The sequence below is a fragment of the Persicobacter psychrovividus genome (assembly GCF_036492425.1).
Taxonomy (GTDB): domain Bacteria; phylum Bacteroidota; class Bacteroidia; order Cytophagales; family Cyclobacteriaceae; genus Persicobacter; species Persicobacter psychrovividus.
In genome coordinates, this window is the sequence record NZ_AP025292.1 from 3,112,061 (window position 1) to 3,169,731 (window position 57,671).

General features: G+C 44.2%; 52 protein-coding genes (2 of these 52 running past the window's edge). 24 read left to right on the forward strand and 28 right to left on the reverse strand.

Features of this window, described 5'->3' with window-relative positions; translation table 11 throughout:
* The 4 genes from AABK40_RS13410 to dapF all read right to left on the reverse strand — a co-directional run.
* On the reverse strand, positions 1-97 hold the 5' portion of the coding sequence (locus AABK40_RS13410) for a M20 metallopeptidase family protein (protein ID WP_338397276.1). 1,088 nt of this gene lie to the left of the window's left edge; only the first 97 of its 1,185 coding nucleotides appear in the window; its start codon is at positions 95-97; its stop codon lies off the left edge, out of view.
* A gap of 16 nt (positions 98-113) precedes the next feature.
* Positions 114-656, reverse strand: coding sequence for an SPOR domain-containing protein (locus AABK40_RS13415; protein WP_338397277.1), 543 nt, complete (start codon positions 654-656; stop codon positions 114-116).
* A 198-nt stretch (positions 657-854) separates the two neighbouring features.
* Positions 855-4,214, reverse strand: coding sequence for a preprotein translocase subunit SecA (gene secA, locus AABK40_RS13420; RefSeq protein ID WP_332919489.1), 3,360 nt, complete (start codon positions 4,212-4,214; stop codon positions 855-857).
* Positions 4,215-4,379: 165 nt separating this feature from the next.
* Positions 4,380-5,156 (reverse strand): diaminopimelate epimerase, encoded by a 777-nt coding sequence (gene dapF, locus AABK40_RS13425; protein WP_332919488.1) that lies wholly within the window; start codon positions 5,154-5,156, stop codon positions 4,380-4,382.
* 290 nt (positions 5,157-5,446) lie between these two features.
* Here dapF and AABK40_RS13430 point away from each other — a divergent pair, with 290 nt between their 5' ends.
* Together AABK40_RS13430 and AABK40_RS13435 are read left to right on the forward strand one after the other, a co-directional pair.
* Positions 5,447-6,145 (forward strand): DNA alkylation repair protein, encoded by a 699-nt coding sequence (locus AABK40_RS13430; RefSeq protein ID WP_338397278.1) that lies wholly within the window; start codon positions 5,447-5,449, stop codon positions 6,143-6,145.
* A gap of 2 nt (positions 6,146-6,147) precedes the next feature.
* Positions 6,148-6,597, forward strand: coding sequence for a DMT family transporter (locus tag AABK40_RS13435; protein WP_332919486.1), 450 nt, complete (start codon positions 6,148-6,150; stop codon positions 6,595-6,597).
* 6 nt (positions 6,598-6,603) lie between these two features.
* On the opposite strand, the gene AABK40_RS13440 is transcribed toward AABK40_RS13435, so the two are convergent.
* A complete protein-coding gene (locus tag AABK40_RS13440) occupies positions 6,604-8,070 on the reverse strand; it encodes an ATP-dependent DNA helicase (RefSeq protein WP_338397279.1) in 1,467 nt (488 codons plus the stop codon).
* 280 nt (positions 8,071-8,350) lie between these two features.
* On the opposite strand from AABK40_RS13440, the gene AABK40_RS13445 reads away from it, so the two are divergent.
* The gene (locus tag AABK40_RS13445) at positions 8,351-8,599 is read left to right on the forward strand and encodes a GlsB/YeaQ/YmgE family stress response membrane protein (protein ID WP_332919484.1); all 249 of its coding nucleotides are present in this window, start codon (positions 8,351-8,353) and stop codon (positions 8,597-8,599) included.
* A gap of 111 nt (positions 8,600-8,710) precedes the next feature.
* Here AABK40_RS13445 and AABK40_RS13450 read toward each other — a convergent pair whose 3' ends face one another.
* Complete coding sequence (locus AABK40_RS13450; protein WP_338397280.1) at positions 8,711-11,164, reverse strand: bifunctional UDP-N-acetylmuramoyl-tripeptide:D-alanyl-D-alanine ligase/alanine racemase; 2,454 nt, start codon at positions 11,162-11,164, stop codon at positions 8,711-8,713.
* A 412-nt stretch (positions 11,165-11,576) separates the two neighbouring features.
* Between AABK40_RS13450 and AABK40_RS13455 the strand changes: the two genes are divergently transcribed.
* The 5 genes from AABK40_RS13455 to AABK40_RS13475 are packed head-to-tail and all read left to right on the forward strand — an operon-like array spanning position 11,577 to position 15,709.
* Positions 11,577-11,939 carry a phage holin family protein gene (locus tag AABK40_RS13455; RefSeq protein WP_332919482.1) on the forward strand — a complete coding sequence of 121 codons (363 nt, stop codon included), beginning with the start codon at positions 11,577-11,579 and terminating at the stop codon, positions 11,937-11,939.
* On the forward strand, positions 11,932-12,330 hold the full coding sequence (locus tag AABK40_RS13460) for a hypothetical protein (RefSeq protein ID WP_338397281.1): 399 nt from the start codon (positions 11,932-11,934) through the stop codon (positions 12,328-12,330). Before AABK40_RS13455 ends, AABK40_RS13460 begins: the two co-directional genes overlap by 8 nt.
* Before the next feature lies 1 nt (position 12,331).
* Entirely contained in the window at positions 12,332-13,111 is a 780-nt protein-coding gene (locus AABK40_RS13465) for a phosphoglycerol geranylgeranyltransferase (protein WP_338397282.1), read from the forward strand.
* A 59-nt stretch (positions 13,112-13,170) separates the two neighbouring features.
* Positions 13,171-14,625: a glycosyltransferase gene (locus tag AABK40_RS13470; protein ID WP_338397283.1), complete on the forward strand. Its 1,455-nt coding sequence runs from the start codon at positions 13,171-13,173 to the stop codon at positions 14,623-14,625.
* The gene (locus tag AABK40_RS13475; RefSeq protein WP_338397284.1) at positions 14,615-15,709 is read left to right on the forward strand and encodes a hypothetical protein; all 1,095 of its coding nucleotides are present in this window, start codon (positions 14,615-14,617) and stop codon (positions 15,707-15,709) included. The genes AABK40_RS13470 and AABK40_RS13475 overlap by 11 nt, the downstream gene beginning before the upstream one ends.
* On the opposite strand, the gene AABK40_RS13480 is transcribed toward AABK40_RS13475, so the two are convergent.
* Positions 15,665-16,237: a hypothetical protein gene (locus AABK40_RS13480; RefSeq protein WP_332919477.1), complete on the reverse strand. Its 573-nt coding sequence runs from the start codon at positions 16,235-16,237 to the stop codon at positions 15,665-15,667. The two genes, AABK40_RS13475 and AABK40_RS13480, sit on opposite strands and share 45 nt — an antisense overlap.
* A 202-nt stretch (positions 16,238-16,439) precedes the next feature.
* Positions 16,440-17,888, reverse strand: coding sequence for an RNA polymerase factor sigma-54 (rpoN, locus tag AABK40_RS13485; RefSeq protein WP_332919476.1), 1,449 nt, complete (start codon positions 17,886-17,888; stop codon positions 16,440-16,442).
* 509 nt (positions 17,889-18,397) lie between these two features.
* Here rpoN and asnS point away from each other — a divergent pair.
* Positions 18,398-19,849, forward strand: coding sequence for an asparagine--tRNA ligase (asnS, locus tag AABK40_RS13490; RefSeq protein ID WP_332919475.1), 1,452 nt, complete (start codon positions 18,398-18,400; stop codon positions 19,847-19,849).
* Positions 19,850-20,162: 313 nt separating this feature from the next.
* Complete coding sequence (locus AABK40_RS13495; protein ID WP_338397285.1) at positions 20,163-20,651, forward strand: hemerythrin domain-containing protein; 489 nt, start codon at positions 20,163-20,165, stop codon at positions 20,649-20,651.
* A gap of 78 nt (positions 20,652-20,729) precedes the next feature.
* Here AABK40_RS13495 and AABK40_RS13500 read toward each other — a convergent pair whose 3' ends face one another.
* Positions 20,730-20,945 (reverse strand): hypothetical protein, encoded by a 216-nt coding sequence (locus AABK40_RS13500; RefSeq protein ID WP_332919473.1) that lies wholly within the window; start codon positions 20,943-20,945, stop codon positions 20,730-20,732.
* A 258-nt stretch (positions 20,946-21,203) separates the two neighbouring features.
* Here AABK40_RS13500 and AABK40_RS13505 point away from each other — a divergent pair, with 258 nt between their 5' ends.
* On the forward strand, positions 21,204-23,615 hold the full coding sequence (locus AABK40_RS13505; RefSeq protein ID WP_332919472.1) for an efflux RND transporter permease subunit: 2,412 nt from the start codon (positions 21,204-21,206) through the stop codon (positions 23,613-23,615).
* Between the two features lie 104 nt (positions 23,616-23,719).
* Here AABK40_RS13505 and AABK40_RS13510 read toward each other — a convergent pair whose 3' ends face one another.
* A complete protein-coding gene (locus tag AABK40_RS13510) occupies positions 23,720-24,190 on the reverse strand; it encodes a hypothetical protein (RefSeq protein WP_338397286.1) in 471 nt (156 codons plus the stop codon).
* A gap of 685 nt (positions 24,191-24,875) precedes the next feature.
* On the opposite strand from AABK40_RS13510, the gene AABK40_RS13515 reads away from it, so the two are divergent.
* Positions 24,876-25,535: a PQLLE family protein gene (locus AABK40_RS13515; RefSeq protein ID WP_332919470.1), complete on the forward strand. Its 660-nt coding sequence runs from the start codon at positions 24,876-24,878 to the stop codon at positions 25,533-25,535.
* Between the two features lie 42 nt (positions 25,536-25,577).
* On the opposite strand, the gene AABK40_RS13520 is transcribed toward AABK40_RS13515, so the two are convergent.
* Positions 25,578-27,008: a PP2C family protein-serine/threonine phosphatase gene (locus AABK40_RS13520; RefSeq protein WP_332919469.1), complete on the reverse strand. Its 1,431-nt coding sequence runs from the start codon at positions 27,006-27,008 to the stop codon at positions 25,578-25,580.
* 250 nt (positions 27,009-27,258) lie between these two features.
* Here AABK40_RS13520 and ileS point away from each other — a divergent pair, with 250 nt between their 5' ends.
* Both ileS and AABK40_RS13530 read left to right on the forward strand, forming a co-directional pair.
* Positions 27,259-30,570 carry an isoleucine--tRNA ligase gene (gene ileS / locus AABK40_RS13525; protein ID WP_338397287.1) on the forward strand — a complete coding sequence of 1,104 codons (3,312 nt, stop codon included), beginning with the start codon at positions 27,259-27,261 and terminating at the stop codon, positions 30,568-30,570.
* A 126-nt stretch (positions 30,571-30,696) separates the two neighbouring features.
* Positions 30,697-31,293: a lipoprotein signal peptidase gene (locus AABK40_RS13530; RefSeq protein WP_338397288.1), complete on the forward strand. Its 597-nt coding sequence runs from the start codon at positions 30,697-30,699 to the stop codon at positions 31,291-31,293.
* 350 nt (positions 31,294-31,643) lie between these two features.
* Here AABK40_RS13530 and AABK40_RS13535 read toward each other — a convergent pair whose 3' ends face one another.
* The 6 genes from AABK40_RS13535 to AABK40_RS13560 form a co-directional block, all read right to left on the reverse strand.
* On the reverse strand, positions 31,644-32,444 hold the full coding sequence (locus tag AABK40_RS13535) for a glycoside hydrolase family 25 protein (RefSeq protein WP_338397289.1): 801 nt from the start codon (positions 32,442-32,444) through the stop codon (positions 31,644-31,646).
* A 232-nt stretch (positions 32,445-32,676) separates the two neighbouring features.
* Positions 32,677-33,894: an NADH-quinone oxidoreductase subunit D gene (locus AABK40_RS13540; RefSeq protein WP_338397290.1), complete on the reverse strand. Its 1,218-nt coding sequence runs from the start codon at positions 33,892-33,894 to the stop codon at positions 32,677-32,679.
* 21 nt (positions 33,895-33,915) lie between these two features.
* The gene (locus tag AABK40_RS13545; RefSeq protein WP_338397291.1) at positions 33,916-34,416 is read right to left on the reverse strand and encodes an NADH-quinone oxidoreductase subunit C; all 501 of its coding nucleotides are present in this window, start codon (positions 34,414-34,416) and stop codon (positions 33,916-33,918) included.
* Positions 34,417-34,781: 365 nt separating this feature from the next.
* On the reverse strand, positions 34,782-35,300 hold the full coding sequence (gene nuoB / locus AABK40_RS13550; RefSeq protein WP_338397292.1) for an NADH-quinone oxidoreductase subunit NuoB: 519 nt from the start codon (positions 35,298-35,300) through the stop codon (positions 34,782-34,784).
* Positions 35,301-35,330: 30 nt separating this feature from the next.
* A complete protein-coding gene (locus AABK40_RS13555) occupies positions 35,331-35,804 on the reverse strand; it encodes an NADH-quinone oxidoreductase subunit A (protein WP_332919462.1) in 474 nt (157 codons plus the stop codon).
* 294 nt (positions 35,805-36,098) lie between these two features.
* The gene (locus AABK40_RS13560) at positions 36,099-36,761 is read right to left on the reverse strand and encodes an LON peptidase substrate-binding domain-containing protein (protein ID WP_332919461.1); all 663 of its coding nucleotides are present in this window, start codon (positions 36,759-36,761) and stop codon (positions 36,099-36,101) included.
* 295 nt (positions 36,762-37,056) lie between these two features.
* Here AABK40_RS13560 and AABK40_RS13565 point away from each other — a divergent pair, with 295 nt between their 5' ends.
* From AABK40_RS13565 to AABK40_RS13575, 3 genes are all read left to right on the forward strand, one after another.
* The gene (locus tag AABK40_RS13565) at positions 37,057-37,635 is read left to right on the forward strand and encodes an outer membrane beta-barrel protein (RefSeq protein WP_332919460.1); all 579 of its coding nucleotides are present in this window, start codon (positions 37,057-37,059) and stop codon (positions 37,633-37,635) included.
* Positions 37,636-37,975: 340 nt separating this feature from the next.
* Positions 37,976-38,563, forward strand: a complete 588-nt coding sequence (locus AABK40_RS13570; protein WP_332919459.1) for a porin family protein — start codon at positions 37,976-37,978, stop codon at positions 38,561-38,563.
* 205 nt (positions 38,564-38,768) lie between these two features.
* Positions 38,769-39,143, forward strand: coding sequence for an NINE protein (locus AABK40_RS13575; protein ID WP_338397293.1), 375 nt, complete (start codon positions 38,769-38,771; stop codon positions 39,141-39,143).
* A gap of 110 nt (positions 39,144-39,253) precedes the next feature.
* Here the strand turns inward: AABK40_RS13575 and AABK40_RS13580 are convergent, their stop codons facing one another.
* Positions 39,254-39,652: a DUF5684 domain-containing protein gene (locus tag AABK40_RS13580; RefSeq protein ID WP_338397294.1), complete on the reverse strand. Its 399-nt coding sequence runs from the start codon at positions 39,650-39,652 to the stop codon at positions 39,254-39,256.
* 92 nt (positions 39,653-39,744) lie between these two features.
* Positions 39,745-41,139: a DNA repair protein RadA gene (gene radA, locus AABK40_RS13585; protein ID WP_332919456.1), complete on the reverse strand. Its 1,395-nt coding sequence runs from the start codon at positions 41,137-41,139 to the stop codon at positions 39,745-39,747.
* Positions 41,140-41,591: 452 nt separating this feature from the next.
* Here radA and glmS point away from each other — a divergent pair, with 452 nt between their 5' ends.
* Positions 41,592-43,427, forward strand: a complete 1,836-nt coding sequence (gene glmS, locus AABK40_RS13590; protein ID WP_332919455.1) for a glutamine--fructose-6-phosphate transaminase (isomerizing) — start codon at positions 41,592-41,594, stop codon at positions 43,425-43,427.
* A gap of 302 nt (positions 43,428-43,729) precedes the next feature.
* Entirely contained in the window at positions 43,730-44,329 is a 600-nt protein-coding gene (locus AABK40_RS13595; protein WP_332919454.1) for a 3'-5' exonuclease, read from the forward strand.
* 219 nt (positions 44,330-44,548) lie between these two features.
* On the opposite strand, the gene AABK40_RS13600 is transcribed toward AABK40_RS13595, so the two are convergent.
* Positions 44,549-46,462 carry a sialate O-acetylesterase gene (locus AABK40_RS13600; RefSeq protein ID WP_338397295.1) on the reverse strand — a complete coding sequence of 638 codons (1,914 nt, stop codon included), beginning with the start codon at positions 46,460-46,462 and terminating at the stop codon, positions 44,549-44,551.
* Positions 46,463-46,575: 113 nt separating this feature from the next.
* Positions 46,576-48,450 carry a GDSL-type esterase/lipase family protein gene (locus AABK40_RS13605; protein WP_338397296.1) on the reverse strand — a complete coding sequence of 625 codons (1,875 nt, stop codon included), beginning with the start codon at positions 48,448-48,450 and terminating at the stop codon, positions 46,576-46,578.
* Between the two features lie 204 nt (positions 48,451-48,654).
* On the opposite strand from AABK40_RS13605, the gene AABK40_RS13610 reads away from it, so the two are divergent.
* Positions 48,655-49,038, forward strand: coding sequence for a hypothetical protein (locus AABK40_RS13610; protein WP_338397297.1), 384 nt, complete (start codon positions 48,655-48,657; stop codon positions 49,036-49,038).
* Here the strand turns inward: AABK40_RS13610 and AABK40_RS13615 are convergent, their stop codons facing one another.
* The 7 genes from AABK40_RS13615 to cysK form a co-directional block, all read right to left on the reverse strand.
* Positions 49,039-50,040 (reverse strand): zinc-binding dehydrogenase, encoded by a 1,002-nt coding sequence (locus AABK40_RS13615; RefSeq protein ID WP_338397298.1) that lies wholly within the window; start codon positions 50,038-50,040, stop codon positions 49,039-49,041. It lies immediately after the preceding gene.
* A complete protein-coding gene (locus AABK40_RS13620) occupies positions 50,021-50,155 on the reverse strand; it encodes a hypothetical protein (protein ID WP_338397299.1) in 135 nt (44 codons plus the stop codon). The genes AABK40_RS13615 and AABK40_RS13620 overlap by 20 nt, the downstream gene beginning before the upstream one ends.
* A gap of 368 nt (positions 50,156-50,523) precedes the next feature.
* A complete protein-coding gene (rplS, locus tag AABK40_RS13625) occupies positions 50,524-50,883 on the reverse strand; it encodes a 50S ribosomal protein L19 (protein WP_332919449.1) in 360 nt (119 codons plus the stop codon).
* A 75-nt stretch (positions 50,884-50,958) separates the two neighbouring features.
* Entirely contained in the window at positions 50,959-51,654 is a 696-nt protein-coding gene (gene trmD / locus AABK40_RS13630) for a tRNA (guanosine(37)-N1)-methyltransferase TrmD (protein WP_332919448.1), read from the reverse strand.
* 6 nt (positions 51,655-51,660) lie between these two features.
* Positions 51,661-52,188 carry a ribosome maturation factor RimM gene (gene rimM / locus AABK40_RS13635; RefSeq protein WP_332919447.1) on the reverse strand — a complete coding sequence of 176 codons (528 nt, stop codon included), beginning with the start codon at positions 52,186-52,188 and terminating at the stop codon, positions 51,661-51,663.
* A 14-nt stretch (positions 52,189-52,202) separates the two neighbouring features.
* Entirely contained in the window at positions 52,203-52,745 is a 543-nt protein-coding gene (locus AABK40_RS13640) for a 30S ribosomal protein S16 (protein WP_332919446.1), read from the reverse strand.
* 288 nt (positions 52,746-53,033) lie between these two features.
* Positions 53,034-53,945, reverse strand: coding sequence for a cysteine synthase A (gene cysK / locus AABK40_RS13645; protein ID WP_338397300.1), 912 nt, complete (start codon positions 53,943-53,945; stop codon positions 53,034-53,036).
* A 445-nt stretch (positions 53,946-54,390) separates the two neighbouring features.
* Between cysK and AABK40_RS13650 the strand changes: the two genes are divergently transcribed.
* The 4 genes from AABK40_RS13650 to AABK40_RS13665 form a co-directional block, all read left to right on the forward strand.
* A complete protein-coding gene (locus tag AABK40_RS13650) occupies positions 54,391-54,894 on the forward strand; it encodes a DinB family protein (RefSeq protein WP_338397301.1) in 504 nt (167 codons plus the stop codon).
* Between the two features lie 4 nt (positions 54,895-54,898).
* A complete protein-coding gene (locus AABK40_RS13655; RefSeq protein WP_338397302.1) occupies positions 54,899-55,621 on the forward strand; it encodes an NRDE family protein in 723 nt (240 codons plus the stop codon).
* Between the two features lie 33 nt (positions 55,622-55,654).
* Positions 55,655-56,671, forward strand: coding sequence for an ATP-grasp domain-containing protein (locus AABK40_RS13660; RefSeq protein WP_338397303.1), 1,017 nt, complete (start codon positions 55,655-55,657; stop codon positions 56,669-56,671).
* A 188-nt stretch (positions 56,672-56,859) separates the two neighbouring features.
* A protein-coding gene (locus tag AABK40_RS13665; protein WP_338397304.1) for an IS1634 family transposase crosses the window boundary here: on the forward strand, positions 56,860-57,671 show its 5' portion. Its footprint extends 697 nt past the window's final position; only the first 812 of its 1,509 coding nucleotides appear in the window; it begins with the start codon at positions 56,860-56,862; its stop codon lies beyond the right edge, outside the window.

Below are 57,671 nucleotides of genomic sequence, written 5' to 3' on the forward strand. Positions count from 1 at the left end.
CCTGAAAAGATAATTCTGGGTGCTGATGCAGGTATTGTCGGTAATCGATCACCTGCTGCTTTATTTCTTTGGCTAATTGCTGAATGGTTGATTTCATGACTGATAAATTATGGCTAATCCTGTGTCGTCTCTGCTGGGGATTGATCTCCCAGTTTCACTTTGAAAGGAATAATGATCGCACGTCCGAAATTACTCTTGGCTTTTTTGTAAAGTCCGTAAGCATCGACACGGCTGTAATACTCCCCAATACGCACCCGATAGGTCGGCTGTACATAAGTTACCTTTGGCTTGGCTTCAGGGAGCAGTTCATAAACCTCCGATTTAATTTCGTTGGCACGGTCGCGGCTTGTTCCTGAATATACCTGAATGGTGTATTTGGTGGCATAACTGCCTGCATTTGCGGCTGCAAAATCCTGCAATTGCTCATCTACTCCTGTAGTGATTGCTGATGACTCAGAAAAATCCTGTTCTTTTGTTAACTGATTTTCTTTTTGCTGTTCGGCCTGTTTCGCTTCTTGCTGCGCTTTAAGCTGAACAAAATCTTCTCGGTTCGTCGAAATATCTTCTTGATAATTGGTGGTGGTGGTCTTCGCTACTTTCGGAGAACACGCCGTTGCCAGCAAGAACATGCCAAACAGGACATAGATATTTTTCATAGTAATGGGTTTATTTAAATTTCGGTTTTGCCTATTGGCGCTCAATTTACAAAATTTTAGCCATTGTTTAATATATCGTCTGTTGGGCAGGCAGCTCTATTACTGACCTTTGTTGATGGACATTTTCGACCCAACAAAAATGGGGTTACGATCCTAAGAACGCAACCCCATTATATTTATTAAACAAAAAGGTTCAAATTAGTCAATCAACACACATTTGTTGGCTGCCAAATCGTTTTCTACCTTCTTGAATTTTACATTCTCTTTTACAGAACCGTCATTGTAACGTACCGATACCAAATCGTTTCGGCCATGCGTAACCTCTTTACGGATCGGCATTGTTTTCTCCTTTGGTGCTTCAGGAGCCTCAGGGCGAGGGGTGTCCTGGCTCAAAGCAGAACCTGTTTCCGCTTTAGAAGTGTTATATTCTTGCTTTGGGCGCTCTTCTCTCGCTTCCTGCACCTTTTCTGGCTCAGCAATTGGAATAGAGGCTTTCATCAAGAATGAGATCGCTTCGTTGTTTACTTCAGAAAGGAACTTCTTGAATAGTTCAAAAGCTTCAAACTTGTAGATCATCAAAGGATCTTTTTGCTCATAAGCGGCATTCTGTACCGATTGCTTCAGGTCATCCATCTCACGCAAGTGTTCTTTCCACTTGTTATCGATAATGGCCAAAGCAGCACTTTTCTCCATATCGGTCATCAATGTTTTACCACGATCTTCGATATTTTTCGACAAGTTGGTTACAATGCCGAGTTGCTTTTTACCATCCGTGAATGGTACCATGATATTTTCAACCATCGCGCCACGTTCCGCATTTACATGCTCCAATACAGGCATTGCACGCTCACCGATGATTTCATTTTTCTTTTTATACTGATCGTAAGCCTCATCAAACAGCTCATTGGCGATATCATCCACAGAGCTTGCATTGAATTTGTCTTCAGCAATATGGTAATCCACACCCAAAGTGTTCAGTACCTCCAATTTGAAGCCATCCAAATCCAACGACTCTTTGTAAGCAATCACGATCGTTTCTACCACATCATAAAGCTGGTTCATGATATCGATCGACAAACGCTCACCGAATAGGGCATTGCGACGACGATCGTAGATTACTTCACGTTGCTGGTTCATCACATCATCATATTCCAGCAAACGCTTACGAATACCGAAGTTGTTTTCTTCCACCTTGCGCTGTGCACGTTCGATAGACTTGGTAATCATAGAGTGCTGAATTACTTCGCCCTCTTCCAAGCCCATACGGTCCATTACCTTGGCGATACGCTCAGAACCGAACATACGCATCAGGCTATCTTCAAGAGATACAAAGAACTGCGAAGAACCGACATCTCCCTGACGACCTGCACGACCACGCAACTGGCGATCGACACGACGTGACTCATGGCGTTCAGTACCGATAATGGCCAAACCACCTGCTGCTTTCGACTCAGGGGTAAGTTTAATATCCGTACCACGACCTGCCATGTTGGTAGCGATGGTTACCATTCCTGGCTGCCCTGCCTGTGCTACAACCTCTGCTTCACGCGAGTGCTGCTTGGCATTCAGTACCTGATGAGGAATTTGTTGCATACTCAGCATACGCGACAGTAATTCCGACATATCTACTGATGTTGTACCGACCAATACTGGACGGCCAGCTTCACGCAACTGAATCACCTCTTCGGCTACTGCGCGGAATTTCTCACGGATTGTTTTGAAGACTTTATCTTCGTGATCCTGACGCTGAATTGGGCGGTTGGTAGGAATAACCACTACATCCAATTCATAGATATCCCAAAGCTCGCCTGCTTCCGTCTCTGCGGTACCCGTCATACCACCTAATTTGTGGTACATACGGAAGTAGTTCTGAAGCGTAATGGTAGCATAAGTTTGTGTGGCATCTTCTACCTTCACATTTTCTTTGGCTTCCAGTGCCTGGTGCAAACCATCAGAGTAACGGCGCCCGTCCATTACACGACCTGTTTGCTCATCGACGATTTTCACTTTACCGTCGTCAAGGATATACTCCGTATCTTTTTCGAACAATGAGTACGCTTTCAAAAGCTGATTCACCGAGTGAATACGTTCTGCTTTTACGGCGTAATCCTGTAACAGCTGCTCTTTCTTAACGATTTTATCTTCATCAGAAACCGCCTCGTCGTTTTCGAGGTTGGCAATTTCCACCCCAATATCTGGCAAGATAAAGAATTGAGGATCCTCACCTTTACCCGTAATATGGTCGATCCCTTTTTCTGTAAGGTCTACCGAGTTTTGTTTTTCATCAATTACAAACAACAATGGCTCATCTGCCTTCGGCATTTCGCGGTTGTTGTCCGCCATATAATAGTTTTCTGTCTTTTGCAGGATCTGGCGAATACCGTCCTCAGACAAATATTTAATCAATGGTTTGTATTTCGGGAATGCGCGGTAAGCACGGAACAGGGCTGTTCCTCCCTCATCACTTTTAGGGTCTTCGGAAATCAAACGTTTGGCGTCGGTCAGGAACCCTTGCGCCAATTTCTTCTGGTCTCCTACCAGCGACTCAATTCTTGGCTTCAGCATATGGAATTCATGCTGATCGCCTTTAGGTACAGGACCCGAGATAATCAATGGGGTACGGGCATCATCAATCAATACCGAATCGACCTCATCGACCATGGCATAGTGGTGCTTGCGCTGTACCAGCTCATCGGTTCCACGTGCCATATTGTCACGAAGGTAATCAAAACCGAATTCGTTGTTGGTACCGTAAGTGATGTCTGCACGGTAGGCGTTACGGCGCTCCTCAGAGTTTGCCGGCCACTTATCGATACAGTCGATGTCCAATCCGTGGAACTGGAACAAAGGCGCCATCCATTCGGAGTCACGTTTAGCCAAATAATCATTGACCGTTACCACGTGAACACCACGGCGAGCCAAAGCATTCAGGAAGGCTGGAAGTGTTGCCACCAACGTTTTACCTTCACCGGTAGCCATCTCACCGATTTTACCTTGGTGAAGGACCACACCACCAATCAACTGCACATCGTAATGTACCATTTCCCATGTTAGCAAATGCCCTCCGGCAGTCCAGGAGTTATGCCAAACCGCCGTTTCCCCTTCAATGGAAACGCAGTCGCTTTTTGCTGAAATCGTTCTGTCATGAACATTGGCGGAAACGCGCAGTTCTTTTTGATCTTTCAAACGGCGCGCCGTTTCTTTCATGATCGCAAAGGCCTGAGGGAGGATGTTGTTCAGTACCACCTCAAGTTCTTCATTGCGTTGGTCATCCAACTTATCAATTTTAGCGTACAGTGCTTCTTTTTCAAAAACGTCTGTTTCCGTAGCATCTGCTTTTGATTTCAACGCTTCGATTTCCTGATCGAGGTGTTTGAGTTCCTCTTGAATTTGCGCCATTAAACCCGCTGATGCCTTACGCAAGTCATCGTCAGTGATGGAGCTCAGTTTATCGAATTCTTCGTTAATTTGCTTAACGATCGGCAAGATTACCTTAATGTCTCGATCGGATTTGGTTCCGAACAGCTTGGCAAAGCCTTTGGTTATTTTATCTAACATGGCGAATTTTATTTGCAAATATCAATCTGCAGTGTGTTCAGTCTGCCTTCATGAATTTTCAGGAGTGTCACACTTATTATCAAAGGTAAATGAAATATGAAAAACTAATAACAAAAACGATCGACAATTGTACGCTGTTTTTGTCAAAAAGCCTTCAATTCATCTTTATATATTTATTTTTCCACTGAAGACCTGCTCTGCAGGGCCTGTCAGGAAGATATTCTGGAAGCCTTCCGAGCTGTTTTTCTCAAAACTAACCTCCAACAGCCCTCCAAGGGTTTTAATTTTTACGGGGCTTTCCATCTCATTGAGTGAGCAGGCAAGTGCACAGGCGGTAACTCCTGTTCCACAAGAGAGGGTTTCATCTTCTACCCCCCTTTCGTAGGTACGAACAAAGATGGACTGTGCTTCAAGCTGTTGCACAAAATTAACGTTTGTACCTTCCGCCTTAAAACGCTCATTATAACGAATAGCACGGCCGGCATCGAAAACCTCTGTGGCCTCCACTTTATCGACAAACTGCACATAATGCGGAGAGCCTGTATTGATGAAGAAATCCTCACCGATACGTTCTGTTGTTGTAACATCTGGCATTTTCAGGCGAATCACGGCTGGCGTAATTTCAGCGTACAGTCCGCCATCGATGGTCAGAAAGTGGGTACTTTTGCTCACGATACCCAAAAATTCAGCAAAGCGAACAGCGCAACGGCTTCCGTTGCCACAAAGGCTTTTACTTCCGTCTGAATTGAAATAGACCATTTCGAAGTCATAATCAGGGTGCTCCTGAATCAGGATCAATCCGTCGGCACCAATGCCAAACTTGCGGTCGCACAACCGCTGAACAGAAGGGATATCATTGGGGTCGATCACTTGCTGGCGATTATCCACCATCACAAAGTCATTACCTGTTCCCTGATATTTATAAAAATCTACTGTTGTCATTTCTGATAAACAAACTAAAATATTGGAAGGTCAAATAGAGTAAATGCCCATGGTTGCATCGTCCGATATCCAGCTATTGGACTTGATTCAACAAATTACAGACCACTCGAAACTACTGCCTTATCTGCAAAGATGATACAAAGCAACCGAAATATGACAAAAAGGCAGTCGTAAATGCTGAATTCCCATAGAATTTTAATTGAAATAAAATATAAATGTATAAAACATCAAAAGACATAGATCATGCTTCTTCGTAGATTGCGGAGAATCAGCTTATAACTTGTGCATTAATGAAAAACCATGACGCAATAGAAGAGTACTTTATGCCATTTCGGTCGGGATTAATCGCTTTGGCAGATCCGGTACAGGCCGAAAAAATGGCCAAGTATATGCAGGGGCATTTTGAGTTTTACGGATTGCCCTCGCCTGTGCGGAAAGCTTTGCAAAAGCAATTTTTGCTGGAGGCCGGTTTTCCCAAGCCCGAAGACGACGCTGCGATACTGACCTACCTTTGGCAACAACCGGAAAGAGAATGGCAGTATTTTGGTTTGGATATGATGCTGCGGATGAAAAAGCGGTGGGCGGCCGGATTTATCGATCAACTTTATTGGATGATTACCCATAAGTCGTGGTGGGACACCGTAGACCATCTGGCATCACATGGGTTGGGCGCGCAATGGAGCCGTTTTCCTGAACAGCAAAAACAGCAGCTGCCACAGTGGGTTGAGGATTCCAACCTTTGGGTCAGGCGGGCCACCATCCTGTTTCAGCTGAAATACAAAAAGGCCATCGACCTGGACTTGCAGGCCGATATCCTGCGCAAAAACCTGGGCAGTAGCTCATTCTTTATTAATAAAGCAATAGGCTGGTCGTTGCGGGAAATTTCAAAAACAAATCACGAATGGGTGCTTCAATTTATAGAACAAACACCAGGCTTATCGCCTTTGTCTAAAAGAGAAGCCCTGAAGTGGTGGAATAAACATAACTGAATATGAATTTGATCTATTATATCGTCGCCGTACTTATTGGAGCCATTGCTTCTATTCAAGTGGGTGTAAACAGTTCGCTGAAACTGACTACCGGCAATGCCCTCTATGCCACCTTTACCAACTTTACGGTAGGCTGGATTGCCGTTTTTATTTTGGTACTGATTGAATCCAAAGGAAACCTGGGAATGGTTTTCGGTACCATTCTTTCTGCGGACAAATGGAAGCTCGTTGGTGGATTGCTCGGCGCTTCGTTTGTTACAAGCCTTGTGATCATCGCCCCAAAAATTGGCATGACCTCCACACTTACCCTCGTTATTGCAGGGCAGATTATTTTAGCGATGATCCTCGATCATTTCGGCTGGCTCGGTATGCACCAGCAACCCATCAGCTGGATGAAGATCATTGGTGTGATGATTATGGTTGTGGGCGTTTATATTGTACAAACAAATTAAACGGACTTACTGAAGGACCAGCAAATGCCCTTTAGCACGCGTTACGGCGGTGTATCGCCACCGCATAATATCTTGCACCTCTTGCATATAGGTGGAGCCCTGAAAGTCCACAAAGACGAATTCCCATTCGCCCCCCTGGGCTTTGTGCCCTGTAATGGCATAGCCATATTTGAGCCTGAGGGCATTGAAATAGGGGTCTTCGGCAAGCATTTCATTGAATTTTTTTGTTCCCGGTTTGAGTTTCGGGTGACGATTTCTAAAGTACTGATATAGCGCTTTACGTTCATTGGAAGTGATGTCGCGATGGGGGCTATTGAGTAAACTTTCCATCATTTTACATTCAATTTCCACCTTATCACCATCGTTATCCTGCACCTCAATCACCACATCCCTGAACTGTAAGGGGACTTTTTCCTTGCTCCATTGCTTGGATTTGGCCTCATAGACATCAACCATTACGGGATCAATGGGAAATTCCGTTTCATCCTCAATGGACAATACCGTTGCAAAATCCCCGTTGAGCAGCTCCACCTCATGCGAATAATTATTGGAGGAAAACATCAGTCGGTCACCAACTTGCAGTTCGGTAGCGCCAGGAAATAACCGTTGTCTTATCTGCTGATTATAATGCATCGCTAAGCGATTCGAAAAAGTCACCACAATGACCTCTTCAAGGCCTGCTTTATTGACCGCCCGTTCAAAATATTCCACAAGTCGTTCTTTTCGTGCGCGGTGAATATCCGCCTTATCGAAATTAAAATAAGGCATTGGCTGATCTTTCAGCATTGAATTCCGCAGATTGGTGGCATATTCAAGGATTCCGCTGTCTTTACCCTGCCGCACCACCTCTGTCAGCTGAAAACTCTCGCAGTTGAGGTCGTATTTCTCCTTCAGGTAATCCTCCACCAAGGCATAAGAAATCCCTGCGCCCACAGGCGGCAACTGCCCGGGATCGCCCACAAAAAGGATTTTTCGGCGACATTTAGCTTCTTCAGGACTCTGATGTGCGAATTTCACCAGATCTTTCAGTAAACTCCCTGAACCAAACTGATACATCTCGCCTTCAGAAGGCAAATCATTGACCATCGAGGCTTCATCAACAATATAAATCGCATTACCCACATCGTCATTAAAGCGGATCTTATAATGATACTTCACATTGCCCAGTCGCTTGTTCTTTTTTCCGCCTCGCTGTTCCTCCATTTCTGAGAAAGAGTAAATCGATTTATGAATCGTGTAGGCAGATTGCTTGGCTTTGGAGCTGAGCACCTTGGAGGCCCGGCCAGTGGGGGCCATCAGTCGATACTCCCGTTCCTGATCGTCCAGCCACTCGAGCAAATGTTGTACTAAAAAGGTTTTCCCTGTTCCAGCATATCCGCGCAAAATCATGACATCAACATTTTTTGACTTCACAAATGCTTTGAATTTATCAAAGAATTCCCCTTGTCCCGCCGTTAATGTCAATGTTTTCATAATGCTTTGTTTTGTGGATAAGCTGATCAATTAATTTATTTTTCCTCCTTGAATTTCCGAAAATTCAAAGATAGGGGATGTTGTGTTGATAAGTAATGTTTATTGCTATTTTCAAAAGGGCGAAAATCAAAACAAGCAGGCGGCTTATCCACTGCCGGATAAGTTACCCACTTCATTATCAACATATCCACAATCATTATAAATATCTAATAATTGTATTATTTTCAAAAACCTTCTACCTACTCAGGAGTATTACAGGAGAACCAAATATATAAATATCATGGGAATACTTAGTTGGATTATTTTCGGACTAATTGCAGGGATCCTTGCTAAAGTTATTATGCCGGGTGCCGATCCAGGAGGATTCATCGTTACCATCATCATTGGAATTGTAGGCGCAGTGGTAGGTGGTTTTATTGGTTCATTACTTGGCTTTGGTGGGGTAGATGGTTTCAATATTGGTTCTTTCCTCATTGCTATATTTGGAGGGATCGTCGTTCTGTTCATTTATCGAAAAGTACGAGCCTGACCCCAGTAAAAAGCATAAAAAAACCAACTGTTCCACGTAGTTTCACGATCAGTTGGTTTTTTTTATTTTAGGGATTTTCAACCCTTTAAAAATGTTTCACGACGTTTCACACTATTGCTGATAATATACGCGTTTTACCCGTGAGCTGATTAAACTCAGGAGTTCATAGGGAATTGTGTTGGCCTGTTCAGCCAAAGCAAGAAGGCGTTCACGGTCATCAAAAATAATGACCTCATCACCCACCTCCGCTTTCAGCGATCCTAAATCTACCATCGCCATATCCATACAAATATTTCCAATAATGGGTACTTCCTCTCCATTGATTTTCACCCTGCATTTTCCGTTGCCCAATGCCCGCAGGAAACCATCGGCATAACCTATGGCAATAGTGGCAATAGTGGTCGGTTTTTTCACTTTTCCCCGACGGGAATAACCTACTGTTTCTTGTGCAGAAATATGTTTTATCTGAGATATAAATGTTTTTAGCTTTGCCGGCAATTTAACCGCCTCAGGCGCGATTCCACTTACTTCAATACCGTGTAAACCAATACCCAGCCGAACCATATCAAAGTGGTATTCTGGGAAGCGAATGATCCCTGCGGAATTACACAGATAGGCGATAGGATTGATCTGAAGACTGTTTTTAAGCACCTTTACTGCCTGCTGGAAACGATTGGCCTGTTCATGTGAGAAATCATTAAACTCTGCTTCATCCGCCCCAACAAAATGACTAAATATACCCTGCACCCTCATCTGCGGATACGATTTCAACAGTGCGATGACCTCAGGGAGTTCCTCAGGAACAAAGCCCAACCGGTGCATTCCGGTGTCAATTTTCAAATGAATTTTCGCTTCTTTTTGCTGTGCCTGAAGGTACTGCCCGAAGGCTTTCAGCTGGGAAAATTCAAAAATCTCCGGTTCAAGCCCATGTTTTATCAGGGCTTCGAAAGCATCGGGGTGGGAGTTCATCACCATAATTGGCAGGTGAATTCCATTTTCCCGCAATTCGACCCCTTCATCCGGGAAGGCCACCCCAAGGTAATCCACCTGATGATACTGCAGCAGCTGCGCCACCTCAAGGTTTCCGCTGCCATAAGCGAAAGCTTTTACCATCACCATCATTTTGGTATTTCCTGTCAGCTTTGATCGATAAAAGTTCAGGTTTTCAGCCATCACATCCAGATCAAGCTCCAGGCGAGTTCCATGCACTTTGGCTTCCAAAGAACGCACTACCCGCTCAAAACCAAATTTACGCGCCCCTTTTATCAAGATGAGGGAGGACTGCCATTGGTGCGGATCAAAGTGCTCCAGCAATTGCGTGGTGGACTGAAAAAACTGGGCATTGAACCCCTTAAAAACAGATTGATGAGCCACAATACTGGGCCCTACGGCAATAAAATCATGAAGCCCCCTGCTTGCGAGCATCTTGGCAACCTCCTGATACAGTGCTTCGTCAGACAACCCTGATTGTGCAATATCCGATAAAATGACACGCTTGGTTTCCTTCTGATGCAACTGTACCAAATGGTCAAGCGCAATCTCCAGACCGAGCAAATCGTTATTATAAGTGTCGTCAATCAAATAGTTGTCATGACTTCCCCGCTTGAGTTCCAGCCGCATCGAAGGTGCTTTGAGGTGCTTCACCGCCTGCTGAATTTCAGTTGGATGAAACCCCCAGTGCAGGAGGCAGGTAACGACGTGAAGGGCGTTCTCAATAGAAGCCTCATGACCAAAGGGCAGACTGATCACCGACCGGTCCGTCAATTGAACCTCGCAGCTGTCCGTGCTTTTTTTCAGCAACCGATAGCCACATTTCCCCGCTCCATTCAGCGACCAGCTTAAATGCTTTTTCTCTGGGTAGGCCTTCTGTATTTCTTCCCGAACCACAACATGATCCGCACAATAAACCAGCGTTTCGGTATTCCTGAACAATCGTAATTTTTCACGGACCTTTTCCTCCTGGCTCACAAAACCCTCCGCATGTGCGCTGCCAATATTGGTGAAAATCCCTACCGTAGGCTGAATCATTTTTTCAAGATGCGCCATCTCTTTCCGCTCTGAAATGCCTGCTTCAAAAACACCCACTTCATGACGCGGCTGCAGCCCCCAAACAGATAAAGGAACCCCCACCTGGGAGTTATAACTCTTCGGATTGGCACACACCACATATTTTTGGGATAAGGCCGATTGCAGCCATTCTTTGACGATCGTCTTGCCATTACTGCCCGTAATTCCCACCACAGGAATGGTGAACAGGGACCGGTGGTAACTGACCAACGACTGCAACGCCCGCAGGGTATTTTCAACCGTCAAAATATTAGCTTGAGGAAACAAAGCAGGGTCAAGGTTAAAACCTTTTTGTATCACCAGCTGGCGAACACCCGCCTGGTACAACTCTTCCAGATAATCATGACCGTTATGCCGCGGCCCTGCCAATGCAAAAAATATTGCCCCCTGACTGATGACCGGTTTCCGGCTGTCGATCAATAACGCTTCTACAGGTCTGTCTGCTGATAATTGCAGCACCTGCCCTCCAACCACTTTGGATAATTGACTAAACTTCATAAAATGTTGCTCTTTTACACCACCATCAAAGGCAGAAGAACAAGGTACAAAAAGCCCTCTTTTTATCCGCTATATTTTAATGGTTGCCCTTGTTATTTTTATGGTTATCCACTGAAAAGCGCTTGCAGGTGGTCTTCCGTTTCACTTGAGCGCATGACCTGTTTCGGAGGGAATAGTTGAACAGTTCCCTGCTAAAGAGGAAATATTATTGCGCAACCAAGCTAATGCACTGATTTGATATTCAGCCCCATTAAAAAATGACCAATCCCGTCGTGCATCAAGACTTCGTTCAATTATTTCGCTTAATTGCGCTAATACTAATGACTTTCAGCATAAAAAAATTAAATTCGTGTTTATCGGAATATCGCTTAGTTCGCATTTTTGTTAAGCGGTTTAAGAAGCATAAATTTCTATGACAAAAAAAGAACCTAACCATATTGAGAGCCTGGTGCATAACCTGACGAGTTTCGTAGAAACACGCGTGGAATTGGCCAAATTACAAGTAGGTGAACAGGCTGCATATATCATTTCAAAAGCTCTGATCTTCATCGCGCTTATTGCCATCCTTTCCTTGTTTTTCCTGTTTGCCACCATTGCCCTCGGCTATTTCCTCAATGCCTTACTCGACAGTAGATATCTTGGCTTTGTGATTATTGCAGGAACCTATTTGCTGTTTGGAGTGATACTGATATGGAAGCAAAAAGCCATCTCTGCTACACTGATGAACTATTTCTATAAATTTATCGAAACCATGGAGGACGAAATCGATGGATAATACGCTCAAAACCAAATTCAACAAGCGCAAGGAAGCCCTGAAAGCTAAAAATAAGGTAGAGCTGATGGCCATTACCCACGACCTCAATGCGGTAAAAGACCACTCAGTTGCAGTGGGTAAAAAAGTGGTAAAAACCTCCGTAATGGTTGTTGGCGCTTATGCGGGCATCAAGGTGCTCTCGTTTTTAGGCAGAAGCCTCGGTGGCAGCAAGAAGAAAAAAGAACCCAAGGTGATTTATACTGCGCCACCAGTGGCCGCTTCTGAAAGCGAAAAAACCAATAATATTATCGGTGAGTCCATTAAAAGGTCCATTGCCGAGAACTTCATGTTTTTTCTGGTAAGTCTGGCTCGGAAAAAAATGCAAAATGAAATGAGTGACCGACCTGACTGATATGGATTTCCCGATATTAAAACAAATTCAGCAGCAAAGCCAGGCACAACACCCCATGCTTGCGGTATTAATCGACCCCGACAAGGCACAGGATCAAGAAGCACTGCGCCCGCTGATCCAGCATTGCAATCAGCATCAGGTAGATTTTATTTTTGTGGGAGGCAGCACCGTACAAAAAGGGCATACCTCCCAAACCGTTCAGTTCATCAAAGAAAACACCAAAATTCCAGTACTGCTGTTTCCTGGGCATTCCAACCAGATTTGTGAACAAGCCGATGCGCTTTTATTTCTTTCCCTGATTTCGGGCAGGAATCCCGAATTTTTGATCGGTCACCACATCAAAGCCGCCCAGACACTCAGGAAATGGCAGATGGAAACCATCCCGACAGGCTATTTACTCATTGATGGAGGAAGAATCACCTCCGTAGCTGCGGTATCTCAAACCATTCCACTGCCAGCAGATCAGGCAGAACTGATCGCCTCCACGGCCCTTGCAGGAACGCTTTTGGGCATGAAACTCATTTACCTTGAAGCAGGCAGCGGGGCACTGCAAGCCGTTACCGAAGAGGTCATCAGCCTGAGCAAACAACAGCTTGATGTACCATTAATTGTTGGGGGAGGCATTAATAATGCTGAAAAAGCACAGCGTGCATGGCAGGCTGGCGCAGATATTATTGTGATGGGCAACAGCCTGGAGCAAACGCCAGATTTATTGCCGAAAATCATAGAAATACGACAAAATTTTAGGGAAAAGACTGAAATTCAGCCGAATATTTATTAATATCAACAACAATTTTTCCCCGCCACAATCAGGATTTTTTGACTTAATCAATACTTGCCATGGACAATACTAAAATTCTCATGCTCGGATGGGAATTCCCACCGATACTCAACGGAGGATTGGGCATCGCTTCGCTTGGGCTATGCAAAGCACTGAGCCAGTATGCACAAATCAGTTTAATTCTGCCAAGAGCAAATGAAGTTCATCAGATTGAAAAAATGAAAATCTATGGACTTGATGAAGTCAATATCAAGGAGTATTTCGAGGTAGAAGAGCAGGAACAATACACGGAGTTTGTCAAAAAAATCCATTATGTTGATACCGAACTCGACCCTTACAGTGGTATCGTAAAAACGATCCCCGTAGCCTACGAGCAGGCCATTCAGCACCAGCGAACACGGCGTAAAACACACATCAGGTACCGCAGCAGCACCATCACCTTGCCGCCCAAAACGGTTGAAAAACTGGTGCCTTTGGCCATTAATCCAATAGCATCCCCCGATCTTCAAAATGTTTTTCAGGTGGGGCCAGTGTATGGCAATAACCTCCTTCAGAAAGTTAAAGCTTATACCGCTTACATTGATGTGATCTCTGATTCGTTTGAATTTGACGTCATTCATGCCCATGACTGGATGACCTTCTTAGCGGGAATGGCCCTGAAAGAGAAGACAGGCAAGCCTTTGGTAGCGCATATTCATTCTCTTCAATATGACCGTAGCGGACTTACTCAGCAGGACTTCATCACAGATATTGAACGCCGAATTTGCCAACATGCTGATCGCATCATTACCGTCAGTAAATATACCGCAGGCAAACTCATTCAGGAATATAACTGTGATGTCCGTAAAATAAAGCATATCCACAATGGCATTTCGTGGAACAAAAAAATCATCGAAAAACGGCCTTTTCCCTTCCCTTTGGTGCTCTTCGCTGGGCGTATCACACAACAGAAAAACCCGCTAATGTTCCTGCGCATGGCCAAGCAGGTGCTGGCAGCAATTCCGAACGTTCGGTTTATGATGATTGGCGATGGCGATTTGTGGCAGGAAACCATTGAGCAGGCTGCTGTACCTGAACTGATTGGGCGGTGCATTTTCACGGGTCAGCTCCCTCATGAAAAAGTGTTGGAAGCCTACGCAAGTGCTCAGGTATATTGCCTGACGTCCAATTCAGAACCTTTCGGGCTCACGGCTCTTGAAGCGGCAAAAACAGGCATTCCTGTGGTTTTAACTGCTCGGTCGGGGATTAGCGAAATTCTGAAAGACACGCCCACCGTGCCCATTAATGCGGCAGAAAGCATGGCCAATGCAGTCGTTCATTTATTGCAGGATCAGGCCTATGCCGACCATGTTGTTACGCAGAATTTTATGGCCCTGAAAAACAGCACCTGGGGAGAAGCGGCCCGAAAAGTGCTGAAACTTTATGAACAGGTATTGCCTAAGCAACAGGCCGTACCGCTCCCTTCGGTTTATTCGTCAAGTTCCACCCACAAACCCACGGCCAATGTACTTTGAAGCACCCAAAAAGATCGTCCTCCACTGGCAAATTCACCAGCCACTTCCTCTCCGTGAAAGCAACTTTTTCACCTGGGGAAAATCAGCCAAAATCTTTGAGGAGGCGCAGGCTGAACAGCATCTGAAAACATGGTGGAAAAATGACGGGCAGTGGTTTTTTCAGCAAATCAAGCTGCTGAAAGAAAGTGGTGCTTTTCATATCGCACTAAACGTCTCTGGAATAACGCTCGAACAATGGCAGCAATGGTGCCCTGAAGCGATCAGTGCATTAAAACTGGCGGTGGAAGCTCAGGCAGTAACCCTCACTACAGGGCCGTATTATTTCGGACTGACCTACTTACTTTCTGCGGAAGAGCTCCGTGCGCAGGTCATCAAACATCAGCAACTGATAAAATCGCTGTTCCACGTCAGTGCCAATACTTATTGCGGGCCTGCACAGCTTTTTCAGGAAGAAATGCTTCCCACCCTTCGGGAGCTGGGTATTCAGCAGATATTAACGGCTGGTCTCAGCTATCCGAACAATCAGTTCCATGAATGTGGGCTTGAAAATTTGCACCTGCTGGCCTCGAATGCAGGCATATCGCATCAGGTAAATTACCAAAGCAGTACTTTGCTTGAGCAAACGGGCACGGCAGGTTTTATTGACTTTATGGCGCAAGAGGAAGGGGAGGGCATCCATTTATTTTTGGATGGTCAGGCTTTTAACGACACCCAGAAATGCCGCAGTATTTTTCACCTGATCGAGGCGATTAATACTGATGAGCGATTCGTATGGGACGATCTGTTTTCAGTAAAAACCATTCAATGTTCTTTCACCGACAGCCTTCCGAATATTTGGGGAGATATGCATATTTTACCGAAGCTCCTTCAGCCTAACAATATGCAGCATGCCTGCATGGATTTGGTTTACATGAAAGCACCCTCTTCGCAACAGCAGCTTTACCTACAGGCTATTGACCGCTTTTTGGCACTTGCAGAAACAGAACCAAAGCGCCACCGCTATTTTGCCAACCTGAACAACCTGATGAGTGAACACCTGCTAAATGAAGACCATCACTCCGCCAGCACATACAATGAAGCCTAACAGCCAGCCACTGTAAATTTCCTTTGGACTGTGCGCCCCAAGAAATAGCCGTGCCGTCATGGCAAGGCCTGTACACAGGAAAATAAAAATGAGGGCATGCAATCCGCCCACTGCAGGGGTAATGTACTGAAAGGTGAAGATAAAACCGAGCAAACCACCCCATCCAGCACTGTGTGCACTGATTTTGAAAAAAATCGTGATGCAGGACAATAATAGTAACAGGATGGCCATCATCACGATTGAGAGCCAAAAAGCACCTGAAAGCCCCCATTGGCTGTTGAGCATATAGACGGTCAGGCCATAAAACAGGGTCATGAAGAAAAAGGGCATAACCCGCTCTTCCTTGCTTTCCATTTGCAAAGCCTTGACCAGTTTTCGTGACCACTTCATGACGATAATGGCGGCCAATGGCAGCAGGAAAGTAATGACAAAGATGATCCCGACAAATTTAATGTTCAAAACCTGCGGAGGAAGTTCCACTAAAAATGGGTAATACCGAATGACAATCGCCGTAAAATAGGTACACATCAATAGCGGGTGAGTCAATATAGAAATAAATTGCGCAAAAAGGTGCGCTATCGAAATGCCTTTAGGCTTACTGTTTGGCAGAGTGTCCACTTGGTACAACAAGATTTGCTTTCTTAATAAAAATAAATCGCTTTCTTTCCCTTCATCAACGAAAGTAGAAAGAAAGCGAGTAGGGTATTCATCTATAATTTGAGGCGTTAAATTACAACTGCTTGCGGAGTCGTGCAACAGGAATATTCAACTGCTCCCGATATTTTGCCACTGTACGTCGGGCAATTTTGTAACCACGCTCTTTCAACAGCTTCTCCAGCTTGTCATCAGAAAGCGGTTTCTTTTTATCTTCTTTTTCAATCATCCCTTTGAGTACATGCTTCACCTCACGGCTCGAAACATCCTCACCGGTATCTGTCGTGATCCCTTCGGAGAAGAAATACTTCAGTGGGAAAATGCCAAACTCTGTCTGAATAGCCTTACTGTTGGCAACACGCGAAACTGTCGAGATATCCATTTCAATCTTATCGGCAATATCTTTCAGAATCATCGGTCTGAGTTTTGCCTCATCACCCGTCAGGAAAAAATCATGCTGATGAACCATAATGCAGCCCATGGTGTTCAGGAGCGTTTCTTGTCGTTGGCGAATGGCATCAATAAACCACTTGGCCGCATCAAGTTTCTGCTTCACAAACATCACCGTATCGCGGAGTTTTTTATCCTTCTTATCGCTCTTATCGTAGGCGTCCATCATTTCAGCATACGAACGACTCACCTTCAGGTCAGGGGCATTTTTGGAATTCAGCGTCAGGTCAAGCTTACCGTTGTCGTTGGTCAGGATAAAATCAGGAATCAGGTATTGGTTCTTCACCAGCCCATCGGTAATACCGCCTGGCTTGGGATTCAACCGCACGATGGTCTCCATGGCATCACGAAGGCGATCTTCCTCCTTGATGTTCAGCCGTCGCATAATTTTCTCGTAATGCTTTTTGGTAAAATCATTGAAGGATTCTTCAATAATACGGATGGCGTCCTGTGTGGCCTCATCAGGCTCCTGTCTTCTTTTAAGCTGAATCAACAGACATTCCTGAAGATCCCGCGCCGCAATGCCGGCAGGGTCAAAGGACTGAATCTGTACCAAAACTTCCTCGAGTTCTTCAAGGGAGGTTTCGATATTTCTTGAGAAGGCCAAATCATTCACAATCATCTCCAGATCACGACGAATGTAGCCGTCATTTTCTATACTGCCAATGAGCTGTTCGCCCAAAAGCCGCTGATGATCCGAAAGCCTCAAAAAGCTCAGCTGATCTTTCAGTTGCTCCTGAAGGGTGGTCATCGAAGAGATCGGGATATCCTTATCCTCTTCATCGCCATTGCCATCGCCATACATTTTATAACCACTGAAATCATCATGAAGGTATTCCTCCACACTGATTTCATTGTCCATATATTCGTCGCCGCTTTCAGGTGCTTCATAGTCGTCCTGCGCATAAAGTTCATCGGCTTCATCGCGACCCTCTTCCAAAGCTGGATTCGCCTCCAATTCCTCTTCCACACGAGCTTCGAGCTCTGCTGTCGGCACCTGCAACAACTTAATAAACTGGATTTGTTGCGGAGATAGCTTCTGTGATAACGATTGCGTTAGTCCTAATTTTTGCATATTCGTCTATGGTTTTACCTCAAGTAATCAAATTAAGGCAAGATTTTTGTTAAGGCGTGCATCCACCCTCATATTTTTATTCAATTTAAATAAAATCTCGATGTTTTCTAATCGGTTTTTTACCTTTGATACCTATTTATACACACAAGAGCCTCTAAAAGTTCAGTATTTATGATGAAAAAAAACTGACGGCTCAATTTTGGTGAGATTTTTGATAAGTGGCCGACAACCCTTGATTTTCACCTCATTTCGCTTTTAAATATTACACCTTTTTTACATTAACGACGGTAAAGGGCTGCCTGCCATGGTGTTTGATATCAAATTAATTCTTGGAAAATTTATCCTGAAGAAGAATTTATCACCCGATTTCATCGATCTTTCTTACAAATCGGCAAAATATCAAGCTATCTGATTGATAAAACGCATTGAAAGTATTTCTTTTGTTCATTGGTTTGCGGTGAGTATAAGCGAGCAAATCATGTAATTTGAACGAATAAACTTTGTGTAAAGTGGCAGAATCAAAAAGGACTAAAATAAAATCCCTGCTTCGTGGTGAGCAGGTAGATGTGGACGTTCGCGTTAAAGGATGGGTACGAACAAAACGTGGCAATAAAAGCGTTTCATTCATCGCCCTTAACGACGGATCGTGTCTTGCAAACCTTCAGATTGTTGCTGACCCTAATAATATCACTGAGGATATTCTTAAGCGCATCAGCACAGGTGCCTGTATTTCCGCAGAAGGTAAATTAGTAGCTTCACAAGGGGCAGGTCAAAAAGTAGAGTTGGTCGCTTCTGCCATTGAGGTATTAGGAGAAGCAGACCCTGAATCATATCCATTACAGCCAAAACGACACTCTTTGGAGTTCATGCGTGAGATCGCTCACTTGCGTCCGCGTTCCAATACTTTTGGCGCCATTATGCGTGTACGCCATGCGATGATCTTCGCTGTTCACCAATTCTTCAACCAAAAAGGGTTTGTGAACGTGCATACGCCGATCATTACAGGTTCGGATGCCGAAGGTGCTGGAGAGATGTTCCGTGTAACCACTTTGGATCAGAAGAATCTTCCAACCACCGAAGATGGGGAAATCGACTACAAACAAGATTTCTTCGGAAAAGAAACCAACCTGACCGTTTCTGGGCAGTTGGAGGCAGAACTTGGGGCAATGGCACTGGGTGAAGTTTATACTTTCGGCCCAACTTTCCGTGCCGAGAATTCAAATACTACTCGCCACTTGGCAGAGTTCTGGATGATTGAGCCTGAGGTGGCTTTCAATGATTTGGAAGACAATATGGACCTGGCGGAAGATTTCTTGAAATTCTTGGCCAAGTATGCTTTGGACAATTGCCGCGAGGACTTGGAGTTCTTGAAAGATCGTGCGTTGCAGGAAGAGAAAAACCTGCCTGCCGATAAAAAGAACGAAATGAACTTGATTGAGCGTTTGGAGTTTGTAGCAAACAACGACTTCCAGCGTTTGACCTATACAGAGGCTATCGATATTTTGAAAAACTCGAAGCCGAACAAAAAAGGTCGCTTCCAGTACAAGATCGAAGAGTGGGGTGCTGACTTGCAGTCGGAGCACGAGCGTTTCTTGGTGGAAAAACACTTCAAGAAGCCTGTTATCCTTACGGATTACCCAGCCAATATCAAGGCATTCTACATGCGTTTGAATGAAGACGGTAAAACGGTTGCTGCAATGGACATTCTGTTCCCTGGCATTGGTGAGATCGTTGGCGGTTCGCAGCGTGAGGAACGTTATGAAGTATTGGTAGAGAAAGTAAAAGCGATGGGCATTCCTGAGGAGCACGTTTGGTGGTACTTGGATACCCGTAAATTCGGAACAGCACCACACGCAGGTTTCGGTTTGGGCTTTGAGCGTTTGATTCTATTCGTAACAGGAATGACCAACATCCGTGACGTAATTCCTTTCCCACGTTTCCCAGGATCTGCAGAATTTTAATTCGAACAGATTTTAAGAATATACAAAGAGCAAGGCTTTCAAAGTCTTGCTTTTTTTATACCCTAATAAGTCGATTGACAAATATTGATTATATTCCATCATATTAATCATAGCGGTCACAACTTTTAGATGGGTACACACCCTGATTCTTTAAGTATAAGACAAATATCCCCTCGTAGCTGTACGGATACACCTGTGTGTGTACCTAATTCATTCAATATGGAACTAATTGGGGCAGATACAGTGATTAAGTAAAACGCTGTGGATTAACATTAACTTACTGTTTGTACCACAGTAACAAAAACCTACTCCCATGCCACAAAAACCATCCAATCCCCCTCTGAAGCGCCACCCTAACCTCGTTCCGCTTTCCCACGACCATCACGACTCGCTCGTTTTTGCCCTACGCATCAAGAAGTTCATAACAAAAGTCGACCATAAAATCATGCAACAATATATTCTTCACCATTGGGAAAGTGTGATGAAAAACCATTTTAAAGAAGAGGAAGGCTGCTTTCTTTCTGTAGTGGACCCTCAGCATGAACTGATCGTTCATTTTACGGAAGACCATAAAGCCATCCGCGAATACATTCGCCAGCTTGGTACCGACAGCCCCGATTTTGAAAAAATCGCCAGGGCATTCAGCGAGAAGCTCAATCAACACATCCGCTTCGAGGAACGACAATTATTCCCTTTTCTTCAGGAGCACCTCAGCGATCAGCAACTTGAAGCCATAGGCCATGCCCTTAGCCACAAGACCAACGGTTGCGACAATTTCCCCAACCCTTTCTGGAAAAAATAAACCTGCGGATGAATCTTCAGCGCATAAAAAAGAGGTAACGCTTAAAGGGCTACCTCTTTTCATCCTGTTTAAAAAATCTCAGGATGTACGTCTGTACCGCTTGGCATCAGATTCCTCTTCTAAGCGAATCGAATGCACAAAAAATAGGAGCAAGCCTATGAACAAAATCACTGCTCCACTGCTAATGATACCTGCAACCTGACTGCCATGATCGCAAGCGAAATCAAGGCACCATAACAAGGGTGGCATCAGCGACACAATAATCATGCGCTTGGCAAGAATAGTTAGTCCCATGAGTATAGTTAAGTGGTTTGGTATATATTGAATATAAGTAAGAATCTTGTGGAAATCAAACTTTTTGGCAACATTCCAAGGTTAGCTATCTTTGTATTGTCCTATTTCGACCCAAACGGAACGCTTTCGGGTTATGAACTGTGACAAATTTCCTTACATTTGTGTACGCTACGACAGTAGGCTTGTCCTGCCCATGCACTCCTTAAACAGCTACCGCTGTTTTTAATCATAAATCATTAATTATATCTTTTTTCAACAATGTGGAATCGCTTTGCCCAATTTGTACTTAGGTATCGGCTTGCGCTGATCATGGTGATCGGGGTGATCACGGTCTTTATGTACTATAAAGGGAAAGACATCGAAATGAGCTACAATTTTGGTAGCACGGTGCCCCTGACTGACCCAGAAATGGTTCATTTTCAACAATTCAAACAGGACTTCGGAGAGGACGGCAATTTGCTGGCCATCGGAATGAAAGACAGTGCCGTTTATCAATTGGAAAATTTTCGCCGATTAAAATACCTCGGTGAAGAGCTTAATAAAATTCGGGGAGTCAATGAAGTAATGTCTATCCCGCGGATGATTCAGCTGGTAAAAAATACCAAAGAGAAAAAATTTGAAGCGCGGAAAATCTTTGAGAATTTCCCACAAACTCAGCCGCAACTCGATAGCCTGCTCGGCATCGTAGCGCACGAAAAACTATACACTGGCCAGATGATCAACCTCAAGAACGGGGCAAACCTGTTGATCCTGACCATCAATAAAGACATCCTGAACTCGAAGAAAAGGTTTCAGCTCATGGATGATATCCGCATGGCTTGCGACCAGTTCTCCGAAGCCACGGGCGTCAAGCTGCATTATGCTGGATTACCCTTTGTAAGAACAGAAAATGCCCGCCTCGTTCAGCGCGAGATGGTCATGTTCCTGATTCTCTCCGTACTTGTTACGGCGCTCATCATGCTCTACTTCTTCCGATCCTGGGATGCTGTATTGTTCCCTATGATCATGATTGGCGTGATCGTGGTATGGGTAACAGGAACCCTCGGGATCCTGGGCTATAAAATCACTATCCTGACAGGTGTTATCCCACCGATTATTGTCGTCATCGGGATTCCGAACAGTATTTACCTGCTGAACAAGTACCATCAGGAAATTCAGCGCACAGGCAATAAATACAAAGCCCTTCAGGCCGTGATCGGTAAAATTGGGGTCGTCACCTTCCTGACCAACTTCACCACCGCGGTCGGTTTCGGAGTGTTATCTTTTACTGATATTCAGATGCTGAAAGAATTCGGTACTGTTGCGAGTATTAACATCGTAGCGACCTTCTTTGTCAGCATCATATTCATCCCTGCAGTATTCAGTTACCTGCCAAAACCTGAACTCAAAAGACTCGGCCACCTGAATAAAAAGGGGCTGAACAAAGTGCTCGACACCATCGACCTGCTCGTGCATCGCCACCGCTATACCGTTTTGGGTGTTGGTGCTGTACTGATCATCATCTCTTCGATTGGTCTATATAAAATCAAGGCTGTTTCATTTATGGTAGATGATGTGCCAGAACACAGTGAAGTCAAACAAGGGTTGCGCTGGCTGGAGGACAACTTTGCTGGTATTATGCCCCTTGAAATTGTGGTAGATACTGGTAAAAAGAAGGGTGTGATGAAAGAGTCGATCTGGAAAAAAGTAGATCAACTGGAACGGGCACTGGAAAAAGATCCACATATCTCGCACCCAATCTCTATTGTAGAGTTTATCAAAATGGCTCGGCAGTCATTCTATAATGGTAATCCCGATTACTACGGACTCCCCAACCGCGATAAAAATTTCATCCTTCGCTATTTTAAAGGGCAGGACGACAACTCTGGTTTTCTGAACAGCTTTGTTACCGAAGATGGCCGAAAAATGAGGATTTCCTTTAAGGTTGCTGATATTGGTTCCCATGAGTTGCATGAGCTGGTGGACAATGTTGTGAAGCCCAATGTAGAAGAGATTTTTGGCAATAACAGCAAAATTACGGTTACCCCTACGGGCACAACCTTACTGTTTGTTAAAGGGAACAGCTTCCTGATCAATAACCTGAAAACCTCCATGCTTTTGGCTTTCGTGATCATCTCGATCATCATGGCAGTGCTTTTCGGCCGTTTCAGAATTATCCTGATTTCCCTGATCCCGAACATGATTCCACTGCTGATTACCGCAGGAATCATGGGCTTTGTCGGTGTCGCATTAAAGCCAAGTACAGCACTGGTATTCAGTATTGCCTTTGGTATATCTGTCGATGACTCCATTCACTACCTGGCCAAATACCGACAGGATTTAATGGAAGATAATTTCTTCGTCCCCAAGGCGATCAGTAGGTCGATTCATGAAGTGGGTGCAAGTATGATGTACACCTCGATTGTACTGTTCTTCGGCTTTATCATTTTCGGATTCTCGGAATTTGGCGGAACAAAAGCCCTTGGTTTGCTCACCTCATTAACCCTGTTGTGTGCTATGTTCACCAACCTGATCATCCTGCCTTCATTGTTGATGGTTTTTGACAAAGGCAAAAAGAGCCGTGATATTGAGCCATTGCTCATTGACGAAGTCGATTTCTACCATGAAAATGATGATGAAGAAATTGATATTGACGCACTGAAAAAGAAAGACGACCCAGAAGAAAATTAAGGCATCTCCATCAGTATCGATAAGATGCACCAAGCTTAAAAGTCAAAAGGCACTCCAATGATGGAGTGCCTTTTTTACAATCTATATCAACAACCTATACAATTTCACTTTACGGCAATAGAGGGCGTATGCGCTGCTTTCTCTATCGAGGACACCAACTGTGTTACATTTACGGGGCATTCACTGCGAATGTAGCCTTGATCGGAGGGCAACTCCAACGCCAGCCGCTCAAAGCCTGCGGAACGCACCTTCTGAAGCACCTGAAGCTGATCCACCATCTGACTTTTATATTCCTTTGGAATCCCCCGCTGATTGATCTTACTGGCCATCAGGTCTACAAAACCGACCGTCAGCCGCACAATACCTTCGGGTTCTGGTGGCTCGCCCTGCTTTGGCAGCAGTTTCACCACCAACAAATCCTGCTCATGATAAACCTCCACTTGCCGATTATTGCCATAACACTCCAGCGCCGACTTCAGCTCTTCCATGACCTGCTTTTTATGCGAATCGCATGCAAAAAACACCACTGAGCCCAAAAGGAGCATCAGTATTTTTCTACTATAAGATCTTGTCATGTTTCACTGATTTAATTCCTTGACCATTCATATTGTATTCGCGATGACCAGGTAAATTTGGCTTCGGACGCCTACAGCAATCCATGTCTCTTCAGGTAAGTTCGATAAAAAAACAATAGCCTCTGAACTGATTTATCGCTAATTCATACACCTGAAGTAAATATCGCATCGCTAAAAGCACTGTAACTGCACTGAAGAAAATCATGCAAAAAACAATTTTTTTGTTCACGACTTAAACAATTCATTCATCGGAATGATCCTCAGAAAACAGAGGTGAGAAATCGGTCAACCAATTAAATAGCGTAACAGTGCGTAAATTCACCCTTCCAAACCACTAAGCGGGTCTGTTTAAGTTGAATATAAACAAATATAGGCATGATGTAATGAAAATAGAATTGATTAAAGTACAATTTTTAATTAATATAATTAAAATAATTTATTAGAGATGACGGAATTTCCTCATTTTACAGGGTTTTCGTTCGAATAAGCGCATTACTGTACTTTTCCACTTTAACGCCCCACCAATGTCAATTGGAAAGTTTCCCTATATTTCTTACATCACTAACCGAAGGAAGTCACCAATTATTTTTGATTTATCAAGACAATAAATGTTACATACCCACCAAAAAACAAACTAAGCCCACCCACTCTTACATCAGCACATAACAACGCAAACCAATATATCATGTGCTCAAATTTAATTAACAACCAAAAAATTCACCGTTACGGACTTGCCTTAAAAAATGTAATGAAGAAGCCCGAAATCTCCGCTGCGATGCATCGGCTTGGGTATAATAATGAGAAAATGGCCGAAGGCCTGGCACTTCTGGAAAGTACGGCGCAATGTTTTGATACTTATGATCTGCATGAAAAAAACAAGCAGGATGCCCTCCATAAGTTTGAGAACACCAGCGACCTGATGATGTCTATCTATCAAATACACTGCAAAAAAATCAAGGCTATTGCCCTGCAGAATAGCACGGTCGTTACGCCACTTGAGTTTGCGACTATACTGCCGAACAACTACGCCAAGTGGATCAGGAAAATTAAAACCTTCTATTTTGTGATCAGTACAGATCCGCTGATCAAAAACCATTTATGGCTGTATAATACTGGAGAGGCTGACCTTGAAGAGGTGGAAAGGATTATTTTTCGAGTGGAAAACGCTCAGGAAAATTATTGCTATGCTTTAAAAGAGGAACAAAAACTTGCGGACAAAAAAAATAAAGCCTTCCTGAAACTCAACCAATGGATGCATCAGTTTTCCACCACCGCACAACGGGGGCTTGCTGAGCAACCCGCGCTACTCGAATTATTCTTTGAAAGCTTTCAGCAGAAAAAATGATCAGGCCGCGACAAGGTGATACATCAAATGGCGAACGGCCGCTTACTGAACACTAAATTGCTCCTGCTGTTCAAAAATATGCTTTTGAACACCCACAGGAACCTCTATGCCCAATATCAAATAATCGTCGAGCTGGTCTTCACCTTCCTGCCAATCTTTAAAATACTGCGCAAGAATCCTTTCCTGAACATCAAAAGGCTCTTGTGCGATATTCAATAATTTGGCTCGAAAACGGTGGATTTTCATTTTTTGCTGATCAGATTCCCTGATTTGGTCGCAATAGCCATCGGTAAACAAATAAAGACGGTCGCCTTCATTCAGCTGGATCGTCTTGGCAGAAAAGGGCTTCTCTTGCACAAAATGACCGATCGGCTGCCGATCGGCCTTCACCTCCATCAGTTCCCCTTCCTTGTTCACAATCCACAAAGGGTTATACGCCCCCGCAAACTGTACCTGCGCCGTTTTGGTGTTCAGTAAAATCAAAGCGCCATCCATACCATCATGCCCAACATCCAGCTGCTTGCCTTCGCGAAGCGCCTGTTTCATGGCCTTTCGGAGCTCGTTCAGTATCCTGTCTGGGGACACAAAGCCTAAATCATCCACCACCCGTTCCAGTAATTTTATGGCCAACATGCTCATAAAAGCCCCAGGCACCCCATGCCCAGTACAGTCCCCAATCATTACCAGTAATTTCCCATCTTGCTCCTTGGCCCAGTACCAGTCTCCGCTCACCACATTACAGGCCTGCCCAAGTAAAAAACAATCCGTTACCTCTCGCTTTACAATGTCCAGCGAAGGCATTACCGCCTGCTGAATACGGTGTGCATAATTGATGCTCTTCGAGATTCTATCCTGCTGGGCTTTTAATGCTTTATTGGAGTTGATGATGGTTGTTTCCATGCGTAAATATTCCTGTACAAATACATAAACGATCATACAGCATGAGCCTGCAAGAAAAGAAATGTTGAAAAGATAAATAGCCTTCACTACCCAGGAGTCCACCAGGCTCCATGCCGGCACATGGTCACCCATATGCACATAACCAAAAGCATAGACAATAAAAAAACAGAAACTGATCAGTACTCGCTCATAAATCGGATGGCGATAATACAAAAAGCTCATCACGCCAGGCAACAGCAAATAAAAGTGAAAACCTGCGTCAAGTCCCAGGTAATAGGTTGCAAAACCCGCATGGGCGATCACTTCGCACAAAATCCAGTAGGCAACAAAATCGAAGCGTTTCCTGTGGCTGAAATAATAACCAACAGCATAAGCAGGAAGGCTGAAGAACACATTTACCATGACCATCTCACGGACATCGAAAATCGAAAACACCAACACAAAGCACAGGTGCACCACAGCACCAAGCACACAGGAGGCCTTCATGATCTTGCCGTAATCAAGATACTCCCTGCTTACATAGGGAAACAGTGGTTCAATATTTAACCACTTTTGCGGTAAAGAAAGATTCATAACAGGTTAATTTGTTGGGGGGAATGTAGCTGTAACCACTACAGATCGTCAGCTGATAAGCTGCCCGAATATCAAAAATAAAAAAATACCTGACAAATACCCCTAAAGTTGCGGTATTTTTCCGCAAGCTAAAGCACTCAAATTTATCAATTTAAAAACTATTGCTTAACTTAGCGCAAGTTTATTTGGGGAAGTCCACTTGAGACTTTTCTATTGCAATGCGCCTAATTCTTAATGCCAATATATATTCATGCAGTATAAAGAATACAAACAGGTAGATTTCGCTCAAGTAGGGCGAGATGTACTTCAAGAATGGAAAGATAAATCCACTTTCGACAGCTCCGTAAAATTACGTGAAGGAGCTCCTGAATTTGTTTTTTTTGAAGGTCCTCCTTCAGCAAACGGTACACCGGGTATTCACCACGTGATGGCCCGTACGGTAAAAGATATCTTTTGCCGATACAAAACCCTGAAAGGCTTCCAGGTGAAGCGAAAAGGGGGATGGGACACCCACGGTCTACCTGTTGAGCTTCAGGTGGAGAAAGAATTAGGCATTACGAAAGAAGATATTGGTAAGACCATTTCGGTAGAAGAGTACAACCAGCGTTGTCGTGAGTCGGTGATGAAATTCAAAGACGAGTGGGACGATCTTACTGAAAAGATGGGATATTGGGTGGACTTGGATGATCCATACATTACTTTCGATCGCAACTACATGCAGACGTTGTGGAGTTTGTTGAAGAAATTGTATGACAAAGGATTGTTATACAAAGGTTACACTATTCAACCTTTCTCTCCAGCTGCAGGTACGGGTCTTTCTTCTCACGAGTTGAACCAGCCTGGTACTTACCGTGATGTGAAAGATACTTCGATCACTGCACAATTCAAGATCAAAGGAACTGAAAACGAGTTCTTCTTGGCCTGGACCACTACGCCATGGACACTTTCTTCGAATGCTGCCCTTGCCGTAGGTAAAAACATTGATTATGTGAAGGTACGCACCTTCAACCCTTATACATTCGAGCCGATTTTCGTGATTTTGGCGAAAAATCGTTTCAATGCTTATTTCAACCCTAAGCATGCAGACCTTAAAATTGAGGATTACAATGCAGGCGACAAGGGGATTCCTTATGAAGTAGTAGATACTTTCAAAGGATCAGAATTGGTAGGACGTGCTTATGAGCAGTTGATGCCATACGTTCAGCCTGTAAAAGACGCAGACAAGGCGTTCCATGTGATCGAAGGCGACTTCGTAACCACTGAGGATGGTACGGGTATCGTACACATTGCGCCAACCTTTGGTGCGGATGACCAGCGTGTTGCTTTCTTGGCGGGTGTTCCTGCGATTACGGTGTTGGACGAAAAAGGCAATGAGTTGCCATTGGTGGACAAGACGGGCCGTTTTGTAAAAGAAATGGGCGAGTTCGGTGGCCAATTCGTGAAGGCTGAATATGAGCCTGCGGAGGTAACTGCCGACAAAGGCTACAAAAGCATTGATGTGTTGATCTCTATCAAACTGAAAGAAGAAAACAGAGCTTTCAAAGTAGAGAAATACGAGCACAGCTACCCTCATTGTTGGAGAACAGACAAGCCAATTCTTTACTATCCATTGGATTCTTGGTTCATCAAAACGACTGAATACAAGGAGCAATTGGTAGCTTTGAACAAAACCATCAACTGGAAGCCAGGATCTACGGGTTCAGGACGTTTCGGTAACTGGTTGGAGAACTTGGTGGACTGGAACCTTTCGCGTTCGCGTTATTGGGGTACACCGCTTCCTATCTGGAGAACTGAGGATGGCGAAGAAGAGATCTGTATCGGATCGATCGCTGAATTGGCAGCTGAAGTAGAAAAGGCGAAAGCTGCAGGATTCATGGAGGCTTCTCTTCCTGAGGACTTCGACTTGCACCGTCCTTATGTGGATGATGTATTCTTGGTGTCGGCATCAGGTAAAAAGATGTTCCGTGAGCCAGATTTGATTGACGTTTGGTTTGATTCAGGGGCGATGCCTTATGCTCAGTGGGGTGTATTGGCGGATGCTGTTGATGCGAACAACCCAATTTATACCGCAGACTTCATTGCTGAGGGTGTGGATCAAACTCGTGGATGGTTCTTTACCTTGCACGCTTTGAGCACGATGCTTTATGATAAAGTAGCGTTCAAAAACGTGATTGCAAACGGTTTGGTATTGGATAAGAATGGTAACAAGATGTCCAAGCGATTGGGCAACGGGGTGAATCCATTCGAAACCATCGATACCCACGGACCAGATGCTACACGTTGGTATATGATCTCGAATGCGAACCCATGGGATAACCTGAAGTTCGATATTGACGGGGTGATGGAAGTGAAACGTAAATTGTTCGGTACACTTCAGAACACTTACAACTTCTTTGCACTTTACGCCAACCTGGATGGCTTCGTGAACAATGGCGAAGTGATTCCGGTAGCACAGCGTACAGAGTCGGATCGTTGGATTATCTCCCGCCTGAACTCATTGATCAAAGTTGTTGATGAAAACTTGAACGCTTACGAGCCAACACGTGCGGCACGTGCTATTCAGGACTTCGTAACGGATGATATGTCGAACTGGTACGTTCGTCTGAACCGTAAACGTTTCTGGAAAGGCGAATTCAACGAAGATAAAAAAGCGGCTTACCAGACACTTCATGAGTGTTTGACTACCATCGCTCAGATCAGTGCGCCATTCGCACCGTTCTATATGGATACTTTGTATCAGAACCTGACAGCAGGTATCGAAGGCGCAGCGGCTTCTGTTCACTTGACCAACTTCCCAACAGCTGTGGAAGCAGACATCGATGCAGACTTGGAAGCTCGCATGACTTTGGCACAACAAGCGTCATCATTGGTTCACTCACTTCGTAAGAAGGAGAAAATCAAGGTGCGTCAGCCATTGCAACGTGTGATGATCCCTGCCTTGAATGATACGTTCAAAGCGCACATTGCGGCGGTTGAGGAAATCATCAAGAATGAGGTGAACGTGAAAGAAGTAGAGGTGATTGATGATACATCAGGCATCTTGGTGAAGAATATCAAGCCAAACTTCAAAACGTTGGGTAAAGCTTATGGTCCACGCATGAAAGACATCGCCAAGGCGATCAGTGCTTTTGAGCAAGAGGATATCGCTAAAATCGAAGCGGACGGTCAATATGTATTGGCGATCGAAGGTGGGGATGTTACCTTGACTTTGGAAGATGTGTTGATCACTTCTCAGGATATTCCTGGCTGGTTGGTAGCCAACGAAGGCGCTTTGACCGTCGCGTTGGACATCAATTTGAACGATGCACTGAAAGAAGAAGGTTTGGCGCGTGACTTGGTGAACCGTATCCAAAATATCCGTAAGGATATGGGCTTGGAAATCCAAGACAAGATCCAGATCAGCATTCAGAATGAGGAAACAATCGCTAAGGCGGTTGCTTCAAACGAAGCATACATCACTACCGAAACGCAGGCGACTGCCTTGGCCGTAGTTGATCAACTAAATGACGCCACAGCTTTGGATATCGACGGCTTGACCGTTAATCTAAAAGTATCGAAATAAGATAAATGAGCAGGGGAGGCTGGTCTTCCCTTGCTTTCTTTTTGATATTTTCTTTCGAAGGCTCAAACCTTTACATGATTTTTTGACACCAGATGCTCGATCTTGGTGAAACAATCCTAATCCGACATGAAATACGGAAAATATTTTCTGATTGCACTACTTGTAATCATTGTTGATCAGGCCGTAAAGATGGCTGTTCACTTTAACATGCCTTTGGGCACGGCAGGACAGATCAAAGTCTTCGGCGACTGGTTCAAACTGCACTATACCCTGAACCCTGGTATGGCCTTCGGTATGCAATTGGGCTCATCCTATGGTAAATTAATCCTGACTACTTTCCGATTGTTCGCGATGTTCGGCATCGGCTGGTACTTGATCCGATTGGCAAAGAAAGGCGCCAAAAATGGGCTGTTGGTCTGCATCGGATTGATCTTGGGCGGGGCAATCGGTAACCTGGTCGATAGTATCTTTTATGGGGTATTGCTGGATAATGCACCCTACACGGCCTCCACACCGTGGTTCCATGGTCAGGTGATTGATATGTTCTACTTTGACCTTTGGGAAGGCTTCTTACCTAAGTCGATTCCTTTCTGGGGAGGCAAGTACATGGCTTTCTGGCCGATATTCAATGTAGCGGACTCAGCGATCTTCGTTGGCGTGGCATTGATCCTTATCTTTCAGAAGAAGTTCTTGACGACTGTTGATGGGGAACGATTGGGATAGGCTGAATCGTTAGGATATTTGTCCACAGATTACACAGATTTCCACAGATTACTTTTGTAAGATGATGGGGATACGATAAAATGAAAAAACACCGCTTGAAATGGTTCAGGCGGTGTTTTTTTTGTAAGGACGTTCAGAAGAACATCTATGCAAGCGGAGCTTGCATGATTTGGGGTCGTAGCGGGACGCTACGACAAGTGAAAGGTGCTGGGCGTTTATATTAAATGCTGGGCGTGCCCTTGATGTGTGCAGGGCATTTTGATTAAATACAGGGCATGCCATTGATGTGTGCAGGGCATTTTGATTAAATACAGGGCATGCCATTGATGTGTGCAGGGCATGCCCTGCACCTACAGGGTTAATGCCTTCAAATCCTGCATGGTTCCATTGAAATCATTGCCATCGGCGAAGGTACCGACGGGGATTCCTTTGACACCAATTCGATCCGAGAATTGATGGAACTTCCATCCCAAATGTCGAATGCGGCTTTTGGTACTGTAACTGATCGCCGCCCTTTTGGATGGGTATTGCGCCACCCATAATGGGTACTGACCTGAAGGAAACAAAGTCTTCAGATGGGTTTCATAAAACTTCCGGCCGGAATAGATGATCGGTTTTTTGCCATACTTTTTCTCTGCCAAATCCGCCCAGGTCTTGAGGTCTTTTTTCCACCGTCTGATGTTTTTAGCCGAAGGGTTGCTTGGAGCATCCTCAATATCCAATACAGGGGGAAAATCCCCTTTCTTTAATTCGACGATATGATCAAAGAAATGCCACTGTGAGGCACCGGATTGGTTAGGCTTGAAGTAATGATAGGCTCCCTTGAGGTATTTTTCCTTTTGTAAGGCCTGCCAGTTTCTTTTGAACTTACGATCCCGTTTAAATGCTCCATAAGAAGCCCTGACAAAGACGAATTTAATATCATGCTTAGAGGTTCTGACCTTATGCCAGTTGATATTGCTCTGATGATGTGAAACATCAATGCCAAACACATAGCCCGAGTGGTTGGTCTGTCCACTGTCGCGGTTGCTGGTTCGAACAATATGATGTGTCTTTTTTCTTTTGTATAACTTTACGCCGACAACCGTCAGGCCAACAGCGAAGATATGGATCAGGAGCACCCAAAAAATGGTACGTTTGGTTTTACTCATCAAAAAAGTGATTCGTTGAAATGAAAATATGACCTAAATTAGTCCATTACTTATCTATAAAAGACTATAAATTTTCAAATAGATTAAAAGCTATATCATTATTGTATTATTTAACACAAAAAAGATCATATTTAATGCAATCAACCTTCACTGAGTGAAAAAATGTTATTTGGGTGGATCGGTGCAGGGCATTTTTATTGAATGCAGGGCATGCCCTGCATCAACATCAATATTAACGATCGACTTCGCCCAAAACAACATCAATGGATCCCATGATGGCGATCAAATCGGCAAGCATGGCGCCTTTGGACAATACGGGCAGGATGGAAAGGTTCACGAAGGAGCTTGATCGGGCTTTGCAACGCAAAGGCTTGTCTGCGCGACCATCAGCATCGAAATAGAATCCCAATTCTCCTTTTGGGCTTTCGCCACGGAAGTACATCGATTGTGCTTTGGGACGCACGCGCTTGGGAACAACGGCTTGCGGGTCATAGGATTTGTCACGTTTGTGTTCGCCTTTCAATTTCTCCAAACATTGCTCGATGATCTTGACCGATTCTTTGCATTCCTGCGCACGAACCCACGAACGGTCCCAACAATCGCCGACAGTACCCATCTCACCTTTACCGATCGGGATATCAAAATCCAATTCAGGGTACACACTGTAAGCATCCACCCGACGGAGGTCATATTTCAAGCCTGAAGCCCGCAACATCGGTCCCGTTACCCCATAATTAATCGCCAGATCTCTTGGTAACACGCCTACATTGGCGGTACGCTCGACATAAATTTTATTTTCAATCAACAGCTGATCTGATTCAATCAATTTGGGTTTAAGGTAATTGATGAATTCGGTGCATTGTTCCTCAAAACCCACCGGAAGATCATAATAAAGTCCACCGACCCAAATATAATTATAGAGCATACGTGCCCCGCAAAGCCATTCGAGCAGTCGAAGGATATGCTCACGGTCCCGCATCATCCAAATAAATGGGGTCGTCGCTCCGATATCCAAACCATAAGTACCAAGCGCCACAAAGTGCGAAGCAATACGGTTGAGTTCTGCTACCAACACCCGAATATATTCGGTGCGCTTGGGAATCTGATCGGTGATGCCGAGCATTTTCTCCACGCCCATACAATAAATATGCTCGTTGTTCATGGCCGTAACGTAATCCATCCGATCGACATAAGGAATGATCTGATTGTACATCAAAGCCTCCGTATGTTTTTCAAAACAACGGTGCAAATAACCGAGGTGAGGCACCACATCAACAATGATCTCTCCATCGGTAACGACCTCCAAGCGCAAAACCCCGTGGGTTGAAGGGTGCTGAGGTCCGATGTTGATGATCATCTCCTGATGCTTGAGATCTTTCTCGGTGTATTTGGAGGGCTCCGAGACGTTCAGGTGTTTCGGATCGTATTTGTATTGGATTTGGTTTGCCATGTCTGCGGGAGGGTCGTTGGATTAATATTTTACCTTGATGCCATGATAGTATTCCTGCACCTCGTAATCTTTGCGCATCGGATGCCCCTGCCAATCAGCAGGAAGGAGGATGCGACGCAGGTCGGGATGGTTGGAAAAGCGGATGCCGAACAGGTCGAAGGCTTCGCGCTCATGCCAGTCGGCTGTTTTCCAAAGGGATTCCACCGAGGCAATCTCGGGGCCATCTGCTCCTTCTTCATTTCTTGGCAAAACCACCTTGATCATCAGGTGATGATTGAAAGGAATGGAATAGAGGTTATAAACCACCCCCATGGTATTGGCCTTCATGCCATAATCCACCCCTGTCAGGCAAGACAACTGATCGAAATACAGTCGGTCGTCTTCTTTCAGAAAGAGGCACAGATCAAAAATCGCCCCTGCATCGACGGTAATCGATTGGGGAGAGTCATTGAGCCCCTGCTCCATGATGATTTCCTCGCCGAATTGGCTTTGCATCAGCTGAACGATTTCTTCGAATGACATAGGAGGTGGTGTTTATAATTGGATATTATGATTTTGATTTATTGTCCACAGATTACACACATTTCCACCCATTATTTATGGTTCGGAAATGTTGATTTATTCATGTGGCTCATTTAGATCATCTTGATTTGAATTGATCGCTGTAGGATCAGATCTATGTATCTTGTCAAACGTATCGTATCGATATTTTTTTGACCATGATTTACTTGATTAAAAGGATTATCATGATTTATATTATTTACATAGCCTAAAACAAATCCTAAAATCCTTCTTAATCATGGTAATCAAGGTTTAAAATTCACGAACACGACAAATAACAATTAACAAGGCAATAGGTGTGCCCGTACAGTATCCGAAGATTTTGATCAATCCATCTCGGCGAGCAAATCGGCAACGGCGGTCGGTGCCATTAGGCTTTCGGTACGGATCTTTTCCTGCAATTTCAGGAAGCCACCGATCAATGCTTCAGGGCGGGGAGGGCATCCGGGCACATAAACATCAACGGGGATGATACGATCGACCCCTTTGACCACATGATATCCATGATCCCAGTAGGGACCTCCACAGTTGGAGCATGAACCCATGGAAATCACGTATCGAGGCTCTGCCATCTGTTCATATAATCGTCGGATACGGTCTGCCATCTTGAAGGTAACCGTTCCTGCAACGATCATCACGTCGGATTGTCGTGGAGTACCGCGCGGAAATACACCAAGGCGGTCCAAATCATAGTTGGCCGCATAGGCACCCATCATTTCAATGGCACAACATGCCAGGCCGAAGCCCATCGGCCACAGGGACGACAGCCGTGCCCAGTTGAGCAGGTCATCAACCTTGGAGATGATGACGCCTCCTTTGGTAAACTCTTGATCTAACAGTCCCATCGGTATAAATTAGGTAAAGGTGATAACAGATTAATATTGATCGTTGAGGCGCTCGTACATTTCTTCTGGTACGCGGCTGTTGGCCTTGGGCAGCTTCACTTCAGGTTTTTCCCAGTCAAGGAAACCCTTTCCCCATACATAAGCCAGGCCGAGGGCAAGGATGAAGATGAAAAGCATCATCTCGGTTATGGCAAACCAGCCCCACAAACCGTTGGTCTCGGCAATTAAGTTCTTATCCCCAAAAACAGTCGCCCACGGAAACAGAAAGACGATCTCCACCTCAAAGAGAATAAAGAGCAGGGCGATAATATAAAACCGCATGTTGAACTGCCCCCACGCCGAGCCTACGGTATCTTCTCCAGACTCGTAAGTGGTGTTTTTTTCCTCATTAGGACGATCGGGGCGAAAGAGCCACGACCCAAAATAGGTCAGCATAACGAACAGGGCTGAGCCGATAATATATAATAAGACTTCCCCGAAAGCGGAGACTTGGGTGGCAATCATACGGTTAGATTAATAGATTACGGTTGGTATTGTAGACTGATCATTATACACTTTGGTGGTGACTGGTATTGTATTTACCGATCGCTAAGCACAAGCCACCGATCACCTATTTATAAATATGGTCATTCCGATTTGAAAAAGCATACCCAATAAGTGAAAAGTGATCAGCTACTTATTTATACAAAACTAAGGAGTGTAAGCAAAAAAGGAAATTCCGAGGATTGAAAAGCCTGAAAATGTCGCCTGAAAACCAATAATATTCAATTTGGAACGAATTTGAACAAGGATGTTAAATCAATTTTCATGCTGGCCTTCGTTCGGGCGGAAATCGTCGCCGAGGTCAAAATATTTATAATGCCCATTCATCTTGATCCGTCGCTTGGACTCATTAAACTGCCGTGCCACAGGAATAGTCTCGCGCAGGTGGTGGATCAAAAACTCCTGACGCTCGGTTTCCTGCTGCAGCTGTAAAAGGGCATATTTTTGATCAATCGAAAGCCCAAGATAGTGCCCAATACCAAAAGCCTGTGGTTGCTGGTTAAAGCCTACGCGCCCCACCATTTCCAGCGCCTGAAAAAATTCGGTGATCTGCTCTTTAAGCTCCATCACCTGATCCTCTTTTACGACCATATCGTTCGGCAAATAATGAATCAGCCCTGCGGGGTATTCCCTTGAATGCTTGACCTGTTCAAACTCCTCGACCTCGAAAACACGCTGCCCCACCACCTGAATATCCATTCGGCCATCGTTATACACTTTATTAATGGACTTCAGCAGCACCGTCGTTCCATATTTTATTTCACCATTCAGGCTCGATACAATACCAAACACACGATCACCACGCATACAATCATGGATCATCTGCTTATACCTGCGCTCAAAAATATGCAGATTAACCTTCTCCGTCGGGAAGATCACAATCTCTAATGGAAATAAGGGAATATATGATTGTAGCATATTGCAACAACTATTGGTGTGCAGAAAAGATTGAAAAAAGAGGGCTTAATTGAAGGTCATTTAGAAAAGGATCATTCTTCAATAAATGCGATGCGTCGTCGTTAATAAAATCACAGCACCATGTTTAGCATTAAATACTGCGCATAAAATAAGCACTTGAATTACACCACTTTGCGCATCCTGACAAGATAATAAATTATCATCACATATTAACACCACGCAGAAAGAAGTCGAGTTAATCTTAAACAATCCCCTCAAACATCTCTTCTAACAACAAAACAACTGAAAAACTACTATGAAAAAGTTTACTTCCCTGATCGTTGTCCTCCTGTGTTTGCTTGGGTTTCAGGCACAGGCGCAAGTTCACCTGATTCCTTCTGCAGGATTAACCGTCTCGTCGGTTAATAAAGATGCCGAAACCGCTAAAGCAGGGTATCGGCTTGGGCTGAATGTAAGAATAGGTGAGGAGCTGTATGTACAGCCAGGGTTCTTTTACACCAAAAACAGTGCAGAGTTGGATAAAGATGCTTTCTCCAATAATGCCGGCGATATCAAGTACGACCATGAAGGCTTTGAAATTCCTGTCATGATCGGTTATCATATCATCAATTCTGACGCTTTCAAATTCAGAGGGCACCTTGGGCCACAGTTCGGCTTTGGCTATACGGGCTCGATCTCGCAGGGCTTCGATGGTATTGATACCAATTCCACCCAATGGACCCTTAAAGCGGGCCTTGGTATCGATGTACTTTTCTTTACCCTTGATGCCGAATATGGTTGGGGCCTCAGCGATTCCTTTACAATTACAGAAGCTGGAAATTCTACCTCTTACAAAAGCAGATCATTCAACTTAACACTCGGGATAAGGCTATAAAAGACTATGGCACTATAACTTCCATTAAAAAGCACTTGGGCAATTGCTCAGGTGCTTTTTTTGCTCCCTACACCTCTCCCTCTGGTTGTCCGCTAAAAACACCTTTCGATCTATAAAATTTATTTTCCTGAAAAAAATTTAGATTTATTTATTCGGTTGAAAACTGATTTGGAAGGCTGAACGGGCTATTTCTTATGCTTAAATTATACATTTTATTTATAAAAACACCATAACCTTCAGATCCTCAGCCTGCTATTTTATTCTTATTTCCTCAAATGGTATGACTTTTGAAACATCATGATCAACTACCTAAAAAAAGAAAAAACAAAACTTAACGATCATGAAAAAACTATCCGTATTATTTGTTGCATTAATGATGTTCGTTGGGCTGCAAGCTCAAGCACAGATACATGTTATTCCTGCTGTTGGTATGACGGTTTCAAAACCAAACCATGATATGTTCTCTGCGCAGGCAGGTTACCGTTTTGGTGCAAGTGTTCGTATCGGAGATAAATTCTTCGTTCAGCCAGGATTATTCTATGCAAAATATACTGCCAAAGTAGATGTCCCAAATTCAGCTATGGCGAAACAAGCTTTTGAAGGCGTGAGTTTCGATCAGAAAGGCTGGGAAATTCCTGTGTTAGTGGGTTACAACTTTATCAACTCCGACATGTTCAAATTCCGTGCGTATGCAGGTCCTCAGGTAGGGTTTGGCTACAAAGGGTCATTGTCACATGGATTGGGTGCTTTTGATACTGAATCTACACAGTGGTCGGTAAAAGCAGGTCTTGGTGTAGATGTATTGTTCTTCACTTTGGATGCTGACTACGGTTGGGGCTTAAATGACGCTTTCAAAGCAACAGAAGCTTTTAACCATAACTCTTATAAGAACAGAACCTTCAATGTAACATTGGGTATCCGAATCTAAATTGCCGAATATAGATTTCTAAAAAAGTGCAGGAGTTTCTTCTTGCACTTTTTTTTGTGTTTAGGTTTTTAGTATAGATTCAAAGCGGCAGTGCTTTAATTTGTATCCTTGGAGTTCAGCCTTGCATTTTTTTTTGCAAGAACAAAAAAGACGCAGAACATCATCAGAAATCATCGTCTTATTCATTTACTAAACAATACTTGACATGAAAGATAAACTCATCGCAGCGCTGCTTGCCTTTTTCCTTGGTGCTTTGGGTATTCAGCATTTTTACCTTAAAAGACCGACGCATTATGGCATTTTGTCCATTGTCTTTTGTTGGACTTACATCCCTGCACTGATCGGTTTGATTGATGGTATTCAATTACTGATCATGAATGACAGAGAGTTTGCTGATAAATACAATGGTGGTGTTCAAAACATAGGATTTAATTATCAGCAAGCGCATCAGCAACATGCTCGCCCTGTGACCTCTACCAACGTTGCAGATGAATTGAGAAAGCTTCATGAACTGAAGGAGTGCGGGATTCTTACTGAACAAGAATTCAGTGAGCAGAAGCGGAAGCTGTTGAGAAAGTAGAATTTCTCTTTAATAAAAAAGCCCGAAGCCGATCATTGAAAAGATCAGCTTCGGGCTTTTGTATTTATGATACACTATCTTCTTTTACAAGAAAATAAGGTTAATCCAACTTATCGGATTTGAGGTCCACCGTAGGCCTGCTTTTGTTGTTTGCCGTATCGATACTTAATCGAATCATCCAAGCCAAGAATTAAGGTAAAGATAGGCGTCAGGAAGATCAACCCCAGCGCAAAGCCTGTTCCTCTACCATAAGCTTTGGCGGTCTCCAAGCTAAGTTTAACCAAAAGATAAATATTAGCGAGTGGGATGATTGCCAAGATAATCATCCACTGAGGCATTCGGACAATCCCCAAATGTACATAAAGATTATAGATCGGGATAAGGGCTTTCCATCCAGCCACACCAGCTTTGGTGAAAATCTTCCAATAGGCAATAATTTGAATGGCCAGCAGGACAATCATTACGATTGAGGTCAAACCGCCTGCGGCAACTTCTGTTCCGTTTTGCATTTTCTATCTTTTTTATGGTAAGTGATTAACTCCCATAGCACAAATAGGTTACCAAAGCGAGGAAACCTCTTACTTTTGTCTTATTTTTTATATCAATTGAATAAATCCTGAAAGATATCCTCCAGCTTTCCGTAGGCACGAATCTGAATGCCATACTTGTTGAAATCAATCCCTTTCAGCCCAAACTTGGATACATAAATCGTCTGGAAGCCCATTTTTTCCGCTTCGGCAATTCGGCTTTCAACATGCGTTACCGCACGGATTTCCCCACCAAGGCCAATCTCTGCCGCAAAGCAGACGGTCGGTGGAATTGCGACCTCCTCAAAAGAAGATACCAAGGCTGCCGCCACTGCCAGGTCAAGGGCAGGGTCTTGCACTTTCACGCCTCCAGCGATATTGAGGAAGATGTCGCGCATGCCAAGTCGGAAGCCTCCACGACGCTCCAAAACGGCAATCAGCATTTGTAAGCGTTTATTATCGAAACCTGTGGTCGCGCGCTGTGGTGTTCCATAAGTCGAAGGGGAGGCGAGGGCCTGCGTCTCGATGAGCAAAGGTCGGTTGCCCTCTAATGTTGCACCGATGGCTACGCCGCTGAGTTCTTCTTCACGCTGAGAGATGAGTACTTCTGAAGGGTTGTTCACCTCCCGAAGTCCATCACTGCGCATTTCATAGATACCCAACTCACTTGTAGATCCAAAACGGTTTTTGATGGTCCGCAAAATACGGTAGCTCAGGTGTCGGTCGCCTTCAAACTGCAAAACAGTGTCTACCATATGCTCAAGCACCTTGGGGCCCGCAATATTTCCGTCTTTATTAATGTGCCCAATAATGAAGGTCGGGGTGTTGGTTTCCTTGGCAAATCGCATCAGTTCCCCAGTACATTCTTTCACCTGCGAGATACTTCCCGGAGCAGAATCGATCGTTGCAGAGCCCAAAGTCTGAATGGAATCGATCACCAGGATTTCGGGCTTCACTTCCTTCACCTGATTAAACACCTTATCCAAATCGGTTTCTGTCAGGACAAACAGGTTGTTATTTTTAGTGGCAATACGATCAGCCCGCATTTTGATCTGCTGTGCACTTTCCTCCCCAGAAACATACAGCACCTTATGAGCGATAAGCTTCAAAGCCACCTGCAGCATCAGGGTCGATTTACCAATTCCAGGCTCTCCACCGATCAGTACCAGCGAACCAGGTACAATACCACTGCCCAGCACCCTGTTCAGTTCCTGATCGTGGGCATCAAAGCGGTGCTCCTGCTGTACCTGAATATCTTTCAGCGTTACGGCCTTTGCCGCGGCTTTCCGGAACGCGCTGCCACCCGCAGCCGCATCTGCAGAAGCGAAGCGGGTTTTGGTAGATTTTTCAATCACTTCCTCGGCGAATGTATTCCACTTTTGGCAGGAGGGGCATTTGCCTAACCATTTCGGAGCCTCATAGCCACAATTTGAACAGAAATATGCCGTTTTGATTTTTGCCTTAGCCATTGTTTATTTTTTACTGTTTTGACCGAATACGAAATAGCACAATTATCCTTCAATATAAAAGGATGCCTGCTGCCGAATAAAAATGCGGCAGCGATACCAAACATTACATTATATGATTTTAGTAATTCATAATATGATTTTTACCCTAAGTAGTGAAAAAAAATATTTATCGAAAATTATTCCTTGTTAAATCTATCATACCATACGAATAGCCCGAATAGGGTAGAATTGTTTACCGTTCTAACCATATTTTAAAGACCACCATACTAATTATTTCCTCAAAAAAAGAAAGTAAAGCCAAAAGGCGGCTTAATAAATAATATCTATTACAAACTCTATCACAACGCCTTCGGTGTGCTAAAGCGCTATTTTTGAATTCTTAAGCAAAAGGTGTTATTTCACCTTCAATAATTGAAATATAACCAATACTAACGATATAAATTACTGCCAATATGTGTGGAATTGTAGCCTACAAAGGACATCGCCAAGCTGCCGAAATCATCATCAAAGGACTCCAGCGACTGGAGTATCGCGGTTACGACAGTGCGGGTATTGCCTTGCTTAACCCCGAGCTTTCTGTATTCAAGAAAAAAGGGAAAGTGGCCGAACTCCAGCAATTTATTGCTGATAAAAACACTTCTTCCACCATTGGTATCGGACATACCCGTTGGGCCACTCACGGAGAGCCAAATGATGTTAATGCGCATCCGCATTATTCAGAATCAAAAAACCTGGCCATTATCCATAATGGTATCATTGAAAACTATGCTTCAATCAAAAAAGAACTGATTGCCCAGGGGCATGAATTTTCTTCAGAAACCGACACCGAAGTACTGATTCATTTCATTGAGTTCATCAAAGAAAGTAACCATGTGGATTTGGTAGAAGCCGTTCGCCTGGCATTGAAACGCGTTGTGGGTGCTTATGCGATCGCCATCATCTCTAAAGACGATCCAGATTTGATGATTGCCGCACGTAAAGGTTCTCCATTGGTGATTGGCCTTGGGAAAGATGAATTCTTCCTTGCTTCAGATGCTACGCCAATTGTTGAATATACCAACGAGGTGATCTACCTGAACGATAATGAAATTGCCATTATGAATGGCAGTGAGTTGCACATCAAAAACACCGATGATGTTGTGGCAACTCCTGAAATTACCCTGCTTGATCTGGAACTTGAGGCGATTGAAAAAGGAGGCTATGACCATTTCATGCTCAAGGAAATTAATGAACAGCCCCGCTCTATCGCCGATTGTTTGCGTGGGCGTTTGAATGCTGCCGAAGGCAGCCTGACCCTGGGCGGAATTCGTGATTACCTCAGAAAACTCCGTCAGGCCGATCGCATTATCATTGCCGCTTGCGGAACCTCCTGGCATGCTGGTTTGGTGGCGGAATATATTTTTGAAGAATTCTGCCGTATTCCAGTGGAAGTTGAATACGCTTCTGAATTCCGTTACCGCAACCCGATTATTCACGAAGGGGATATCCTGATTGCCATTTCGCAGTCTGGTGAAACTGCCGATACTCTGGCTGCAATGGAAATTGCAAAATCACGGGGCGCCACCGTATTGGGCGTTTGTAATGTGGTGGGCTCTTCGATCTCCCGCGTATCGGATGCTGGAGTTTATACCCATGCCGGCCCTGAAATTGGGGTAGCCTCTACTAAAGCCTTCACCGCACAATTGTCGGTACTTTCTATGATCGCCCTGAAGGTTGCACAACAAAAAGGAACAATCTCTGATATCCGTTTCCGTGAAATGCTGGCACATTTGGAGCAAATTCCAGCCAAAGTAGAAAAGGCACTGAAATCTGAAGAAGAAATTAAAAATATCTCGGGGCTGTATAAAGATGCATCAAACTTCCTATACCTTGGCCGTGGCTATAACTTCCCAGTGGCTTTGGAAGGTGCTCTGAAACTGAAAGAAATTTCCTATATCCATGCTGAAGGTTACCCTGCTGCTGAAATGAAACACGGGCCGATCGCACTGATTGACGAAGAAATGCCCGTATGTTTTATCGCCACCCGCGATGGCTCTTACGACAAAGTTGTTTCCAATATTCAGGAGGTAAAAGCACGTAAGGGGAAAGTAATTGCCATTGTGTCGGAAGGAGATGTGTTGATTCCAAAAATGGTTGATCATGTGATTGAAGTCCCTAACACCCACGAGGCATTTATGCCATTGGTGGCCTCTATTCCACTTCAGTTATTGTCGTATCATATTGCGGTACTACGCGGCTGTAATGTCGATCAGCCTCGTAATTTAGCAAAATCTGTTACGGTAGAATAACCCAATAAATAGCATTTAAAATCGGAGTACAGCATCACAGGGAAAGTCGATTTTTCCTATGGAGAGCATCCGCTAACGATGCCAGTGCCCCTTTTTCGCAATCGCGAGATAGTGTGCCATTGGCTAATGATGTACCCTAAAAAATATACTGAAAGCGCAAGATGAAAATTTTGCGCTTTTTTTATTTTCAGTGAAGTCATAGTGCACTCTATAAATTTAACTTTATCCTGTTATATTATTATAAGCAATTAATTTTTACCTTTAGCACTGCTATAGACCATAATAAAAACAACAGAAAATAAATGCCATATTTAGTATTTGACTTAGAAATGAGTGGTCCTGATCCCGAAATTCATGACATCATCCAAGTGGGGGCGGTGCTGGTGGATAACGACTGGAATGAGATCGCTAAATTTGAATCCAATGTATGCCCTGAAAATATCAATACCATTTCGGTAAAGGCGGAAGAAATCCATGGTTTGTCGAAATATGACCTGTTGGATGCACCTGCCATGTACGAAGTGCTTGAAAACCTGGAGGAGTGGGTAAAGACGACCCTCAAAAGATCAAATACCAAAAATTTCCACGACATTGTCCTGTGTGGGCAAGGGGTGATGAATGATATTAATTTTTTGCAGGAAGCCTATTATCGTGAAAACATGAAGTGGCCTTTTGCTTACAAGCTGATCGATCTGCTCAGCATCAGCACTTTTGCCTTCATGATCATGAAAAACAATGGGCTTGAAGTACCCAAGCGCAGAAGCCTCAATCATATTGCTGAATTCTTTGACCTTAAGCGGGAAGGGGATTTACACAATGCACTTGAAGATGCTGAACTGACTTTGGCCTGCTTCCAGAAATGTTTCGACGTTGCCAAAAAGGCTAAATTGCCGACGGAATAAAAATAATCGCACATAGGAGCTGTTGCATAATTGGTATTTCATGATTTACCTCCAAATGGTCACGCTTTGTTTTCCTTGGGCTGAAAGCTAAAGGCAGGTTTTAAAGTACACCTGCCTACAAGATTTTTTACCCTCGAAAATGAGAAATGAGTGCGCTTATTGGTATGCTGATTTAAGGATAAAATTAGGTAACAGCCCCTTTCTTTTTAATGGATAACATCAATCTGCGGCTGCCCTAATTTTAAAGGGTAGAACAGGAATTCCTTTCGTACTGAAAACAGTAGGCACATAGTAGTTTTCCCAACCATAACTCGCCCCAATAAGATGATCGCCCCTTCTGCCTTCAAGCAAAATTTTGCCTCCCTCCACAGTAACCTTAGGGGTGTACGCTCCCCCCGATGCCGTCCATACTTTAAATGGCTGCAAGCCTGAAAAAGGTATCATTTTCAGGTCTCCACTATTTTTCAGTGCAACACTGATTTTATGTCCCTGAAATTTAAATGTGTCCAACATCCTATTTTTTACGGCCTCCGGCTGTTGATACACCTCCCCCAAAGCAAGTTGACTTGCACGAAACCCGATGGTCTTTTTATCCTTTGGATGAATATCATTTGCTGCACCGGCATCTGCTGTCCCGATTAAAGTAACACCTGACAATAATTCACACACTCGCAACTGTTCACTTCTGAACTCTGCGGCATTAATCTGCCTCCCATAATCAAAAGGGGCAATTTCAACTACCAAAAAAGGAAGGTCTGGCTTTTTCTGAAGTTTGCGATAATGTCCAATAAGCTTTTGGAGGCTTTGCCCATAGGCCTTAGGTTCGCTCACATCCTGCTCCCCCTGATACCAAATCATTCCTTTGACGGGCATTGGCATTATCGGAACCACCATTCCATTATACATTACCCCCGACTGCTGTGTATGGTAAAAATTCGGTTGCGGAGGGAAAACCGTCTCTTTTTTGTAATTCCATTTCCCACTCAAAGGCACGCTGTCTCGTCCATTGCTAAGGAACATCTCTTCTGCAGGGCCGAGTAATCCACCTGCCCCCATGGTGTTAATAAGCCTTACAGCCACCGTAGCACTATGGCCATTGGTAAAATCCGGAGCCACTTTATATTTACGGTGTACCTTCCAGTCACCGATTTTTCGATGACTCCCCACCCCGTTACCATTTAAAAATGTCATGTCCATTTCATCAATTTGCCCCAGCGAGATCGTTACTTCAGTTCCCCAAAAATCCTGCGGAACTTCCACCACTTTTTCCAGCCAAACAATCCCTTCCGTTTCGCCTACAGTCGTCTCCGCCCAATCGGCAGGTAGCCTGATGGTTCCCTCCGTTTTTTCAGGAATCGCAAAGGCCGCCATGGGCTGATCAAGCAGCATCTGTGCATTTCTGATCTTCATAATACTGTCCTGTAACGCCTGAATTTTTGTGTCTAAATACCTGCTTTCCCTCAACGGCCAGGCGGTTGTTGAAGCGAGTAAATGCTCTTGCTCTGTCGGCAGCCAAGCCTTAATTGGTGTACCTCCCCAAGCCGTTTGAATAATGCCCACGGGGCAGTTTAATGCATTTTGCAAAGAGTCAGCAAAGTAATATCCGATAGCACTGAAGTTAGCCGCCTGTTGAACATCTCCATTCCACCACTGTCCCATTGCCCGGTCCTGTACATGAGGGCTCATCACTTTGTGTACCTGAAAAAGATGAACATCGGGATTCATCCCCTCGGTCTGTAATTCAGGATAACTATCGGCTTTGTCTAAAGAAAATTCTGCATTCGACTGCCCAGCAATCCACCAAAGTTCCCCAAAATTTACAGGATCAACCAATAAGGTATCTGTACGACTGAAAACTTTCAGCCACTCATTGCGCCGTACAGGTTGTGCAGGCAGTATTATTTCCCACCGGCCATCAGCAGCTATATGGCTGATTTGCTCCTCCTGCATCCAGGAGGCTTTTAAATGAACTTTTTCCCCTGCACTGCCCCATCCCCAAATACGTATTGGCTCTTGCTGCTGAAAAACAACACCCGCCTGTATAATTTCTGGTAAGCTTAATGGGCTGACCGTTTTTGACGTACAGCTCACAAGGAGCAGAAGCGAAGTCAGCAAAAAATAAATAGGTTTCATATTAGGTGATTTTTTCATTTATAATGATGCTTGTATACCTTCAGCAATACTCATTTTTCAAATAAAATTTACTTTACATTCCAACTTGGTGTCCGTGAATCTCCATGATATTTTTACTGATGAAAAATCATCAGTTTGGAGGTTTGTGTATGGTCCCTAAAAACCAATTGCACGAGATACTGCCCATCCGCAAGCGCACTGACATCAAGTGTGTCCTGTTTTTTTCCTACCGTTTTTTTTAAAACCTGGCGTCCCTTCAAATTCAACATTCTCACCTCCATAATTGGCCTGGCACTCTGAACAGAAAGGGTAGAAGATGCTGGATTTGGAGACACCGTACAATAGGGTTTTGTACTCGATGAAGAAGATGGCAGCCCAAGTTGGGTAAGCGATATTAAAACAGGCGCATGGCCAAAAGCCTGAACTTTAATTTCCCCTTTTCGAGCATTCAGCTGGTGATTTACACCCTCAAGCACAATTGCCAGCTTGTCCTGTTCGATTCGTTTTACTGATATCCAGTCCTCCATTGTGCTAACCACCCAAGGCGTATTAGCCTCCACATCCACAAATATTTCTCCCTCAAAGTCTGCCGCACATTCTAACACCTGGTCATCAATATTTAAGGAAAATCGCGCTTCAGGGAATACTGTTCTATAAGCTCGAAAAGCTTTAATAATCTCTTGTTGGCCATCTACATGCTGAACTTGTACCATATGAGCCTGATCTTTCAGACCTTGAGCAATCGGCACTGCTGCACCTTCCTCATCAGTATTTATCCTGACTACCGATTGCCCAAAACATTTACTTTTCCACCGAATCACATCCCCTACATTTATGGGGCTCCCGGCGGAAACAGGGACTACCATAAACCAATCAGAAGGGGAGATCACAAGTCGCTTAGAATTTGAAATAAACGTTTCTTTGCAATTTCCCGTGCCATCATCTCCCGTTTTGCTGCCTGTAACTTTAAAAGAGAAGTCTTCGGCGCTTTGCCATGCTGTAATTTCCAGTGCCCAGTCTTCTTGTTGTAAAGCCGATTCACTATTCAAGCCAATAAAACCTCCTCCCCAAGGGAAGCTCCAATGAGGCAGTTCGGGCTTTGTCCACCCATAAGTATCAGGCATATCCTCTACAAGCTGCTGATCGATCCACACTTTGAATGTGCCGCCGCTCATCGACCGATCAACCAACAGTTCCAATGCACTTCCGTGAAATGAAAAAGTCAAAATACTATCTTCAAAATTCAAGTCTTCACCAAGCACCATTTCTGTTAGTTCTTCCAATGGGTCAACCTTCAAGTGTGGCGAAATTGTAAAGTGGGGTTTTATAATTTCAGCTAATAATCGGTAGCCTCGATCATTTGGATGGATATAGTCCGAAAGCAAATCCGTCGGTAATAATTGATGCATCTCCAGATACTGTTTCCAAGGCGTACGGATATCGATCAATTGCGCACCATACTTGATACAAAGTGCAGGTAGCTCGACCGTACTGAAATGGTCATCCTCTGCCAAATTATACTGCTGTACATGGTGATTCATCACCATAATTTCCGCAAAAGTATTGCGCCTTAAATCATTGAGCAGCATCTCATAATCTTCGGCGGTACCATAAGCATGAAGTACAATTAAATCAGGCTGAAAAGGAATTGCATTGAACTTGAGTGTTGGCCGAAGGAGGTCCGCGGTAAACCCACCATAAGCTTCTACCTGAAAATCAAATGGCTGATAGGGGTACTGCTGCTGAAGAAACTCCTGAAGGTCTTTCGTCCATTTAAACTGATCGCTACCCTGTCCGGCGGTAATGGACTGCCCTAAAAAGAGGATTTTCATCTTTCTGTGATTAGCCGCAGGAGTCAAATTACTTTCAGCTAAAGCAGACATGGTTCTCGAAATGGCAGCTCCGGCAAAGGATAAGTCTTGCTGAATGCCCTGAGCAGATGAGTGCAAGGCAGCACATAATAGGCCTATAAAAAAGAGAAATCGCATATTAAAAAATCTTTGCATAAAGAAGATTGAACACCTAAAAGTGTGTTGTTGAATGGGAACAATCTACTAAAAGGAATCGCCGCGCTTGTGTACAAATCATTATAGTTACACCACAAAAAAGCGCCGCTTCCCACTTTTTATCTTTACTGCATTAAAATCAAAAGTGATAAAAAATAGTTCATTTGAAAAGCATTATACTTTCCCATGAACTACTTCACTATTGCCGCAGGCTTGCTCGCTACCTTCGCCTGTATTGGTCATTTTACAATGGGCACGAAGGATTTCCTGCGCCCGATACTGCAGGCCAATGTTGCACTTATTCCCCGCAAGGTCATGCAAAGTCTTTTTCATTATATGTCGGTCATCCTTGTGCTCACTGCGGTATTATTACTGAGCTTTGGTTTTGGGCACCATTTGGGATTTGAACACCCCAAAGACATTATTTTACTTTGGGCGGTTTTATATTTGGGCTTGGGCATCGCTCAGTTTGCTGTTGCCCTTACATTACCCGTTAAGGGAAATATCTTTCGCCTGTTTCAGTGGATCTTTTGGCTGCTGATTTCTGCCTTTTGCTTCCTTTCCCTTTAGTTACAGTTTCATATCCACCACTACTTTTCCGACCGTTTTTTTGTCATGAAAAGCCTGTAAATGTAGGGGGGCTACAGAAAGCGGAATGACTTTTACCTGCGGCAGCCTGATTTGTCCACGCATATAAGCCGCCATAAATCCCTGCCCTGCCGTAATAATGCTTGCTTTTCCCCTGTCGCCAAAACCATGTCCTGCACCCAAAGCCAGCTGATGAAAGCTCATCCCTCTTTGGAAAGGCTGATCATAATCCTGTGGGCGAACAACATCTACCAGTTCAAGCATTTCACCATCAAAGGCCAGGGCATTGGCGGCCACCACATCATTATCTCCCCCGATGGTATCAAAAGCTTTTGTAACGCCTTCACCGTCAGTCAGTGCTTTCACCCGTTCCAGAATATCCTCCTTTCGGTAATCAATCACCACGTCAGCCCCAAGACTTTTTACAAATGCGATGTTTGAGGTGGAGCAAACGGCGATTACCTGTGGGCACTGCAAAACATTTTTGGCAATCTGCACAGCAAACGAACCGACACCTCCAGATCCTCCAATCACCAATAGGCGATCCTGCGCATTTACTTTGAGCTTATCTACCAGTGCCCGCCAGGCCGTCCAGCCAGCACAGGGCATGGCGGCAGCAATATGCGCCTGTATTTCATCAGCAACAGAAAGTAGGGTATCGGCATCGTGCACAGCCAAGGAGGCCAGGCCACCGTGGGGTCTGAACATATTGCCATGGTAAAGCACGCGGTCGCCAACTTTCCAGCCTTTAACTGCTGCACCCAGTGCTTTTATGCGGCCACAAACATCCAGGCCTACCACCCAGTGGGCATTCATTTCGGTGCCGACCATCCCTTTCCAGTCGATAATTTTGGCATCTACAGGATTCAGTGCACAGGCTTCTACTTCCACCAGCACATCATTAGCCTGTAATGGGGGAGTTGCTGCAGTGGTTGCATGGTATTCAAATTGATTTGTTGAGGGATTAAATGTAACTGATTTCATGGGAAACTACTTTTGTTGAACGACGAACGGTACTGTTGTCTTTTCTTTCAACAAAGCGGAGGGGAGGTATTGTTTCCTGAAATAGGGAATTGGCTGTGGTGCTCCACTCATCCATACTGTCCATTAGTTTATGGATACTGAAAGTATTTAACCTGCAGATTTTAAGCCGAATTATTCACCAAGTAATTTACTTCTGACAATTATAGCTTAGTGATTAAATTGTTAACCGTCACTTTTCGGTAAAAAAAATCCGCGCAAATTCGGCTTGCCTCGCTTTCTTGTCAATCATTTGCTGCTTTGGGAAAATTCAACACAGCTGACGATACCCTCATTTTTCGGCATGGCATCGAAATGGTGATTTGAGCATCGATCATTCGGGAAGAGTGGAATGTACTGCCAAGACCAACAAAAACCTGATAACGCACGAAAAGCCGACCCCTTGTAGGGATCGGCTTCGTATTTTTATTTCTCCGAAGAGAAAAATTAGTTTGCTCTACGCTCTTTGATACGAGCAGCTTTACCTTGACGTCCACGTAGGTAGAAAAGACGTGCGCGACGTACTTTACCTAAACGAACAACTTCGATTTTATCGACATTTGGTGAAAGCATTGGGAAGATACGCTCTACTGCGATACCTGAAGAGATTTTACGAACTGTGAAAGTCTCACCGTTAGATCCTGCGTTGCGAATTTGCATTACAGTACCTTGGTATTGCTGGATACGCTCTTTGTTACCCTCTTTAATTTTACAGTGTACGTTTACAGTATCACCGGCTTTGAACTTAGGAAGCGCTGCACGGCGCTCGCTGTTCTCAGCTTCAACGAATTTAATTAGATCGCTCATTATTGTAATCTTATCGTGCCCTCGCAGGACACCATGTCTGAATTATTTAACTGCAAAGGAGCGGCTGATCCGCTCTTATTTTTTTGAATCAGCATCCTTGAGTAATGCCGGACGACGCTCGCGCGTGCGCTTTACGGATTCCTCAAAACGCCAAGCCTCGATTTTCTTGTGATCTCCGGAAAGTAATACCTTGGGCACTTCCCAACCTTTGTAATCCGCAGGTCGAGTATAAACCGGTGGAGCAACCAGACCATCCTGAAAGGAATCGGTCAGTGCAGAGGTCTCATCGCCCAAAACACCCGGAATTAATCGGGCAATTGCATCTGTTACGACTGCAGCGCCCAACTCACCACCTGACAGGACATAATCCCCGATGCTGATTTCACGGGTAATGTAATGTTCGCGAATACGCTCATCCACCCCTTTATAATGTCCACAGAGAATGATCAGGTTTCCCCCTTTGAAGGCCAGTTCGTTCGCTATACGCTGCTCGAAAAGCTCTCCGTCAGGGCTCATGTATATGATCTCTTCATACTCCCGTTCTGCCTTCAGTGAATCTATGCACTTAATAATCGGCTCTACCATCATGACCATTCCGGCCCCACCACCAAAGGGATAATCATCAATTTGGCGGTATTTATTGGTAGAAAAATCACGCAAGTTATGTAACTCAACGGTGATCAGCCCCTTATCCTGCGCACGCTTCATGATTGAGTGCCCCAAAGGACTTTCAACCAATTCCGGTACAACGGAAATAATATCAATTCTCATACCCTGCTAATCCTCTAAATATACTTCCAATAAACCATCCGGCAATTGGGTTTCAATTACCTTCGCTTCTTTATCTACTTTGGTTAAAATGTCATCATCCATCGGAACCAAAACCTCCTTGCCATTGGCGTCAACGGCAATCAATGGTTGTTTATCATTATCGTAAACAGTTTTCACTGTTCCGAATGCTCCGTGATTGACATCCACCATTCGGAAGCCAACAATTTCGTGGTAATAAAATTTGCCCTCGCCCAAATCAGGTAAAACCTCCAATGGCAAGAACAGCTTTATCCCTTTCAATGCATCAGCGTCTTCGGGTGTTTCCACACCCTCAAAAGTAAATATCGCCTGATCACCTTTCATGCGGATATCCTCCACAATGTAAGGCACCAAACTACCTCCGTGTTCAAGGAATACAGCTTCCAAATCGATATAGTTGGAAGGAGTGTCAACATCTAAGACAACATTCACATCCCCCTGCAAGCCATGCCGCTTGGTAATGTACCCTAATTCAAAACACTGATCTATACGCATCGGCTATGAATATCTTATGCTTCAGTTTCTTCTGCTGCAGGAGCTTCGCCCTCTGCCTCATCAGTAGCAGCCTCTTCAACCTGAGCAGCAGCTTCTGCTTCAGCTTTACGAGTTGCGATAGCGTCAGCACGATCTTGGTTTTTCTTAGCTTCAGCATCGAAACGCGCTTTAGCAGCTTTATCAGCATCACCAGCCAAACGAGCGATTTTACCCTCGATTTTAGCCAATTTAGCTTCTTTCCATGCGTTGAATTTCTCGTCAGCAGCTTCTTGAGTGATTGCACCTTTAGCTACACCGATTTGAAGGTGTTTGCGGAACATTACACCTTTGTATGACAACAATGTGCGAGCTGTGTCCGTTGGTTGAGCACCTTTCATTACCCATTCGAATGCTGCATCTTCGTCGAAGTCTACAGTTGCAGGGTTTGTGTTAGGATTGTAGATACCCAAGTTTTGGATGAATTTACCATCACGTGGTGATCTTGAATCAGCAACTACCAAGTTGTAAATTGGTTTTCTCTTGCGTCCACGACGCGCTAATCTGATTTTAACAGCCATTTTTCTAAATTTAAAAACGTAAAACGTTATTGAAGGAACACGTCCCTCTAATTAATTGAGGTGCAAATGTAGGGCTTATTTCCCGAATTATCAGCACCATAGGCTGAGTTTTTCCAAGAATTATTTATTTATTTGATCAATAAACCCACTGACCTTCACCTGATTGATTGTACTCGGATTCAAGGGGTTGCGAAAATTGCGCCAAAAAGGTGAACAAAAGCATCTTCACAAAAAAACTCAGCGACACCACACCGCTGAGTTCTTTATATTTTTTTCTGAAGAAAAGTCTTAAAACAACCCTTCCGCCGACAAATATCTTTCGCCTGTATCGTAGCAGAAAGTCAAGATTTTTGATCCTACTGGAATTTCCGGCAATTTCTTGGCAATCGCTGCCAAGGACGCGCCCGAAGAAATACCCAAAAGGATGCCTTCTTCTTTGGCTGCACGACGAGCGTACTCAAAAGCCTCTTCTTTGGAAACGGCAATGGCTCCGGTAAGCATTTCTTTGTCCATTACCTTTGGAACGAAACCTGGGCCGATACCCTGCAATGGGTGTGGACCTGGCTCATTGCCTGAGAAAATCGCACTGCCATCTGGCTCAACAGCGAAAACCTTCATCTTTGGGTGGTGCTCCTGCAATGCATTCGCCACGCCCGTGATGTGTCCGCCGGTTCCAACGCCCGTGATCATGTAGTCAAATCCTTCGGACATGTCATGGATGATCTCTTTGGCTGTTTTTTCAGCATGTACTTTTGGGTTCGCTGGGTTGTCGAACTGTCGGGGCATCCAGGCGCCTTCGGTGGTTTCAAGGATTTCCTCTGCTTTGGCAATGGCTCCTTTCATTCCTTTTTCTTTTGGTGTCAAAACCAATTCAGCACCGTAAGCGGTCAAGATACGACGACGCTCCACACTCATTGATTCTGGCATGGTCAAGATAATGCGATAGCCTTTCACCGCCGCGACCATGGCCAAACCGATACCCGTGTTTCCTGAAGTTCCCTCGACGATCACACCGCCTTTTTTAAGCTGACCTTTTTCTTCAGCATCTTCAATCATGGACAAAGCGATACGGTCTTTGATGCTTCCGCCTGGGTTGGCGCGTTCTAACTTGATCCAAACCTCCACATCTTTACCGAAAAGGTGGTTTACTTTCACCAATGGGGTATGCCCAATGGTTTGCAGAATATTGTTTACTTTCATTTGTAGGCTATTTTGATAAATGTATGACTGCTTTGAATGAGTATGATGAACAACTGCCATTATTCTTACATACAGGATAAAAGTTCTTTATAAACGGAATATCATTATAAAGAGTTATACATCATTTTTTAAAAACATTTTTAGGTTACCTGCCAACAGGCCATAACATGTAAAATGAAGGGTTAATTTTAAGGGTTCTGCATAAAAAAACAATCTTCTGTCAAGAATAAATGGCTTTGCTCCAAATAAATATAACCCTATCGTGTGATGTTGTATTATTTCTATGCGTTATGAATGAATTTCTATCTTCCCTGCCGCAGTTTTATTTTTGAACATGATTTTTAATTCTATGAATAATTATTGATGTTATTTATGTAATTTGATGAGCGTTAAAGCATTTTAGGGAGCGTGGCTGCTCCAACAATTTAACCAAAAGACCAATCCTATGACCATAAAAGTTGTTGCAATTAATCTATTGAACCAACTGAGTGATGCCCTTGAACAACTTGACCGCAGGACATTCCAATTCCCTGTTGAAATCCTGGGAAACTCAACCATCGGGCAACATGTGCGCCATACACTTGAATTTTTTATCTGCCTTCAAAGTGGGCTCAAAAATCAAACTGTAAACTACGACTCCCGAGCACGTGACCTCCGTATTGAGGAAGATCTTGATTTCTGCCAGGCGGTGATTGAAGACCTCAAATCCTTTATTGATGCTGCTGAAAATACCCCCCTTACCCTCGCTGGTGAATATTTGAATGAAAACGATCCGTTGAGTTTTTCCCTGAGCTCCTGCTTTGAGCGCGAACTCGCCTATAATATTGAACATACCGTTCATCATATGGCCATGATAAGGGTTGCTTTCCGTTCCGCATTCCCGCAGGTTAAAGTTGCGGATAACTTCGGAGTAGCAAGCTCCACTGTGGCACACCAAAAAAGCGAGTAATATTATGTGTACCGTAAGCTATGTTCCTTGCCGGGATGGTTTTGTCTTTACCTCCAACCGAGATGTCAGCTACCTGCGTACGCCTGCTGTTCCTCCAAAAATTCATATTGAAGGGCACCTGCCCGTTTTGATGCCCATTGACCCGCAGGGTGAAGGCACCTGGATTGGTGTTTCGCCTTATTTCGATGTGGTATGTTTACTCAATGGTGGTTTTGATTTCCACCAAAGTGCTCCACCTTACCGCCACAGCCGCGGAATTTTGGTCAAGAATTTACTGTGCGCCTCCACCTTTGAGTCCTTCAGTGCCCGCCTCGACTGCCACAATATTGAGCCCTTTACTTTAATTGCCGTGAAAGGTCAGCATATTCATGAACTCGTCTGGACAGGCGAAAAGGTTCATATCCAAAAACTGCCTCCAAACGAGCCGCACATCTGGTCGTCGAGCACACTTTACACCCCTGAGATGCAGGCCATGCGCCGACAGTGGTTCGAGGAGCACCTTTCAAAATATCCGCACAATGCCGCAAGCATGCAGATATTTCATGAAAAAGCAGGTATAGGCGACCCTGCTGTTGATGTGATGATGGATCGCCCGTCAATACAGGTGGGGACCGTCAGTACCACGATGGTTCATCAACAGAAAGGTCGGTTTTTCATTCATTATTGGGACAGAAAAACCAACGAACATAAAAAACTCACCTTTGAGCCGAGAATTTCACGCCCTTAAAGCCCTGTAATAATGACTTCCTTCAGAAAACTAATGATCAAGCTAAAGTCATGGGAATACTGGCCGTGGCAGTTGGTGTATTTACCTGTGGGCTTGTATTCGATTGGCCATGCGATCAAATCAGGCTCCCCATTTTATTTCAGTGCTTCCAACCCAGCCATAAAAAATGGCGGCCTGATGAGCGAGTCCAAATCTGACATTCTGGCTAAAATACCAGAGGCCTATCGTCCGCTGACGGTGTTGTTTCAGGCAGGTCCTACGGCACTCGAAGAGGTACTGAATTACTTACGAGAGCATGCTATTCAGTACCCTTTCATATTAAAGCCTGACTATGGGGAGAGAGGGAAGGGGGTTCAGAAAATTGAGGATGAGCAGGCCCTTACGGCTTACTGTCTGGAGGCTCGGTTGCCATTCATCATGCAGCCTTACATTGATTACCCATTGGAGCTTGGTGTTTTCTACGCACGTTTTCCTGCATCACCAAAAGGCACTATCAGCTCTGTTGTGATCAAAGAAATGCTGAAAATCAAAGGAGATGGAAAGCGATCCGTCAGGACATTGATGGAAAGCGACCCGAGGGCTTTTTTGCAACTGGCCCGATTTGAAACCGAGGCGCCCTATCTACTGGAAAAGGTGCCGACTCAAGGGCAACTAATAGAATTGGAGAGCATCGGTAACCACTGCCGCGGAACCAAATTCATCAATGGAAATCACCTGATCAACAAACAGTTGGAGGTGGTGTTCGATACCATTGCCTTGCAAATCGATGGCTTTTATTATGGCCGTTTCGATTTGAGGTGTGCCTCACTTGAGGACCTTTATGCAGGTCAGCATATTCAGATTATGGAACTCAATGGTGCCAAGGCTGAACCCGCCCATATTTATCATCCTGGGTATTCTCTTAAGCAGGCTTATACGGACTTGTTTGACCACTGGCGTGTCATGGCGGAAATCAGCCGGGAGAATCACCGTAGGGGCGTTCCTTATACGCCATTCTGGAAAGGCATTAAGGATTTGGGGGAGATGATCAACATGAACAGGCAGTCGTAGCGAAGGAGCCAAACACCTGCTGAGGCGGCATCATAAATCCGCTGAAAAACAAAAAAAGTGATGAATGAGCCGTCCTGTCTTCGCCACCTTTTTTGGCTGATTTTCGCTACATCCTAAAAATCAATCGATTACAATAAAAATAGGTCAAAAGTGGGTGTCCCGTTTCTAAATTTTGCCTAATTTAAGGCATGTTTGTGCGTGAAAAACTCAATAAAAGTGGTAGCATCAGTGTCCAAGTCATCTATAAATCCTCAAAAAAGTACAAAGTTGTTAAGACTTTTGGCTCATCGGCTGACCCAAACGAGATTTTAGCACTTAAAAATGAAGCAAATCGATGGATTCATGGTCAGACTGGTCAGGTTGTCATTAATTTCGATAATCAAAGAACCGAAACTCAACAGGTCCTTGACAAAATAGATCAAGTCAAATCAGTTGGCATTGATCTTCTGCTAAATTCCATTTATGACGAAATAGGCTTTAATCTTGTCGGTGATCTCTTATTTCGAAGATTGGTATTTTCTCGCATCGAATACCCTGTAAGCAAGCTTGCGACGACAGAGCATTGGTCGTTAAATCATGGAATGAATGTGTCTGTCAATACTGTTTACAGGCTAATGGATAAAGTTCATTCTGAGTATAAAGAGATATTACAACATCTTAGCTTCGAACACTCAAAACAAGTTTTAGAAGGCGAGGTGAATATTGCATTTTATGATGTAACCACTCTTTATTTTGAAACAGATCATCAAGATGATTTAAGAAAAACAGGCTTTTCAAAAGAGGGGAAACATCAAAATCCGCAAATTGTACTGGGCTTATTGGTTAGTAGAGGAGGCTATCCACTTGCTTACGAAATATTTGAAGGTAATAAGTTTGAAGGGCATACCATGTTGCCTATCGTGGATGAGTTCTGCAACAAATATAATATTACCAAGTTGGTAGTTGTTGCTGATTCAGGGCTCATGTCTAATAAAAATGTAAAAGAACTACTTAATAAAGG

Excerpts from the sequence above, each read along its gene's own strand:
- AABK40_RS13415 (WP_338397277.1), bottom strand. The coding sequence starts at position 656 with ATGAAAAATATCTATGTCCTGTTTGGCATGTTCTTGCTGGCAACGGCG.
- secA (WP_332919489.1), bottom strand. The coding sequence starts at position 4,214 with ATGTTAGATAAAATAACCAAAGGCTTTGCCAAGCTGTTCGGAACCAAA.
- dapF (WP_332919488.1), bottom strand. The coding sequence starts at position 5,156 with ATGACAACAGTAGATTTTTATAAATATCAGGGAACAGGTAATGACTTT.
- AABK40_RS13430 (WP_338397278.1), top strand. The coding sequence starts at position 5,447 with ATGAAAAACCATGACGCAATAGAAGAGTACTTTATGCCATTTCGGTCG.
- AABK40_RS13435 (WP_332919486.1), top strand. The coding sequence starts at position 6,148 with ATGAATTTGATCTATTATATCGTCGCCGTACTTATTGGAGCCATTGCT.
- AABK40_RS13440 (WP_338397279.1), bottom strand. The coding sequence starts at position 8,070 with ATGAAAACATTGACATTAACGGCGGGACAAGGGGAATTCTTTGATAAA.
- AABK40_RS13445 (WP_332919484.1), top strand. The coding sequence starts at position 8,351 with ATGGGAATACTTAGTTGGATTATTTTCGGACTAATTGCAGGGATCCTT.
- AABK40_RS13450 (WP_338397280.1), bottom strand. The coding sequence starts at position 11,164 with ATGAAGTTTAGTCAATTATCCAAAGTGGTTGGAGGGCAGGTGCTGCAA.
- AABK40_RS13455 (WP_332919482.1), top strand. The coding sequence starts at position 11,577 with ATGACAAAAAAAGAACCTAACCATATTGAGAGCCTGGTGCATAACCTG.
- AABK40_RS13460 (WP_338397281.1), top strand. The coding sequence starts at position 11,932 with ATGGATAATACGCTCAAAACCAAATTCAACAAGCGCAAGGAAGCCCTG.
- AABK40_RS13465 (WP_338397282.1), top strand. The coding sequence starts at position 12,332 with ATGGATTTCCCGATATTAAAACAAATTCAGCAGCAAAGCCAGGCACAA.
- AABK40_RS13470 (WP_338397283.1), top strand. The coding sequence starts at position 13,171 with ATGGACAATACTAAAATTCTCATGCTCGGATGGGAATTCCCACCGATA.
- AABK40_RS13475 (WP_338397284.1), top strand. The coding sequence starts at position 14,615 with ATGTACTTTGAAGCACCCAAAAAGATCGTCCTCCACTGGCAAATTCAC.
- AABK40_RS13480 (WP_332919477.1), bottom strand. The coding sequence starts at position 16,237 with ATGTGTACCTATTTTACGGCGATTGTCATTCGGTATTACCCATTTTTA.
- rpoN (WP_332919476.1), bottom strand. The coding sequence starts at position 17,888 with ATGCAAAAATTAGGACTAACGCAATCGTTATCACAGAAGCTATCTCCG.
- AABK40_RS13495 (WP_338397285.1), top strand. The coding sequence starts at position 20,163 with ATGCCACAAAAACCATCCAATCCCCCTCTGAAGCGCCACCCTAACCTC.
- AABK40_RS13500 (WP_332919473.1), bottom strand. The coding sequence starts at position 20,945 with ATGGGACTAACTATTCTTGCCAAGCGCATGATTATTGTGTCGCTGATG.
- AABK40_RS13505 (WP_332919472.1), top strand. The coding sequence starts at position 21,204 with ATGTGGAATCGCTTTGCCCAATTTGTACTTAGGTATCGGCTTGCGCTG.
- AABK40_RS13510 (WP_338397286.1), bottom strand. The coding sequence starts at position 24,190 with ATGACAAGATCTTATAGTAGAAAAATACTGATGCTCCTTTTGGGCTCA.
- AABK40_RS13515 (WP_332919470.1), top strand. The coding sequence starts at position 24,876 with ATGTGCTCAAATTTAATTAACAACCAAAAAATTCACCGTTACGGACTT.
- AABK40_RS13520 (WP_332919469.1), bottom strand. The coding sequence starts at position 27,008 with ATGAATCTTTCTTTACCGCAAAAGTGGTTAAATATTGAACCACTGTTT.
- ileS (WP_338397287.1), top strand. The coding sequence starts at position 27,259 with ATGCAGTATAAAGAATACAAACAGGTAGATTTCGCTCAAGTAGGGCGA.
- AABK40_RS13530 (WP_338397288.1), top strand. The coding sequence starts at position 30,697 with ATGAAATACGGAAAATATTTTCTGATTGCACTACTTGTAATCATTGTT.
- AABK40_RS13535 (WP_338397289.1), bottom strand. The coding sequence starts at position 32,444 with ATGAGTAAAACCAAACGTACCATTTTTTGGGTGCTCCTGATCCATATC.
- AABK40_RS13540 (WP_338397290.1), bottom strand. The coding sequence starts at position 33,894 with ATGGCAAACCAAATCCAATACAAATACGATCCGAAACACCTGAACGTC.
- AABK40_RS13545 (WP_338397291.1), bottom strand. The coding sequence starts at position 34,416 with ATGTCATTCGAAGAAATCGTTCAGCTGATGCAAAGCCAATTCGGCGAG.
- nuoB (WP_338397292.1), bottom strand. The coding sequence starts at position 35,300 with ATGGGACTGTTAGATCAAGAGTTTACCAAAGGAGGCGTCATCATCTCC.
- AABK40_RS13555 (WP_332919462.1), bottom strand. The coding sequence starts at position 35,804 with ATGATTGCCACCCAAGTCTCCGCTTTCGGGGAAGTCTTATTATATATT.
- AABK40_RS13560 (WP_332919461.1), bottom strand. The coding sequence starts at position 36,761 with ATGCTACAATCATATATTCCCTTATTTCCATTAGAGATTGTGATCTTC.
- AABK40_RS13565 (WP_332919460.1), top strand. The coding sequence starts at position 37,057 with ATGAAAAAGTTTACTTCCCTGATCGTTGTCCTCCTGTGTTTGCTTGGG.
- AABK40_RS13570 (WP_332919459.1), top strand. The coding sequence starts at position 37,976 with ATGAAAAAACTATCCGTATTATTTGTTGCATTAATGATGTTCGTTGGG.
- AABK40_RS13575 (WP_338397293.1), top strand. The coding sequence starts at position 38,769 with ATGAAAGATAAACTCATCGCAGCGCTGCTTGCCTTTTTCCTTGGTGCT.
- AABK40_RS13580 (WP_338397294.1), bottom strand. The coding sequence starts at position 39,652 with ATGCAAAACGGAACAGAAGTTGCCGCAGGCGGTTTGACCTCAATCGTA.
- radA (WP_332919456.1), bottom strand. The coding sequence starts at position 41,139 with ATGGCTAAGGCAAAAATCAAAACGGCATATTTCTGTTCAAATTGTGGC.
- glmS (WP_332919455.1), top strand. The coding sequence starts at position 41,592 with ATGTGTGGAATTGTAGCCTACAAAGGACATCGCCAAGCTGCCGAAATC.
- AABK40_RS13595 (WP_332919454.1), top strand. The coding sequence starts at position 43,730 with ATGCCATATTTAGTATTTGACTTAGAAATGAGTGGTCCTGATCCCGAA.
- AABK40_RS13600 (WP_338397295.1), bottom strand. The coding sequence starts at position 46,462 with ATGAAACCTATTTATTTTTTGCTGACTTCGCTTCTGCTCCTTGTGAGC.
- AABK40_RS13605 (WP_338397296.1), bottom strand. The coding sequence starts at position 48,450 with ATGCGATTTCTCTTTTTTATAGGCCTATTATGTGCTGCCTTGCACTCA.
- AABK40_RS13610 (WP_338397297.1), top strand. The coding sequence starts at position 48,655 with ATGAACTACTTCACTATTGCCGCAGGCTTGCTCGCTACCTTCGCCTGT.
- AABK40_RS13615 (WP_338397298.1), bottom strand. The coding sequence starts at position 50,040 with ATGAAATCAGTTACATTTAATCCCTCAACAAATCAATTTGAATACCAT.
- AABK40_RS13620 (WP_338397299.1), bottom strand. The coding sequence starts at position 50,155 with ATGGATGAGTGGAGCACCACAGCCAATTCCCTATTTCAGGAAACAATA.
- rplS (WP_332919449.1), bottom strand. The coding sequence starts at position 50,883 with ATGAGCGATCTAATTAAATTCGTTGAAGCTGAGAACAGCGAGCGCCGT.
- trmD (WP_332919448.1), bottom strand. The coding sequence starts at position 51,654 with ATGAGAATTGATATTATTTCCGTTGTACCGGAATTGGTTGAAAGTCCT.
- rimM (WP_332919447.1), bottom strand. The coding sequence starts at position 52,188 with ATGCGTATAGATCAGTGTTTTGAATTAGGGTACATTACCAAGCGGCAT.
- AABK40_RS13640 (WP_332919446.1), bottom strand. The coding sequence starts at position 52,745 with ATGGCTGTTAAAATCAGATTAGCGCGTCGTGGACGCAAGAGAAAACCA.
- cysK (WP_338397300.1), bottom strand. The coding sequence starts at position 53,945 with ATGAAAGTAAACAATATTCTGCAAACCATTGGGCATACCCCATTGGTG.
- AABK40_RS13650 (WP_338397301.1), top strand. The coding sequence starts at position 54,391 with ATGACCATAAAAGTTGTTGCAATTAATCTATTGAACCAACTGAGTGAT.
- AABK40_RS13655 (WP_338397302.1), top strand. The coding sequence starts at position 54,899 with ATGTGTACCGTAAGCTATGTTCCTTGCCGGGATGGTTTTGTCTTTACC.
- AABK40_RS13660 (WP_338397303.1), top strand. The coding sequence starts at position 55,655 with ATGATCAAGCTAAAGTCATGGGAATACTGGCCGTGGCAGTTGGTGTAT.